The organism is Actinoplanes aureus (assembly GCF_015704865.1).
Taxonomy (GTDB): Bacteria; Actinomycetota; Actinomycetes; order Mycobacteriales; family Micromonosporaceae; genus Actinoplanes; species Actinoplanes aureus.
Map to the genome: position 1 here is coordinate 25,016 of NZ_JADQTO010000005.1, position 56,031 is coordinate 81,046.

Here is a 56,031-nt window from a genome sequence, read left to right on the forward strand (position 1 = left end):
CGTCCCCCGAGCCGGGCAGCTTGCCCCCCGCGACCCGGGCGGTGCGCCGACCGGCGGCGGCGACCGTGGTCGCCGCCGCGCGGTTGTTGCTGGTCGCTGGCACGCGGCCATAATGGCAGCTCAGGCCGGGATCACCAGTCGTCTGATCGACACTAGGCCGAGCGGCGCAGCGCGAAAGCCGTTCCGGCGATGACCAGCCAGATCCCGCCGAGGTAACCGGTGAGGTACTGCTGCGGGAACACGTTGACCGCGACCATCAGCAGCGTGAAGACCGCGCTCACCCAGCCGAGCCAGCGGGGCGCCGCGCCGTGCCGCAGGGCCGCCCAGGTCACCGCGCCGGTGGTCAGCAGCAGGCCGGTCCACACCCAGGGCAGCGTGTCCAGCAGGCGCTGCAGGCTCATGGCGATGTCCGGGTCGGCCGGGTTGTAGGTGTGCAGTACCTGGAAGTACACCTCGGTCACCGGGCCCGATCCGACCAGGGTGAGCGCGGTGACCAGCAGGGTGCCCCAGCCGGCCAGCTCCGGCAGCAGGCTCCCGGCCGGGGACTGGGCGGCCAGCCAGCGGCGCAGCCCGGCGCCGAAGACCGCGGCGGCCAGCCCGGCGAAGACCATCAGCGGCAGGAACACCGCGATGATCAGGCCGCGGTCGTAGGTCTCGGCGTACATCAGCGCCGCGTCGGCGTACACCTCCTCGCGGTCGAACATCGCGAGGCCGGACTCGAGCACCAGGCCGACGAAACCGGCGGCGCCGGCGAGCACGCCGGCGACCGCCCAGCCGCGTCCGGGCGCGGCGACCGGCGTGGGCGCGGCGGCCACGGCGAGGTCCGGGTGGTTGGTCATGGGGACTCCTTCTTCGGTGTACGCGGGCCGTGTGCCCGACGCCGTAGAAGGTCTCCCGCCCGGTGTCCCGGTTTCCACGGACACCGGTCCCGAGATTCCGGGAACCCCGGGCCGGTGCCGTGGAAGGGTGCGGTCAGCCGGCGATCTGCTTGGGGCCGTTGCCGCTCGCGGCGATGCTGATCCGGCGCGGCTTGGCCCGGTCCGAGATCGGGATGCGCAGCGTCAGCACCCCGTTGTCGTACGCCGCCTCGAGCTTCTCGGTGTCCAGCGTGTCACCGAGGAAGAGCTGCCGGGTGAACGTGCCCATCGGCCGCTCGTTGATCACCTGCTCGACGCCCTCACGCTGGGCACGCCGGCGCTCGGCCCGCACCGAGAGCACGTTGCGCTCCACGGTCAGGTCGATGGTGTCGGGGTCGACACCGGGCAGGTCGAAGTAGACGTGGAACCAGTCACCGTCGCGCTCGGCGTCGACGTGCATGACCGCGGGCCGTCCGGCGGTGCCGAAGAAGGTTTCGGCGAGACGGTCGATGTCGCGGAACGGGTCGGTGCGCATGAGCATGGCCATCTCCTCCCTGGCTTGTTCTGCCTCCGATTTCGTATTAGCACTCTCGACAGGCGAGTGCAAGCCAGAGATGAGAATTACCAGGTCAGGGACGTTCCTTCTTGGGTAGAGCGGCCACCACGGCGTCGTACGAGACGTCGACCGCTTCAAGGATCTCCTCGTCCGGGATGGCGCCGTTCAGACGTAGCGAGTTCCAGCCGTAGCGCCCGATGTACGAGCTCGCCGTGGCGTCACCGGGATAGCGTTTCAGCCATTCGTCGGCCTCGTCCCGGTTCCGCCCGCACTTGACGCCGACACTCTCGCCGGTGCCGATGAACGCGAAGATCTTGCTGCCCACCTTGGCCACGACGTCGCCCTCCCACGGCTCGTCTTGCCAGGCACCGGGCTTCGCGAGACAGTGACTCAACAACTCAGGTCCGGTCATGAAACCGGAGTATGTCACCACTCAAGCGTGACAGGCCTTTTGCAAAACGGACAAACACTATTTTACGGTGTCGAACCATGTCCAGTGACCGCCCGATCTTCGTCGTCGGTTGCCCCCGCTCCGGCACGACGATGCTCCAGCTCATGCTGCACGCCCACCCCCGCATCGCGCTGCCGCCGGAGAACCGGTTCCTGCTTCCCGCGTATTCTCGCCGGTACGAGTTCGGCGACCTCGCCGAGCCGGAGCGGCGCCGCGCCCTGGCCCGGTTCATCGTGAGCACCCCGCAGTTCGGCGACCTCGGCCTCGACCCCGATACCACGGTGGAGGCGATCGTCGCGGCGCCGCCGACGCTCGGCTCCGCCCTCGGCACGGTCTTCAAGCTGTACGCGGACCGCTTCGGCAAGCCACGCTGGGGCGACAAGCGCCCGGCCTACCTGCGCAATCTCCCGGTCATCCGGCGGCTCTTCCCGGACGCTCAGATCATCAACATCATGCGGGACGGCCGGGACTGCGTGGCCTCGCTGCGCGAGACGCCCTGGGCCCCGGCCGACCTGGACACGATGATCGACTACTGGGCGCGCTCCGCCGATGCCTCGCTACGGGCCGCGCGGCGTTACCCGTCCGACGTCTACCACCAGGTCCGCTATGAGGACCTGGTGACCGACCCCGGTACGCACCTGCGGGAGATCTGCCGCTTCCTGGGCGAGGAGTTCGACACCGCGATGGCGCGCCCGGCCGAACTCGCGCCGGTGGCCGTGCCGGAGTACAAGACCTGGCACGCCCTGACCCGCTCGGACGTGACCGACGAGCGGGTGGCGAGCTGGCGGCGGCGCCTGACGCCGGACGAGATCAGCCGCTGCGAGGCGATCTTCGGCGACCGGCTCACCCGCTTCGGCTACCAGCTCTCCACCGCGGGCCACCGCGGCCCCCGGGTCCGGGCCACCCGCACCTGGCTCGCCGTGCGCGACCGGCTCGGCCCGGCCCGGCTGCGCGCCGAGGACGTGCGCGGCCGGTTGCGCGCCCGCCGGCGGGGCCCGGCGCTGGCGGCACGCGAGGACTGACGGCCGCCGGACCGGTAGCTCAGGAACCGGTGTAGGCGGCGAACGTCGCGGCGGCCCGGGCGCGGGCCACCGCCGGGTCCTCGCCGGCCGCGATGTCGGCCTCGGCCCACCGCTCGCTGCTCAGCCGCATGAACGTCGTGCCGTCCTCGGAGGCCGTCCAGGCCGTGATCGCGTCGTTGTCCCGCGGTGCGTCCGGTGCGCTCAGGTGCATGGCGAGGCCGAGCAGGCCGGAGTCCCAGCCGACGCCCGTGGCGCCCGGGCCGAACCGGGTCCAGTGGTCGTCGACGTGCATGATGTGGCTCAGCTCGAACCGGGTCCGGCTCGGGCCCTCCTCGATCAGCCGGACCTCGATCCAGCTGACCTGACCGGCGAACTCCCACGTCGCGTCGTACGCCCGGGGACGCTCGCAGCTGGTGATGGTGCCGCCGGCGTTCCCCTCGAGCTGATACTTACCGCCCTCGCGCAGCTCGCCGGAGACCGGCAGGAACCAGCGCGCGATCCGCTCCGCGTCGGTGACCACGTCCCACAGATCGTCGAGATCCGTGTCGTACGCCTGGCTGATCGTCAGGACCCGCGCCTCTCCGGCATCGAGCACCCGGGTGCCGAGCGTCCGGCGTACGTCACTGATCTGCTCTTTCGTGTCAATCATCGCTGGCTCCTGATGTCTGGGTGGGTGCGGCGAGCCGCCGCAGGCGCTTGCCCCGGGCCACCTCGGTGGTCATCGCGGCGAGGTGCGGCGTCCAGAAGCGCCGGAACGGCGCCAGCCACTCGTCCACCTCGCGCAGCGCGGTGTCGTCGACCGCGTAGAGCCGGCGGGCGCCGTCCGGGCGGACCGTGGCGAAGCCGTTGTCGCGCAGCACCTTGAGGTGCTGGGACACGGCCGGCTGGGTGATGCCGAACTCCGCCCGGATGGTGGCGGTCACGGCGCCGGAGGTCTGCTCGCCGGTGGCGAGCAGCTCCAGGATCCGGCGCCGGACCGGATCACCGAGGACGTCGAACGCGTGCACGGGCTCACCTTATCAGGAACAGCTTATATAAGTGCAAGGCTAAACAAGGAGCGCCGGGCCCGCCCGAAGGCGAGCCCGGCGCCGGTGGCGACCCGGATCGTGGGTACGGGCCGCCGTTCGGGACCGCTCTGGCGGGAGCGACCCCGAACGTCAGGCGGTGGGGAAGTTGTCCGCCGTGCGGATCCGCGACCGCATCAGGTTGCCGGACTCGGTCAGCACACCGGTGCCCGCGTAGGTGCTGCCGCTGCAGGTGCCCGGCTTGAGCGCTCCGCTGCCCTCACCCGCGTCGGAGAACGTCCAGTTCGCGTAGCCGATCTTCAGGCGGTCCAGCAGATCGAGCCAGGCGTTCGAGCTGGCCGTGTCGACCGCGCCGTCACCGGTGTAGGTCACCGTGCCGAACTCGGTCACGAACAGCGGCAGCGAGGCGGCCGCCCGCTCCACCTCGGCGCGGTAGTTGTCCTTGTGCGACGCCGCGTAGAAGTGGAACGTGTACATGATGTTGGAGGCGTTCACCGGGTTGCTGATGATCTCCGCCGAGGTCGAGCCCTCGGAGACGCCCAGCGACGACCAGCCGCGGGTGCCGACGATCACGACGGCGTCCGGGTCGTTCGCCCGGATCACCGGGATGACCTGCTCGGCGTAGTTCTTGATCTGCGCCCAGCTCACGCCGTTCGGCTCGTTGGCGATCTCGTAGATGACGTTCTTCTTGGCGGCGTTGCGGGCCGACACCTGGGCGAAGAAGGTCTTGGCCCGCTCCAGGTTGAACGCCGGGTCGCCCGGGTTCAGGATGTGGAAGTCGATCATCGCGTACATGCCGCGCGCCTCGGCCAGGTCGACCAGGTTGTTGACCTGCGAGGTGAAGCCGCCCGGGTTGGTCTCGTAGCCGCCTTCCTGGACGTACATCGCGATCCGGAAGAGGTCGGCGTTCCAGTCCTTGGCGAGGGCGTCGAGCGAGGTGCCGTTGTAGCAGTCGGCGAACCACTGCAGGCCGTGCGTGCTCATGCCGCGCAGCTGGATCGGCTTGCCGTACTGGTTGCAGAGGAAATTGCCGCAGACCCGGAGCTGCCCGTTGATCGCCACCGGCGTGCTGCCGGTGGGCGAAGACGGCGAGACCGACGCCGACGGCGAGACCGAGGGCGAGACCGACGGTGACGGCGGGACGTGCGGCGACCGGGTCGGCGAACTCGTCGGCGTCACCGTGCCGGTGCACGCCTTGCCGTTCACCAGGCAGCTCGTCGGCCGCCCGGTGCCGTTCGCGATGAAGCCGAAGCTGGCCGCGGAGTTCCCCGGAATCGTCGCGTTCCAGCCGGCCGGCGTGAACGTGTAGGTGCTCCCGGACACGCTCATCGTCGTGTTCCACGCCTGGCCGACGGTCGTACCGGCCGGCATGACCAGCTCGACCCGCCAGGTGCTGAGCGCCGTCGACGACTCGTTGCTGACCGTCACCTGAGCCTGGTATCCGCTGCTCCACGAGTTCGCGACGGTCACCGTCGCGGTCTCCGCGTTGGCCGGCAGCGCGACGAAGGCCGCGAACGAGGTGGCGGCCACGGCGAGGGCCGCGGCTAGGATGGTCTTCGCTCTGCGTTTCATGATCACCTCAGGGGGATGGGCGCGGAGCGCCGGGTGGGGCGGCGCCGGGGTAATCCGCGCTGGGAGCGCTCCCAGTTGGGCACCGACTCTAACCCGCGGATAGAAACCTGTAAAACGCAGAGGTACGCGTGACCGGCCGTCCCGCCGGACCGTGACCGTCCCGCCACGCCCGCGCGAGCCGCCAGCGCCGTCCCGGCCCCAAGCGCGCCCGCCGGGAAAACGCGGGCCGGGACGCTCAATCCAGCGCGACCGGCACCGGATGCAGGGTGACCCGGACCGGGGTGCCGGGCGTCAGATCGGGAAGCCGCCCGCTGGGCACCTGCGCGACCACCAGCTGTTCCCCGACGGTGACCGTGACCCGGCTGGTCGGGCCGAGGAAGCTGCTGGTCAGCACCCGGGCCGAACCGGTCTCGTCGGGCGTCACGTCGACCGACTCGGGACGTACCAGTGCGGTCGCCGCTCCGCCGGCGTGCGCGGTCACCAGCGGCAGCCGGGTGCCGAGCACGTCGATCGTGTCACCGTCCACAGTGCCGGGCAGCCGGTTGCTGAGCCCCACGAAGTCGGCCACGAACGCGGTCGCCGGCCGCAGGTACACCTCGGCCGGCGCGGCCAGCTGCTCCAACCGGCCGGCCCGCATCACACCGACCCGGTCCGCGACCGCGAGAGCCTCCTCCTGGTCGTGCGTGACGAACAGCGTCGTCGTTCCGACCGACGTCTGAATCCGGCGGATCTCGTCGCGCAGCTGCACCCGTACCTTGGCGTCCAGCGCGGACAGCGGCTCGTCCAGCAGCAGCACCCGCGGTTCGATGGCGAGCGCGCGGGCCAGCGCGACGCGCTGCTGCTGCCCGCCGGAGAGCTGGTGCGGGAACCGGCCGGCGAAGCCGGCCAGGCCGACCAGATCGAGCATGTCGCGGGCCCGCCGGGAGGCGTCGCGGCGGCCGCGCAGGCGCAGGCCGAACTCGACGTTGCGCTGGGCGTCCAGATGCGGGAAGAGGCTGTACGCCTGGAACACCATCCCCATGTTCCGCCGGTTGGCCGGCAGTCCGGTCACGTCCGTCCCGCCCACCAGGACCCGGCCGGCGTCCGCGTCGTCGAGCCCGGCGAGGATCCGCAGGGCGGTGGTCTTGCCGCAGCCGGACGGCCCGAGCAGGGCGATCAGCTCGCCCGGCTCGATCGACAGGTCCAGGTCGTCGAGGGCGTGCGTCTGGCCGAACGTGCGGCGCAGCCCGTCGAGGTGAACACCTACACCGGTCATCGGGACTCCCTCGCAGAGCGGTTGCCGAACAGGGAAAGCAGCAGAAGCAGGGCGAACGCCAGCAGCAGGGCGGCGAGCGAGACGGCCACCGACATGGTGGCGCTGCTCTTGCCCAGGTAGTCGATGGCGACCTGAAGGTTGGTGCGGTGCAGCAGCGACGCGATGGTGAACTCGCCGAGCACCAGGGCAACGGTGAGGAAGGCCGCGGAGAGCACCGCCGAGCGGATGTTCGGCAGGACCACCCGCCAGATCACCGTGGTCCAGCTCGCGCCGAGGCTGCGGGCCGCCTCGGCCAGGGTCCGCACGTCGATCGAGGAGAGCCCGGCGTCGATCGCCCGGTAGGCGTAGGGCAGGACCAGGATCGTGTACGCGAACACGAGCGTCAGAGACGAGCCGCCGAGGAAGTAGTTGACCCAGGCGTACACCGGGGCCAGCCCGACCACCAGCACGATCGCCGGGATGGTGAGCGGGAGCAGGCAGAGGAACTCGACGATCCGGCGCAGCCGGGGCAGGCGCAGGCGTACCCAGATCGCGGTCGGCACCAGCAGCACCAGCATGAGCAGCGAGGTGAGCGCCGCCTGGCCGAGCGAGGCGACGATACCGGCCGCGAGGTCGGGGTAGGTCTCGCTGAGCCGTGGCCAGTCGGCCAGCAGCGGCCACGTCTGGCTGTCCCGCGTGCTGAACTCGATCATCGCGATCAGCGGGAACACGAAGAACGTCCCGAGCACCACCAGCACGGCCCAGCGGAAGGCCCGTTGCCGGCGGGCCCGGCGTACGACTAACCCAGCCATCGGGCGGTCCTCTTCTGCAACAGCGAGTAGAGCGTCATCACGACGGCGACCACGATCACCATGCCCAGCGCCATGGCCTTGCCGAGGTTGGCTTGGCCGAGCACCACCTCGCTGGTCAGGGCACCGCGGATCTGCAGCGGCACGATCGGGCTGCCCTGGCTGACCAGGGCGGCTGCGGTGGCGTACGCGGAGAACGCGTTGGCGAACAGCAGCAGCGTCGCGCCGAGGAACGCCGGTGCGAGCAGTGGCCCGGCCACCCGGGTCCAGTACTGCCAGGTCGTCCCGCCCAGGCTCTCGGTCGCCTCGCGCCACTGTGGCCGGATCCCGTCCAGCGCGGGCAGGAACACGATCACCATGAGCGGGATCTGGAAGTACGTGTAGACGAGTGTCAGGCCGGGGAGTTCGAAGAGCCAGACGCCGTTCGCGTACGGATCGAAGCCGTGCTCGGTCAGCCAGAGGGTCAGGAAACCGGAGAGGCCGATCGTCGCCAGGAACGCGAAGGCGAGCGTCACCCCGCCGAACTGGGCGAGCACCCCGCACGCCGCGGTGACCACACGCCGCAGCAGGCCGCCGGTTTTCGCCGTGACCAGCGCGTACGCCAGCAATGCGCCGAAGACGGCGCCGATCAGCGCGCTGGCCGCGGAGAGCGTGATGGAGCGGCCGAAGGCCGCGACGATGTACTCGTCGCCCAGGGACCGGACGTTGGCCAGGGTGAACCCGCCGGCGTCGGCGGCGAACGCCCCGATCACCACGACCAGCGTCGGGATGACCAGGAAGATCGTCACGTAGGCGAAGAACGGCACCGTCCCGAGCAGTGCCGAGGCACCCCGCAGGCGTGGCCGCCGGGCCACGCGCTGCGGGGCGGCCGTGGCGATCTCAGCCAACGGCCTTGGCCCAGTTCGCGGCGAGGTACTCCTTCGCCTTGGTGTTCTGCGCCTCGGTCGGGATGACCGGCGTGCCCTCCACCTTCGGCAGCGCGCCGAACGCGGTCGCGTCGATCGTGCCGGCCTTCTGCATGGCGTCGGCCCGGACCGGTCGGGCGCCGCCCTTGAGCCACAGGTTCTGGCCCTCGTCGGAGTAGAGGAACTCCTGCCACAGCCGCGCGGCGGCCGGGTGCGGGGCGTCCTTGTTGATCGCCTGCACGTAGTAGGAGCCGAGCACCGCGTTCGACGGGACGAACGTCTTCCAGGTGGTCACCTTGGTGGCGCCGGCGGTGTTCAGATAGTCCCAGTCGAAGACGACCGGGGTCTGTCCGGACGCGATGGTGGCCGGGGTCGGGTCGACCGGCAGGAAGTTGCCGGCCTTCTTGAGCTGGCCGAAGAAGTCGACACCGGGCTTGACGTCCTCGGGCGAGCCGCCCTTGGCGACCGACACCATCTGCACACCGCCGAAGGCCGCGCCGGCCTGGGTCGGGTCGCCGTTGAGCGCGACCTTGCCCTTGTATTCCGGCTTCAGCAGGTCGTCCACGCTGGTCGGCGCCGGCACCTTGGAGCTGTCGTAGCCGATCGACATGTAGCCGCCGTAGTCGTTGACCCAGGCGCCGTCCGCGTTCTTCAGCCCGGCCGGGATCTCGTCGAACGTCGCCACCTTGTAGGGCGCGAACATCGCGACGTTGGCGGTCGCCACGGCGCCGCCCAGGTCGAACACGTCGGGTGCGGTGTCCTGGCCCTTGAGCTGGGTCGCCGCGTTGATCTCGTCCTGGCTGGAGCCGTCCGGCTGGGCCGAGTTGACCTTGAGGCCGTACTTGGCGCCGAAGGCCTTGATGATCTCGCCGTAGTTCGCCCAGTTCGGCGGCAGGGCGATGACGTTGAGCTGGCCCTCCTTCTTCGCCTCGGCGATCAGGGCGTCCAGGCCACCCAGGTCGGCCGCGCTGGTGGCGGTGGCCGCGCTGCTCGAGGCCGACTCCGACTCCTTCTCCGGCGGGGAGCAGGCGGCGGTGCCGAGGACCATGGTCGCGGCCGCCAGGGTGGCGGCGGCCGAACGGGACAGGGTGCGCACTGTTTGTTCCTCCTTCTGCGGCACCGCAATCGCGGTGCGCGCTGGTGGATCATGAAAGTGCTTGATGGAGGAGAGGCATACGGCAGGGAACCAGCCGACGACATTTTCTCTCCGCACTTTCGCATGCGCGGTGAGTGATCGAAAGTGATCGTTGGTAACGACGAGAAGGGCCCCGCCGTCGTCCCCTTGGCGGAGGGGAGCGATGGCGGGACCCTTCGACGCCGGCCGGTTTGCTGGGGACAAGACCGCCGGCGTTGCGTGTTCCTCTGTTAAGAGTGTCGGACCGGGTGGCTTCAGTTGCTCAATGTGACTCAGATCTCAGTCTCGACTGATATCAGCGTCCGCCGATGATCGTGGCAGACTCCACGATCGTGGAACCCCGCCCAGCTGTCCCGGCCCGGATCGCGGCGGCGCTCAGCGCGGGCGCGATCGCGGTCCACCTGGCCCTGGCCGGCGGCCACTCCGGGCACGCGCCGGCGGTCCTCGCCGGGCTCGCCGTGCTCGCCCTGGTCTGCGTGCCGTGCGGGATGAAGCTGTGGCGCCGGCCGGGCGACCGGGCCGCCTGGGTGAGCCTGCTGGCGCTCAGCGGGATCATGACGGTGCTCCACCTGGGACTGCGCCCTCAGGGCCTGATGCTGGTGGCGGTGCTGGCGGTCCCGGTCGGGCAGGTGGTTCTGGGGGCGGTGGTGGCTCTCAGACGGCCACGGGGCGCGCCCGATCGGTCGCCAGTTTGACCGCGATCACCCCGAGCATCGTGCCCATCAGGTAACGCTGCACCCGCAGCCAGCCGGGCCGCCGGGCCAGGAACACGGCGATGGTCCCGGCCGCGAGCACGATCGCCAGGTTCGCCGCCATGCTGACCAGCAGCTGCACCCCGCCCAGCAGGAAGCCCTGCGCCATCACGTGCCCGGCCGCCGGCTCGACGAACTGCGGGATCAGCGACAGGTACATCACTGCCGCCTTGGGGTTGAGCAGGTTGGTCACCAGGCCCATCGTGAACAGCCGGCCCGCCGAGTCGGCCTCCAGGGGCTGCGGCTCGAAGATCGAGGCGCCGCCCGGGCGCAGCGTCTTGAACGCCAGCCACGCCAGGTAGCCGGCGCCGGCCAGCTTGATCGCCGTGTAGAGCTCGGGCACCGCGACGAACAGGACGGAGAGCCCCAGGTTGGTGGCGGTGAGGTAGACGAGGAAGCCGAGCGCCACCCCGGCGAGCGAGACGATCCCGGCGCGCGGGCCCTGGGTGATGCTGCGCGAGACCAGGTACATCATGTTCGGCCCGGGGGTGAGGACCATGCCCAGGGCGACGGCGGAGACGGCGAGAATCGACGAGAGGGTGACCACCTCGCCACCCTCTCCCGGGTGCGGCACCCGCCGCGAGGACCAATCCCGAAGGAGTGGCTTCCGGGTGGGACGGGCAGAATGTCCGCATGCGCGACAGTGCAGAGTGGACAGACATCCGCCCGGGCCGGCAGGCCGACGTCCCCGCCGTGCTGGCGTTGCTGGACAGCGCCGTGCGGTGGCTGACCGCACGTGGCCGGCCTGGTCAGTGGGGCACCGAGCCGCTGTCCGGCAACCCGCGCCTGACCGCTCTGGTGGCCCGGATCGCCGCCGACGGCGGCCTGCACGTCGCGGTGCGTGGCGAGCGGGTGGTGGGCGCGCTGGGCTTCGGCGACCCACCGGCGTACGTGGCCCGCGCGGCCGAACCCGAGCTGTACATCGTGCTGCTCGTGACCGATCGCGACCACAACGGGCAGGGCATCGGCGCCCGGCTGCTCGAGCATGCCCGGACGGTCGCCGCGCAGGCCGGTGCCGGCTTGCTCCGGGTGGACTGTTACGCGGGCGACGACCAGGCGCTCGTCCGGTACTACGAGGGTCAGGGGTTCACCCGTACCCAGCGGTTCACCATGGCGCAGCCGGCCGATCCGTGGCCGGGCCAGGTGCTGGAGCAGCGACTGCCCTCGTGACGCCGCGGTGTGCCGGCGGGTGTCAGTGCCGCCGCTCGGCCCGGCGCCGGCCGCGCTTGGTGTTCTTCGGCGCGGGCACGTCGGCGACCAGCCGCTCCGGCCAGGTGACCCGGACCGCGCCCTGCGCGTCCCACTCCTCGGCCAGGTCGAGCAGGTCCCGCACCGCCTCGTTGACCTGCTCGTCGGTCCACGGGAACGCGCCGGAGTCGAGCACCGCCCAGGCGTCGCGCGCGAGGACCGGCACCTTGGTGGTGTCGCCCTCCTCGACCGCGCGGTGCACCACGTCGGCGATCAGTTCGGCCAGCCCGAGGGTGCGTTTGTTGGCATCCAGCAGGCGCTTGCTGCGGTCCGCGGCGTCGTAGCGTGGCTTACCGCTGAGCAGCCGCATGTTCGGGAACACACCGCCGGCCGCGATCGATCCGAAGACCCCGCCGGACATCCCCAGGCACCGCTCGGTGGCGAAGCAGGCGAGCTCGTGCGGAACCCGGTGCGCCCGGTCGGTGCCGGGTATCTGGAGCACCACCCCGTCGTCCCGGTGCACTGTCGCCACCGGCTCGCCGATGGTGCTGTGAGCGAACAAGATTTGCATCCGGTAATAGTGCCATCACTGACCGCGACAAGTCATCGACCGGAGAAGATCGACTCTGCGGGGCGGTGCCGCTGGCCAGCGCGTCTGTCCACTGAGGGGGGTCATCCGGGGGCGCCGGAGAGGCGCCCCCGGATATCGATCAACGAGCCTCGTGCCCGCCCTGAGCGGCGAGCTTGGCCGCGGCCACGGTGGGTGCCGGGGCCGGGAACGAGTCCTTGGTACGGGCCAGCGTGTACACCCCGTGCGCCGCGGCGTCGCCGAGCTCACTCAGCGCCCGCTTGTTCAGGTTGGTGATGTCGTCGCAGGCCAGGTGGTAACACGGGTCGTACGGCTGACCGGCGGTGCCGCCGTACTCGGTCGCCTGCTCGGCGGTCTTGACGCCCTCGGCACCGCTGAACAGGCCGCCGGCCGGGATCCCGACCGCGATGAACGGCCCGTAGTCGGAGCGGCCGTTGAACGGGCTCGGGTCGCTGGCCAGGCTCTGAGCGGTGAAGTAGTCGGTGAACACCTTCTCGATCTCGCCGGAGCCGGCCGGTCCGGCGGTGCCGGTGTCCGATCCGTCCCCGTCGTAGACGAACCGCACGTAGTTCGGCGAGCCGACCATGTCGAAGTTCAGGTTGGCGAAGATGGTCTCCCGCTGCGCCTCGCTGAGCTGGGCCACGTAGTGCTCCGAGCCGAGCAGGCCGGACTCCTCGGCACCCCAGAACGCGAACCGCAGCTGCTGCCGCGGCTTGATCTTCAGCTTCGCGATCTGCTCGGCGATCTCCAGGATGGTGGCCGAGCCGCTGCCGTTGTCGTTGATGCCCGGACCGACCGAGACCGAGTCGAGGTGGGCGCCGACCACGAGCACCCGGTCCGGGTCGCCGCCCCGGCTGTCCGCGATGATGTTGCTGGTCGAGGCGCCCGCCCGGTTCTCGGTGCTGGTACGCACCCGGACCGTCACCGCACCGGCGTCGGCGGCCGCGTCGAGCGCGCTGCCGTCGGCGAAGCTCAGGCCGACCACCGGGACTGTGACCGGACCGCCCAGGGTGCCGGTGAGCAGCTCCTGGCGGCCCGGCTGGCCCTCGTTGAAGATGATCACCGCGTCGTAGCCGGCGGCCTGCGCGTTCTGCGCCTTCACCGCGAAGTCGCAGCCGCCGCGCTGGACCAGCGCGACCTGGGGTTCGGTCGCCGAGGCCGGGGTGAAGTCGGCGGGCGCGCAGCCGGCGGCCGAGCTCGGCTCCGCGGTGGGAGGGAGCACGTTGTTCAGCGCCGGGACGACCCGCCCGGTCACGTCACCGGTGCCGGAGTAGTCGAAGGTGTGGGTCTCGTACACCACGCTGGCCGGGGAGACCTGGGACAGCTGGGCGGGCGCGAGCTCCCGGTAGAACGGGAAGGTGAACTTCTGCTCGGTGACCCGGTAGCCCGCCTTGCGGAGCACGCTCGTGACGTAGGCGGCGCTCGCGTCGTACCCGGGCAGGCCGGAGGCCCGGGTGCCGCCGTTCCGGTCGGCGATCTTCTGGAACGCGCGCAGGTGCTCGGTCACGCCGGTCACGGTCACCGCCTCGCGGAGCCGCTTGCTGCTGTCGCCGTACCCGCCCGCGTCCGCCGGTTGTGCGGCGAGCGTGACGAGCAGGGTCGCGATGACGGGGATGGCCAGTTTGCGCAACGGATCTCCTCTGTATGACGACTGTGGCATCGAGGGTGGTCAGCGGGGTGAGATTAACCGACCTGGATCAAGGCCGAAAGCGGAGCGGTGCCGCCGTGTCACTCTTGGTATGTCCTCAACTGGCAGTAGGGGCGGAGGAGAGCATGTCCGAGGCGAGCTTCGCACGGCCGCGCAGCGAGATCTTCGAGTACGCCGGAGCAACCATCGAAATGGTGGACGTGACCACGCTGCTCGCGGCGGCGCGGGTCAACCCGGTCGAGTTGCTGCGCCGCGCGACCTGGCCGGCACCGGTGCAGCGGGTGGACCTGACGGTCTCCGGCGCGGACGACCCGGCCGGCCCGGTGCACGTCTTCACCGCCCTGATCAGCGCCCGGGCCGAGCCGATGTCCACCGAGCGGATCCGCAAGCTGGTGCTCGGGCAGGACCCGCTCGGCGTGCTGCTGGCGAAGCGGATCGCGGCGGGGGACCCGGTGGCCACCCGGATCGTGGACGGTGTCGGCACGGCCGCCGCGGCGGCGTACCGGAAACTGGGTCTTGATCGGCCGGCCGGCCCGGCGGCCGGGCGCGAACCCGGTGTGCTCGCCGACGCCGCCGTGGGCCTGCAGGCCACCGTGACCTACGAGGAGGACGGCACCGTCGCCCGGCTGGAGGCCCGGATGCCGCGCGACGAGGTCGGCCCGGACCACCTGCGCGCCTTCATCACGCTGACCCTGCAGGCGGTGATCGAGCTGACCGAGCCGGACGCGCTGCGCGGCCGCCGCTATGTGATCAGCCGGGAGGCGCTGCCGAAGGTGCCGGTGACCACCCAGACGGTCACCCTGGACATGGTCGGCGGACTCGCCGACGTGGTCGCCGAACTGCGCCAGATCGCGATCTCGTTCCGGCATCCGGAGGCGATGGCGCGCTGGGGCGCGCGCCGGCCGCAGGGCCTGCTGATGTACGGGCCACCCGGTACCGGCAAGACGATGCTGTCCCGGGCCCTGGCCAACGAGATCGGCGCCGACTTCCGGGAGATCCGCACCCCGGAGATCCTGGACAAATGGCTCGGTGGCTCGGAGCGCAACATCAAGCAGATCTTCCGGGACGCCCGCCGCTACCGGGTGCCGACGCTGATGCTCTTCGACGAGTTCGACTCGATCGTCAGCTACGCGGGCGCCGGCGGTGACGCGGCGAGCCAGGCGCTGAACGCCGTGGCCGGCATCTTCAAGCAGGAGATGAACGATCTGATCGAGGCGAACCCGAACGTCATCGTGGTGGCGACCACGAACTTCCCGCACCGGGTGGACGAGTCACTGATCCGGTCCGGCCGGTTCGACGTCAAGATCAGCGTGCCGAAACCGGACGAGGTGAGCCGGGCGGAGATCTTCCGCAAGATGATCCGCGGCCTGATCGCGGCGCACGAGAACCCGGGCTTCCGGATGTTCGCCGACGACCTGGACCCGGCCGCCCTCGGCGTGGCCAGCACCGGGATGACCGGCGCCGACATCAAGGAGGTGCTGCGCCGGGTCCAGCTGGCCAAGGCGATGCAGGAGGCGCGTACCGGCAAGGCCGAGCCGATCACGCAGCAGGAACTGCTCGATGCCGTCCGTAACCTGCGTTAGCGGGCGCCTCGGCCGGGCGGCCGAAGTGGTAGCCCTGCGCCCGCCGGTACCCGAGCCGGTACAGCTCGGCGGCCTGTTCGGCGGTCTCCACTCCCTCGGCGACCGCGACCAGGCCGAGGCCGTGCGCCACCTGGATCAGCGAGGTCGCGATGACGGCGTGCCGGCCGGCCATGGTCACGTTGTCGACGAACGACTTGTCCACCTTGAGGATGCTCACCGGCAGCGTCTGGAGCAGGCCGAGTGACGAGTGGCCGGTGCCGAAGTCGTCCAGCGCGATGTCCACGCCGAGCGCGGTGAGGTCGTGCACCGTGCGTACCGCGGCGCCGCCGCCGAACACGGCGGTCTCGGTCACCTCGACGATCAGGTGGCCCGGGTCCATCCCGGTCTCGGCCAGCACCGCCGCGACCAGGTCGACGAAGCCGGGCTCGGCGAGCTGGCGGGCGGAGACGTTGACGCCGATCCGGTCCGGGGCCACCCCGTCGCGCAGCCACGTCATGTACTGCGCGCACGCGGTCCGCAGGATCCACTCGCCGAGTTCGACGATCAGGCCGTTCCGCTCGGCGACCGGGATGAACCGGTCCGGGCCGACGTGTCCGCGTACCGGGTGCCGCCAGCGGATCAGGCTCTCCACCGACGCGACCCGGCCGTGCGGTAGCTCCACGATCGGCTGGTAGACCAGGTGGAACTCGCCCCGGTCGAGGCCGGCCCGCATCTCCGCGCCGAGCCGGGCCTCCTCGCCGGCCTGGTCGTCGAGCTCGGGGGAGTACCGGCGACGGCGGCCGCCGGCCTTCGCCGCGTACATCGCCACGTCGGCGCGGCGCAGCACCTCGCCCGGGTCGTCGGTGTCGGTGTCGTCGGCGATGCCGATGCTGGTGCTGACCAGCACGTCGTGGCCGCCGGCCCGGACCGGCCGGTGTACCGCTGCGTGCAGTCGCGCGGCTAGATCGTCGCAGGCGGCGGCGGTGCACTCGGGCGGGAGCAGGATGGCGAACTCGTCCCCGCCCATCCGTGCCACGAGCGCCCCGGACGGTATCTCCGCGGCGAGCCGCTGGGCGATGCCGATCAGCAGCTCGTCGCCGGCGGCGTGCCCGAACCGGTCGTTGACCGCCTTGAAGCCGTCCAGGTCCAGCAACAGCACCTGCGGTGAACCGGCCGCGACGGCGTCGGCCAGCCGCCGCACGAAGCGGCGCCGGTTGGCCAGGCCGGTCAGCTCGTCGCGCATGGCCAGGTCACGCAGCCGGAGCGCCTGCACCTGAACCTGGTTGACCAGGCCCCACATCCGGGCCACCACCAGCAGGAAGAGGGCGACCGCCCCGGCGCCGATCGCGGCCCAGGCGATGCCGTCGCCGGCCGTGCCCTGCCAGATCAGCAGTGCCGGGGCGAGCAGGGTCGCCGCGGCCAGCATGGCCAGCCGGCGGGCGCCGACCCGGTGCGCGGCGATGCCGGTGTCCGGTCGCCGCCGCATCGACGGGTGCAGCGCGGCCGCGCCCCAGCAGACGTACGCCAGCAGGAAGCCGGCGTCGAAGATGCCGCCTTCCCAGTCCCCGGCGCTGGACAACACCGTGTAGAAGATGTCGCAGACCAGCATGAACGAGGCTCCGACCGCCAGCAGCCGCAGGCTCGGGGTGCGGTTCTCCGCTCGGGTCAGCATTCGCGCGACCGCGGCCGTCAGCATCACGTCGGCGACCGGGTACCCGATCGTGGCGATCCGCTCCAGCAGCGGGGTGCCCGCCTCCTGGAGCGTCGGGCCGACGACGAAGACCCAGTAGACCAGGCCGATCCCGGTGGAGATCACCGCCGCGTCGATCAGCCCGGTCCGGTCCGGGCCGCCGTTGCCGCGGCCCAGCAGGGCCAGGCCTGCGAACAGCACCGGGTACGCGCACAGGTACAACAGGTCAGCCCACGACGGGTACGGGTACTCGCCGAGCCGGTGCTCGGTCACGTCGTAGCAGATGTCACCGGAGATGAAGATCGCCAGCCCGGCCGCGAGCACCCACCAGGCGGTGCCGTGTTCCGGCCGGTTCCGGCGGATCCCGGCGACCATCGCCACGACCGCCGCCACGCCGATGGTGTTGTAGTAGAACCTCTCGGCCAGGGAGCCGTCCGGCAACAGCGAATAGGCGGTCGCGGCGGGTATCGCCACGGCCGACCAGATTGCCCAGAGAGGGAACCGCCCGATTCGCACGTGTTGCCATCGACCGCGGCGGGTCCTGGTTGAGAGCGAGCGAGTTGCTACTCGGGTGCCGCCGCCCGCTCCACGATCGCGGCGAGGTCCGCGGACGGCGACAGCGTGCCGAAGGTCTGCCCCCAGTCGCCGCCGAGCCGGCTGGCGCAGAACGCGTCGGCGACCGCGGCCGGCGCGTGGCGTACCAGCAGCGAACCTTGCAGAACCAGGGCCATCCGTTCCACCACCCGCCGGGCCCGGGCCTCCGGGTCGCTGGTGTCGGCGAGCCGCTCGCGCAGGTCGGCGACGGCCGCGTCGAGGTGCCGGTCGGCGCCGGCGGCCGCGCCGGCCTCGGCGAGGAACGCCTCCACGCTCTCCGGCGCGCGGCGCATCGCCCGCAGCACGTCGAGCGCCTGCACGTTGCCGGAGCCCTCCCAGATCGAGTTGAGCGGCGCGTCCCGGTAGAGCCGGGGCAGGCCGGAGTCCTCGACGTAGCCGTTGCCGCCCAGGCACTCCAGGGCCTCGCCGACCACGGCCGGCTGGCGCTTGCAGACCCAGAACTTGCCGACCGGGATGGCCAGCCGCCGCAACGGCTCGTTCCGGTCGACCGCGCCGGCCAGCCGGATGGCCAGGGCGGTCGCCGCCTCCGACTCGAGGGCCAGATCGGCGAGCACGTTGCGCATCGCCGCCTTCTCCACCAGCGGCCCGCCGAACGCGGCGCGGTGCCGCGCGTGGTGGATCGCCTGGGTCAGCGCGGCCCGCATCCCCGAGGCCGAGCCGATCACGCAGTCCAGGCGGGTCATCGCGACCATCTCGATGATCGTGCGTACGCCCTGGCCCTCGGCCCCGACCAGCCAGGCGACCGTGCCGTCGAACTCCGGCTCACTGCTGGCGTTGCTGCGGTTGCCGAGCTTGTCCTTGAGCCGCTGGATGCGGAACACGTTGCGGGTGCCGTCCGGCAGCACCCGGGGGACCAGGAAGCAGGAGAGACCGCCCGGTGCCTGGGCCAGGACCAGGAACAGGTCGCACATCGGGGCGCTGGTGAACCACTTGTGCCCGCGCAGCGTCCAGGTGCCGTCGCCGGCCGGGGCGGCGGTGGTGGTGTTGGCGCGAACGTCCGAGCCGCCCTGCTTCTCGGTCATGCCCATGCCGGCGAGCAGTCCCCGCTTCTGCCCGGGGGTACGCAGGCCGGGGTCGTACACCCGGCTGGTCAGCAGCGGCTCGTAGACGGCGGCCAGCTCCGGGCTCTGCCGCAGCGCCGGCACCACCGCGTAGGTCATCGAGATCGGGCAGGCGTGGCCGGCCTCGACCTGCGACCACACGTGGAAGCCGGCGGCGCGGGCCACGTGCGCGCCGGGGCGCGGGTCGGCCCAGGCGGCGCCGGCCAGCCCTTCGGCGACGGCCACGTCCATCAGCCGGTGCCAGGACGGGTGGAACTCCACCTCGTCGAGGCGGTGGCCGTACCGGTCGTGGGTCAGCAGGCGTGGCTCGTACCGATTGGCCTCGTCGCCCCACCGCTGGGCCTGCTCGCCGCCGGCCAGCCGGCCCAGCCGGTGCAGGTCGGCGACCGCCCAGCCGGCGCCCTCACGCTCGGCCGCCTCGAGCAGTGCGGCGTCGGCGGCGACATCGTGGCCGGCCAGCGGCGGCGGCTGGTTGAACACCTCGTGGGTGCTGCCGGAGGAGGTTGCTGTGGTGGCGGTCACGGGCCGAATCTACTCGCCGGTAACCGGCTTGGTAAGTGCACACCCGCACAGGCGCTTCGCAGGCTGGATGTGGGGTAATAGGCCGCGATGCGGCCCGACCAGGAATTCACCCTCGAGGTACGCACCACCGCGGTGGCTGCGGCGGCACCGATCCTGCTGGTCCCGTTCGTCCTGATCGCCGCCCTGGTCGCGGGCAGCTACCAGCCGCTGCACGACTTCGACCGCCGGGTCACCGACCGGATGCACGAGGTCGCCGTCGGCCACCCGGGCTGGGCGGACGCGATGGCGTGGTGGAGCCTGATCTTCCACCCGACCACCTGGCGGATCGCCGCGGCGCTGCTGATGGTCTGGCTGTGGCGGCGGCACGCCCGGCCCCTGGCCATCTGGGTGGGTGCCACCATGGCCGCGGGTGCGCTGCTCGGCGTACTCCTGAAACTGCTCTTCGGGCGGCATCGCCCGGACCTGCTCGATCCGGTGGCGCAAGCCGCCGGATACGCGTTCCCGTCCGGCCACGCCCTCACCAACGCGCTCGGCGCGGCGGTCTTCCTGATGGTGCTGCTGCCGCTGGTGCGCGACCGCCTGCTCGCCCGCGCGGGCCTCTGGTTCGCCGCGCTGGTCATCCCGCTGGTCACCGCGTTCACCCGGGTCGCGCTGGGCGTGCACTGGGCCAGCGACGTGGTGGCCGGTCTGCTCTTCGGTGTCGCCCTGGCCGCGCTCACCGCCTGGGCGTTCGTGTACCGGGTGAGACCGCGACGTGTCCGGGAGAGCGTGCCTGGGTAGTGAAGCGCCCGTGGCAACCACATTGAAGCGAATGGTTCTGCCGATCGCCGCGCTGCTGCTGTTCATGATCGGCCTTGGCGTGCTGCTGACCCGAGCCGCTGCCCACCTGTGGCCGTTGACCATCGAGGACGGTGTGAACCGGGAACTCGCCGGGGGACGGACCGAGGGGATGACCGACGTCTCGTACGTCGTCAGCGGGGTGGCGAACACGCCCTGGATCATCGCGGTGACCGCCACGGTCGCGCTGATCCTGTGGCTGGTGCTGCGTTCCTGGCGGGAGCCGCTGTTCCTGTGCCTCGCGGTGACCGCGCAGGCGCTGGTCTTCTACTTCACCACGGTGGCCATCGACCGGCCCCGCCCCGCCGTGCAGCGCCTGGACGAGTCGCCGCCGACCTCCAGCTTCCCGTCCGGGCACACCTCGGCGGCCGTCGCGCTCTACATCGGACTGGCGGTGCTGCTCGCCGGCATGGCCCGGCACACCTGGGTCAAGGCGCTGTGCTGGGCACTCGTCCTGGTGCCGATCGGGGTGGCGCTGGCCCGGATGTACCGGGGCATGCACCACCCGAGCGACGTGGTCGCCGCCTTCATCAACGGCGTGACCTGCGTGATCGTCATGTCGCGTGCGCTGCTGGACCGGAGCTTCCCACGCCGTGCCGAGCGCCGGATCAACGGCGCCCGGCCCCGGCTGGCGACTCAGTAGCGCAGCTGCGGTGCGTCGATCTCCTCCCAGCGGGCCCGCAGCTCGGCGACGAGCTGCGGGTGCTTGGCGGCGAGGTTGGCCTGCTCGCGCGGGTCGTTCTCGATGTCGTACAGGGCGTCCCCGCCGGTCGCGCTGAGCCGCAGGTACTTCCACTTGCCGCGGCGCAGCGCGCGGTTCGCCCGGGTACGCCAGAACAGGTCCCGCTCCGGCGCCTCCGCCCCGCGCAGCAGGTAGCCGGCCAGGCTGGCACCGTCCAACGGGTACTCCGGGTGCGGCTTCGCCCCGGCGATCTCGAGCAGCGTCGCCGTCCAGTCGTGGGTGACCACCGGGACGTGGCTGACCTGGCCGCCACGGACGCGGGCCGGCCACCGCAGGATCGTCGGCACCCGGATGCCACCCTCGTTGAGGCTCGCCTTGTTGCCGGACAGCGGCCAGTTGTACGAGAACCGCTCGCCGCCGTTGTCGCTCTGGAAGATCACCAGGGTGTCGCGCTCCTGGCCGGTCTCGCGCAGCGCGGTGAGCACCTGGCCGATGCGCCGGTCCAGGTTCTCCACCATCTTCCGGTACGTCTGAAGGGACCCGCCGTCGCGGTGGAAGATGGCCTGCGAGTCGCCGGCCTTGATCCGCGCGGTGATCTCCTCGCTGACGGCCCGGTCCCCGGGCGCCTCCCACGGCCAGTGCGGACTGGTGAAGTTGAGGTTGAGCAGCCAGGGCGCGGAGTGCTTGCGCCGCACGAACGACTCGGCCCGGTCGGCGATGACGTCGGTGTAGTACCGGCCGTCGTTCTCCACCGGGGTCTCGCCCTCGTACAGGTCGTACTCGCCCATGTGGCTGTACTTCGAGTAGTAGTCGACGCCACCGGAGTAGTTGCCGAAGAACTCGTCCCAGCCGACCCGCAGCGGGCTGAAGTTCGGCAGGAACCCGCCGTGCCACTTGCCGAACAGGGCGGTGGCGTAGCCGGCCGCCTTCAGCAGCGAGGCGAGCGTCGGGTGCGAGGCCGGGATGCCGTCCCGCTCGTTCACGCTGCCGATCGGCTCGGGCAGGCCACCGGCGGTGCGGCCCGGGTAGCGGCCGGTGTAGAAGGCGACCCGGGTGGGTGAGCAGACGGCGCCGGAGGAGTAGCCGTCGGTGAAGCGCACGCCGCCCTTGGCCAGCCGGTCCAGGTGGGGCGTCTCGATGTCCGGCGAGCCGTAGCTGCTCAGGTCCGCCCAGCCCAGGTCGTCGGCGAGGATGAACAGGATGTTCGGGCGCTTCGAGGAGCCCGGCCTGGCCTGGAACGGCCGCTCGTCGCTGCCGGCGGCACCGGCCGGTTCGGCGGTGAGGGCGGTCGCGGCGGCGGCTCCGGCGAGAGCGCCGAAAACGCCGCGCCGGGTGGTCCCACGGTTGGTCACGTCATCTCCAGTGGATCGAGGTAGGCCGACAATATCCATAGGATAGATAGGAGTAAAGGAGTTACCTCTCCGCTGGAACCGGGGCCGTGGTGCGAGAGCATGTGAGCCATGACGCAGCTGACTGGACAAGAGATCGCCGAGCGGGCGCCGCGGGGGTGGAGCTATCTGCTGGGTGCCCTGCGGACGCGGCTACCGACCGGGGACTTCGCGACCGGGCTGGCACTGGTGAACGCGATCGGCGCGGCGGCCGAGGCGGCGGACCATCACCCCGACCTGGACCTGCGGTACACGTACGTCGACGTCTCCCTGGTCAGCCATGACGTGGGCGCGGTGACCGGGCGGGATCTGCGGCTCGCGGCGACGATCAGCGAGCTGGCCGCCGAGGCGGGCGTCACCGCGGACGCCGCCGGGCTGACCCGGCTGGAGCTGGCGCTCGACAGCCCGGACCAGGCCCGGATCATGCCGTTCTGGGCGGCGGTGCTGGGCGGCGAGGCGAAGAGCGGCGAGGTGGCCGACCCCGCCGGGACGCTGCCGGTCCTCTGGTTCCAGGAGTCCGGCGACGAGGAACCGCGCCAGCGCTGGCACCCCGACCTGTGGGTCGATCCGTCCGAGGTGCAGCCCCGGATCGATGCCGCGATCGAAGCCGGCGGCACGCTGGTCAGCGACGCCGAGGCGCCCAGCTTCTGGGTGCTCGCCGACCCCGAGGGAAACCGGGTGTGTCTGTGCACCTGGCAGTCCCGGAGCTGAACACGCGAAGAGGCGGGGTGGCCCGAGCCACCCCGCCTCGCCGCACCGGATCAGGCCGCGACAGTAGCCTGATCGGTGACCGGAGCCGTGCACCCGCCGGCCAGGTGCCGGAGGTAAGCCGGCAGGGTCAGGAACTCCGGGCAGGTCCGCTCAGTGAGCAGGACCACGAGCAGGGTCCGCGCCTGGCCGAAGCAGCGGGCCGCTTCCTCGTCCAGCGCACCGGTCTCGCTGAGCACGTCGAGCTCCTCGCGAAGCATCCGGGTGACCAGGGTGGCGGTCACCGGCACGCCGTAGTCGGTCGGCGTACCCGAGGAGATCCACTGCCAGAGCTGCGCGCGGCAGATCTCGGCGGTGGCCGCGTCCTCCATCAGCCCGCCGAGCGCGACCGCGCCCCGCCCGCCGAGCCAGGCGGCGATGTAGCGCAGCGCCACGCTGCAGTTGTTGCGCAGCGCCACCTCGCTGACCGAGACGTCGGCGGACTTGATGCCCAGCAGGTCGGACGCGGTGACCCGCACGTCGTCGCGCTTGCGCACGATCTGGTGCGGCTCGTCACCGAGCCACTGGTCGAACACCTCACGGCAGGTCTCGACCAGGCCCGGGTGCGCCACCCAGGAGCCGTCGAAGCCGTCGCCGACCTCGCGCCGCTTGTCCTGACGGACCTGGTTGAGCGCCCGCTTCGCGGCGACCGGGTCGCGGCTGGGCACGACGGCGGCCATGCCGCCGATCGCGTGGGCGCCGCGCTTGTGGCAGGTCTTGACCAGCAGTTCGGTGTACGCCCGCATGAACGGCGCGGTCATCGTGACCTGGGACCGCTCCGGCAGAACCACGTCCGGCCGGTTCTTGATCATGCTGAACAGGTAGTCCCAGCGTCCCGCGTTGAGCCCGGCCGAGTGCTCCCGCAGCTCGTACAGGATCTCCTCCATCTCGAAGGCCGCGTTGATCGTCTCGATCAGGACGGTGGCCCGGATGGTGCCGCGCGGGATGCCGAGGTACTCCTGCGCGTAGACGAAGACGTCGTTCCAGAGGCGGGCCTCCAGGTGCGACTCCAGCTTCGGCAGGTAGAAGTACGGTCCGCTGCCCCGGTCGATCTGCTTCTGCCCGCAGTGGAACAGGTACAGGCCGAAGTCGAACAGCGAGGCGGAGACCGCCCGGCCGCCGATCCGCAGGTGACACTCCGGCAGGTGCCATCCCCGCGGCCGGACCATGATGGTCGGGACCTGGTCGCCGACCTCGTAGCGCCGGCCGTCGGGGGCGGTCCAGTCCAGCGTGCCGTCCAGCGCGTCCTTCAGGTTGATCTGGCCGACGATCACGTTGTCCCAGGTGGGCGACGTGGCGTCCTCGAAGTCGGCCATCCAGACCTTCGCGCCGGAGTTGAGCGCGTTGATGGTCATCTTGCGCTCCGGCGGACCGGTGATCTCCACCCGCCGGTCGGTGAGGTCCGGGGCGGCCGGGGCGACCTGCCAGGACAGGTCGTCCCGGATGTGCTGGGTGGAGGTGAGGAAGTCCAGGTCGGTGGTACGGGTGGCCCGGCGGCGCCGGCGGCGCTCCAGCAGCTGCACCCGGCGGGCGCCGAACTCGCGGTCAAGCGCCACGATGAACTCGACGGCCTCGGGAGTCAGGATCTCGGAGTAACGGCCGGCGGTCGTACCGGTGATGGTGATCTCTTCGGCGCCCATTTTTCGTCCTACCCGTCTTCCCTTAGAACTGCTCGGCCTCGGTGGAACCCGACAGGGCGGTGGTGGAGCTCTCCGGGTTCAGCGCGGTGGAGACCGCGTCGAAGTAGCCGGTGCCGACCTCCGCCTGGTGCTTGGTGGCGGTGTAGCCGTCGGCCTCGGCCGCGAACTCCGCCTCCTGGAGCTTCACGTAGGCCGTCATGCCGGTCTCGGCGTAGCCCTTGGCCAGCTCGAACATCGAGTGGTTGAGGGCGTGGAAGCCGGCCAGGGTGACGAACTGGAACTTGTAGCCCATCGCGCCGAGCTCCTTCTGGAACCGGGCGATGTCGGCGTCGTCCAGGTTGCGCTTCCAGTTGAACGACGGCGAGCAGTTGTAGGCGAGCATCTTGCCCGGGTGCTTGGCGTGCACGGCCTCGGCGAACCGCTTGGCGAACTCCAGGTCCGGCTTGCCGGTCTCGACCCAGAGCAGGTCGGCGTAGTCGGCGTAGGCCACACCGCGGGCGATCGCCGACTCCTCGCCGGGACGCACCCGGAAGAAGCCCTCGGCGGTGCGCTCGCCGGTGAGGAACGGCTTGTCGCGCTCGTCCACGTCGGTGGTGATCAGGTCCGCCGCCAGGGCGTCGGTCCGGGCGATCACCAGGGTCGGGACGCCGGCCACGTCGGCCGCGAGGCGGGCGGCGTTGAGCGTACGGATGTGCTGCTGGGTCGGGATCAGAACCTTGCCGCCCAGGTGGCCGCACTTCTTCTCGCTGGCCAGCTGGTCCTCCCAGTGCACGCCCGCGGCACCGGCCGCGATCATGCCCTTCATCAGCTCGAACGCGTTGAGCGGGCCACCGAAGCCGGCCTCCGCGTCGGCGACGATCGGGGCGAACCAGTCACGCTCGTACTTGCCGTTCGAGGTGTCGATCTGGTCGGCGCGCAGCAGCGCGTTGTTGATCCGGCGGACCACCGCGGGCACCGAGTTCGCCGGGTAGAGCGACTGGTCCGGGTAGGTGTGGCCGGAGAGGTTCGCGTCCGCCGCGACCTGCCAGCCGGACAGGTAGATCGCCTTCAGGCCGGCGCGCACCATCTGGGTGGCCTGGCCACCGCTGAGGGCGCCGAGCGCGTTGATGTAGTCCTCGGTGTGCAGCAGCTCCCACAGCTTGGCGGCTCCGCGCTCCGCCAGGGTGTGCCGCTCCTGGAGGGTGCCCCGCAGCTTCACGACGTCCTGCGCGGTGTAGTCGCGCTTGACGCCGGTCCAACGGGGGTCGCCGGCCCATTCCCGAGTGAGGTCCGCAGCGGTACCGCCCCTGGTTTCGGTCAGCTCAGTCATCTGAAAGATCCCTTTCCTGCCCTGTCGCGTTCTTCCGGGTGGAAGAACTTCACTCTCACTGGTCACACAAGCCCCGTTGAAGGGCTTTGTGAGGAGAAGAAACGCAGAAATTCTGTTAGGTTGAAACACGTGACCGCTTCGCCTTCTCCCGATACCGCCGTCGACCTCGTCACGCTCGGGCAGCGCCTCCGGCATCTGCGCCGTACCCGGGGCATGACGCTTGACCAGCTCAGCGACGCCGTCGGGCGGGCTCCGTCGCAGCTGTCGCTGATCGAGAACGGGAAGCGGGAGCCGAAACTCTCCGTCCTGCAGGCGATCGCGGGTGCGCTGGGCGTACCGATGCAGGATCTTCTGCGCCCGGAGGCGCCCAGCCGGCGCGCCGGGCTGGAGATCGACCTGGCGCACTTCCAGCAGAGCCCGGCCTACCTCGCGCTCGGCCTGCCGGCCGTGGGGGGGGGGGGGGGCCGGGCCGCCCCCCCCCCGGCGGGGCGGCGAGGGGGGGCCCCCCCGCGCCCCCCCCCGCCGCGCCGGCCGGCGCCTGCCGGCCGACGCGCTGGAGTCGCTGATCGGGCTGCACCGCGAGCTCAACCGGCTGCACACCGAGCAGAGCGCGACGCCGGAGGTGGCGCGGCGCGCCAACGCGCAACTGCGCGCCGACATGCGCCGGCGCAACAACTACTTCGCCGAGATCGAGCAGGCGGCGGCCAAGGTCCTCCAATCAGTACGGCACACGACCGGCCCGCTGTCGCAGCGCGGGATCCTCGACATCGCCGCCCAGATCGGGTTCAGCCTGCATTACGTCAACGACCTGCCCAGCTCGACCCGCTCGGTCACCGACTTGAAGAACCGGCGGATCTACCTGCCGCAGGTGGCCAGCGGCAAGGGCCACGACCCGCGCAGCGTGGTCCTGCAGACCCTCGGGCATTTCGTGCTCGGGCACGCCGACCCGGCCGACTACGGCGACTTCCTGCGGCAGCGGGTGGAGGTGAACTACTTCGCGGCGGCGCTGCTGATGCCGGAGAAGTTCGCGGTCGACTTCCTCAGCGAGGCCAAGGCGGACCGGGCGCTCGCGATCGACGACTTCCGGGACGCCTTCGGCGTGTCGTATGAGACGGCTGCCCACCGGTTCACCAACCTGGCCACCGAGCACTTCGGGATCCCGGTCCACTTCGCCCGGGTGCACGAGAGCGGCATCGTCTACAAGGCGTATGAGAACGACAACGTGCGCTTCCCGTCTGACGTCACCGGCGCGATCGAGGGACAGCCGGTGTGCCGCAAGTGGGCGTCCCGCACGGTCTTCGAGGCCGACGATCCGTATTCGTCGTTCTACCAGTTCACCGACACGACCGCGGGCACGTATTGGTGCACCGTCCACGTCGAGGCGACCAGTTCCGGGCTGTTCTCGGTCACCGTCGGCACCCCGTATGAGCATGCCCGCTGGTTCCGCGGCGGGGACGTCACCGGGCGTACCGTCTCCACCTGCCCGGACCCGGACTGCTGCCGCCGCCCACCGACGGACCTGGTGACGCGCTGGGCGGGCAACGCGTGGCCCAGCGCGCGGGTGCACTCACACTTGCTCGCCGCACTGCCGCCAGGCACTTTCCCGGGCGTCGACAACCGCGACGTCTACGACTTCCTGGACCGTCGCGCCTGATATCGCCCGCCGGCCCGATCGGCCTGGCGCGCAATGCCTCCGCTCCGCCTGGCCCGGCCAGCTCCGCCCGACCGGCCTGGCCGGGTCTGGCCGGCCGTGCTGGGTCTGGCTCGGTCTGATCGGGCTGGTTTGCCCATCGGCCGGCGTCGCCTGATCTGCCGGGCTGGGTCTGCTCGGCCGGCTCGGGTCTGATCGGCCTGGTTGCCTGATCGGGCTGGCTCCAATGGCGCTAGCTTGAGTTGATCATGGCTGTGGCCAGCAGGTATGCGGGCGGACTGCAACCTGCCCCTAGGCGGCGACCTGCCCGGCCGAAGCTTCCTCGAAGTGTGGAACTGCTGCCTGTCGGCCTTCCTGTCAATCAACTGAGGAGGCTGGAGAGCCTTCGTGGTCAGGGTCTTGTCGGCCCAACGTGGGTGCTGTCTGGCGGCCGTTGAGACAGCAGTGAGCGTGGGCCAAGCAAGATCACCCTGACTATGGAAGCCCTCTGGCGGCAGTGGAGCGGGCGAGCCGTCGTTCACGCACCTTCAGAGGCCTGGTTACGTGCTTGGGCGACGGCTGAGCCGAGCGCAATGCCGCCTCATTGCCCTTTCCAAGATCAAATTAGGCTAAGTGGCATTGGGTTGGCTCGGCGTGGTTCGGTGCGCGGCCTTGGTGGCCGGCCTTGGTGGTCGGCCTGGCGGTCCGGTTCAGGCGGTCTCCAGCACGTCGGCGGCCTGGGCGGCGAGCAGCCGGCCCCACACGCGGTAGGCGGCGGGGGCCGGGTGGAACCCGTCCGGGGCGAACAGGCCTGGACGGTCCATCGGTAGCTGGCCCACCGGCAAGTGGTAGGTGTCCGGCAGCTGCCGGGCCAGCGCGCCGAGCCGGCGGTCGAGGCGGCGGGCATGGCGGCCGAGCAGGAACCGGACCGGGGCGGGCAGGGCGGGGAAACGGTGCACCGGGGGCAAGCCGGCCAGCAGGACCGGGATCGGCTCGCCCAGGTGGTCGCGGATCGCGGATATGAGGCGGGATACGTCGCGGTGGAACAACGCCGGGCGCCGCAGGCGGGTGGTGTCGTTGACGCCTACGACCACCAGCACTAGCTCGGGGCGCCAGCCGGTGGCGGGGTCGGTGAGGCCGGGCAGCAGGGTCAGCGGGGCGGTCCGTGCGGTGGCGCCACCGCGGGCGGTGACCCGCCAGGAGACCGCGCGCCCGGATAGGGCGGCTAGCGCCTCGGCCATCTGGCCGGCTAGCGCGGTGGCGTGGTCGGGGGCGCCGAAACCGGCCGCTGAGGAGTCGCCGAGGATCGCCAGCCGCAGGGCCGGCGAGGGGGCGGCGTGGCCTGGCCGCGCATCGTGTTCCGGATGTGGTCCGGCGGTCTCGCCGTACACGTCGCCGCCGGCCGGCTCCAGCTTCGGGATGCGGTCGCGCAGAACCATGTGGTCCTCCATAACGAGTGTTATGCAATAACACTCGTTATAGTAGGCGGGTGGTGAAGTCGAGTCGAGACCCCCGCGCCGAGCTCGTCGAGGCCGGCGCCCGGGTGCTGGCCGAGGAGGGGCCGGGCGCCCTGTCGGTCCGGTCGCTGGCCCGGGCCGCCGGGACGTCGACGATGGCGGTGTATACGCACTTCGGCGGGATGCCCGCGGTGGTCCGGGCGATCATCCAGGAGGGGTTCGCCCGGCTGGCCGCCGAGCTGGCGACGGTGCCGGCCACCGAGGATCCGGTTGCCGACTGCGTGGCGATCGGGCTCGCGTATCGCCGGGCCGCGCACCGCGAGCCGCATCTGTACAAGGTGATGTTCGGCGCCACCGGCTTCGAGCTCACCCCGGAGGACCGCGACGTCGGCCTCTACACGCTGCGGGTCGCTCGCGATCTGATCCCGCGGTGCATCGAGGCCGGGCGGTTCCGGCCGGCTGATCCGTGGGTGCTCACCCGGCAGTCATGGTGCCTCGTGCACGGCGCCGTCAGCCTGGAGCTGGCCGGCTTCTACGCCGAGGTGCCGGAGGCGGACGCGGAGTTCGGCCGGTACCTCGAAGGCTTCGCGATCGGCGCGGGCGACCATCCGGAGCGGGCCGCGGAGTCGGTGGCCCGCGCCCTCCGCTGATGCCCCAGCCGGTGCCGGGCGGCCGTACCGATGAAAGCGGTCAAAGCGCGACCCAATAGCGCTTGGTCGTGCCGAGCGGGGTTTCCCGGATGTCCTCGAGGATGCCGCCGTGACGTTCGATGACGCGGGCCGAGGCGGGGTTGGACACGTCGCAGCTGATCATCAGGCGGTCCAGGCCGAGCTTGCGGGCCTCGGCCTGGATCTCGCCGAGCGCGAAGGTGGCCAGGCCGCGGCCGCGCTCGGACGGGCGGATGCCGTAGCCGATGTGGCCGCCGGCCTCGAGGAGGAAGTCGTTGAGCGTGTGACGCAGGGCGATCGTGCCGAGCAGGCGGTCACCGTCCACGATCCACCGGTAGGTGCAGTGCACCAATCCCTCGGCGGCCGGAATCGAGGTGTCCGCCTCGCGGCGCAGCCGCGCCACCCACGTCGCGAAGCCGGCGGCGGAGTCGACGTCGTCGTCGGGACGCAGGCCGGCGCCGGGCTGGTGGACGCCGCGGCCCCACTCGTCGCGGGACTCGATCCAGGCCTCGTGCAGGCGAACGGTTGGCTCGATCAACTCGGGCATGCGCCGACCGTACCGGTCAGCTTGCGGAGGCCAGCGCCAGCAGGCGCTGGATCTGGCCCTGCCGCGTCGCGGTCATCTCCCCGGCGAGCTTCACGGCCGGCGGGTACGCACCGTCCGCGCTCTCCATCCGCATGGTCTCCACGCCGTTGTGCAGGTTGCCGAGCAGCAGCGCCACCGCCGTCCGGTCGAAGTCCGCGCCGCGCGCCGACCGCAACGCCGCCAGATCCTCGTCTCGCAGCGAGTGCAGGTCGCCGTGCCCGGCGTGCACCCCGGCCGACGGGTCGGCCTCGATCGGACGCTGCCAGCTGAGCAGCCAGCTCCGCATGGTGTCGCTCTCGGTACGCCACTGCCCGAGCAACTCGGCGGCGACCGCGCGGAGCTCCGGGTTCGCGGCACGCTCCTCGGCGACGGCGGCCACCTGCTGGCCCTCGGCGATCTGGGCCAGGCTCATCTGGAGGAACATCGCGTCTGCCTCGTTGTGGGCCGGCGCTTCCTCCGCGCCGCCGCCGCACCCGGCGAGCAGCAGAATCAGCAACAGGGCCAGGGCGGCCCGGCGAACCGGGCCGCCCGCACCTGTTACAGAGCGGTCCACAGCGCCGCGACGTACGGGGGCTCCCAGCCGCTGAGCGCGGTGTGAGCCTGCCGGCACTGGTACGACCGGCCGTTGTACGTCACCCGGTCACCGGCCTTGTACGCCGTCCCGGCCGCCCACGTCGTGGCACCCGGGTTGGTCGCCGTCGGCGTGGGGGTCGGCGGGTTGGTCGTCGCGGTCGGCCTCGGCGTCGGGCTGCTGGTGGCCGTCGGCGTCGGCGTCGGGTTCGTGCCGCCGCCGCCGATGTTCAGGTCCACGCAGGAGTAGAACGCGTTGACGGTGTCCGAGATGTTCCACCGGGCGAGCACCGTCTGGCGGCCGCTGAAGCCCTTCATGTTGACCGTGTGCGACTTGGTCGCGCCCGGCTGGGCGCCACCGTCGTTGAACGAGGCCAGCAGCGTGTCGCCGATGAAGTACTCCCACGTCGCCGTCGAGTGGCGGGCGGTCAGCACCCAGCTGAAGGTCACGTTCTGCCCGACCGACGCGGCCGGCCAGCTCTTGCTGTTGTCGTTGAGCACAGTGAAACGGCTGCCGCCTCCGTTGCACTGCTTCGAACCCTTGGGCATCTCGACGCTCTGGGGCTCGTAGACGATGTCCCCGCAGCCGGAGACGGCTCCGCTGGCGCAGTTGGCCTGGCGGCTGGGCGGGGACGAGATGTAGCCGTGCGCGGACGCCGGGGAGACGGCCACGAAGAAAGACCCGGTGACCGCCGCGACGGTGAGGGCCGGAAGGGTGAACCTACGCCTCATGAAGATTGCTCCTTAGGGGACGACGTGTTCACCAACGTAAATTAAAGGGTGTTAACAGTAAATACTGTTAAGGATTCTTTAGGGTCTATGATCACGACGTGGCGGAGATCCTCAACGGGGGCGTCAACCAGGTGCTCCGGCTCGGCGACCGGGTGCGACGTCCTACCGGCTTCTGGTCACCGCGGGTGCACGACCTGCTCCGGCATCTGGACGGTTTCCCCGGCTCTCCCCGGTTCCACGAAGTCGCGGCGGACGGCTTCGAGATCCTCGACTTCCTGCCCGGCGAGGTCTCCGACTACCCGCCGACGGCGGCCGCCGCCTCCACGCCGGCACTGCTCAGCGCCGCGTCGCTGCTGCGGGCCTACCACGACGCGGTCGCCGGGTACGCCCGGCACGCACCCCGCGACGGCTGGCAGGTGCCGGCCCGCGAGCCGGTAGAGGTGATCTGCCACGGCGACTACGCCCCGCACAACTGCGTGCTCACCGGCGACCGGGTGACCGGCATGATCGACTTCGACTACGCGATGCCCGGGCCGCGTCTGTGGGACGTCGCGTTCGCCGCGTACCGCTGGGTGCCGCTGACCGCGCCCGGCAACACCGACGGCTTCGGCACGCTCGCCGAGCAGGCGGCCCGCCTGCGCCTCTTCTGCGACCGGTACGGGCTCGATCCGGCCGGCCGGCGGGCCCTGATCGACACGATGATCGCCCGTATCCACTGGCTCGTCGACGTCATGCACGCCCGGGCGGCCGCCGGCAGCGAGGCCTTCGCGTCACACCTGGCCGACGGCCACCACCTCCAATACCTCGGCGACGCCGAGCACATCAGCAGCCGGCGATCCACCTACGAGCGCGCCCTGTCCGAGCCCGAGGCGCGGGGTTCCGGAGCGTGAGTGGCCGCATGGGCCCGGCGGCCGCGCTGGGGCCTGGCCGGGCAGCCGGGCCGCGCGGCTAGGCGGGACGGCTCGGATGCGGCGGGACGGTCGGTGCGCGTACCGGAAGAAGGTTGTGAGAGTGCGGCTCAGCGTGCGGTGAGCGGGGTCGCGGGCAGCGCGGTGACGGTCTCGCGCAGGATGCGCAGCAGCGTGCCCACCAGGGGGTTGGGCCGGCGCCGGCGGGCGGTGGCGACGCCGACGAAGCGGCAGGGGCCGGGTGGGGCGAGGCGCGCGGCCGTCAGGCCGGTGTGGTCGGCGGTGAGCGCGACCTCGGGGATCATGCTGATTCCGATGCCGGCCCGGACCAGGGACTGGGCGAACTGGTAGTCGGTGCCGCGGCAGGCGGTGCGCACCTGGTAGCCGGCCATGGCCGCGTAGTGGTCGAGCAGGTCGCCGACGACGAGGCAGCCGTGCACCCAGCGTTCGCCGGCCAGTTCGGCGACGGTGACCGAGGTACGGCCGTTGAGGCGGTGACCGGCCGGCAGGACGACCCACATCGGGTCCTCCAGCAGGGGTGTCCAGGTCAGGCCGGAGCGGTCGCCGGGACGGACCGGTGGGGGACCGTCGAAGTGGTAGGCCAGGGCGACGTCGGCCGAGCCGGCGCGGACCAGCGGCAGGGCGTCCTCGGGTTCGCTCTCGATGACGGTGAGCTCGACGCCGGGGTACTCGGCGGTGAACCGGATGAGAGCCGGCGGCAGCAGGCGCTGCCCGCCGCTGGTGAACGTGGCCACGGTGAGCCGTTCGGTGCGGGCGGTGGCGAGCTGGGCGATCTCGCGTTCGGCGCAGAGCAGCTCGGCGGCGATCGCCTCGGCGGTCTCCACGAGCACCCGGCCCGCGTCGGTGAGCTCGACGCCGCGGGTGCTGCGCCGCACCACCGGGGTGCCGACGGTCCGTTCCAGAGCGCTGATCTGCTGGGAGATCGCGGACGGGGTGAGCCGCAGCTGGGTGGCGGCCCGGTTGAAGCTGCCCTGGCGGGCGACCTCGGTCAGCACCTGGAGGCGACGCGAGTCGATCATCAGTTTTCCTTAACACCACATCAGCAAGTGACCGGTTCCGCTTACCACCGTACGGGGTGAGGCTGAGGGCGTGAATCGTCTCGCCTGGTTTCTCTTCGTCTCGGTCTCGGTGCTCTGGGGCATCCCGTACTTCCTCATCAAGATCGCGATCGACGACCTGTCGCCGGTGTTCGTGGTCGCCGGCCGGGTCGCGATCGCGGCGGCCGTGCTGATCCCGGTCGCCCTGATGCGCGGCTCGCTGAGCGCGCTGCGCGGCCGGATGCCGGTGGTCACCCTGATCGCGGTGGTGCACATCGTCGGACCGTTCCTGCTCATCACCTACGGCGAGCAGCACATCTCGTCGTCGCTGACCGGGATCCTGATCGCGGTCGAGCCGGTGGTGATCGCGCTGCTGATGTCGCGTACCGAGCCGCTGAGCCCGATCCGGGTGGCCGGTCTGGTGGTCGGCTTCGCCGGAGTGGTGGTGCTGGTCGGTCTGGACGTCTCCGGAGACCGCTACGGCCTGCTCGGTGCCGGGATGGTGCTGCTCGCCGCGATCAGTTACGCGGTGGCGACCATGCTGGTGCAGCGCAAGGCCGCCGACATCCCGCCGGAGGCGCTGACCGTCGGCACCACCGCGATCACCACCGTGGTGCTGCTGCCGTTCGCCCTGCTCGCCTGGCCCACCGAGCCGGTCGGCGCGGACTCCTGGGCGGCGCTGGCGGTGCTCGGCGTCTTCTGCACGGCCCTGGCGCTGCTGGCGTTCTACCGGCTGATCGTGCTGGCCGGCTCGAACCGGGCCGGTCTGGTGACGTACGTCAACCCGGTGGTCGCCGTGCTGCTCGGTGTCGTGCTGCTGAACGAGTCGATCGGGGTGGCCACGGTCGCCGGCTTCGCCCTCATCGTGGTGGGCTGCTGGCTCTCCACCCGCCCGGCTCCGGCTCCGCTCCGTAAGCGGGAGCTCACGTTCCGGTCTTCCTAGCGGGTTCTTGACCTCTGCGGTGAAAATTGCCAGAAAACTCACAGGTCAGGGACAGCGCAGAGCTCTTGGCGGTACGAACTTTTTGCGGAATCTTTTCGGAGTCTTCAAGATTCATCCGAAGACGCGGAGAGGAGCGACATGACGATACGGGGGCGAACAAACCCAGTGGATCTCTTTTACGGTGGTCGCCATGTCCAGTGACCGCCCGATCTTCGTCGTCGGCTGCCCTCGCTCCGGCACGACGATGTTGCAGCTGATGCTCCACGCGCACCCGCGCATCGCGCTGCCCCCGGAGACCCGCTTCCTGCTCGCCGCCTGGCAACAGCGCTCCGAGTTCGGCGATCTCAACGACGCCGGAAACCGGCAGTCGCTGGCCGAGTACATCGTCAAGTCGTCCCAGTTCGCCGACCTCGGGCTGGACGAGCAGCAGGTGATCGACGCGATCGTGTCCGGCCCGCCGACCCTCGGCTCGGCGTTCGGCATCGTCTTCAAGATGTACTCGGAACGTTTCGGCAAGCCGCGCTGGGGCGACAAGCGCCCGATGTACCTGCGGTACCTGCCGACGATCCTGAAGCTGTTCCCGGACGCGCAGATCATCAACATCATGCGCGACGGCCGGGACTGCGTGGCGTCGCTCAAGGAGACGCCGTGGAAGCCCGAGGAGTTCGACACGCTCCTCGACTACTGGAAGAAGTCGGCGGAGTCGTCGCTGATCGCCTCCCGGATCTACCGCAAGGACGTGTACCACCAGGTCCGCTACGAGGACCTGGTGGCCGACCCGGAGCCGCACCTGAAGCGGATCTGCGCCTTCCTCGAGGAGGACTACGACCCGGCGATGAAGGCGCCGAACAAGCTGGCCTCGGTCGCCGTGCCGGAGTACAAGACCTGGCACACGCTGACTCACAAGGCGCCCACCACCGAGCGGATCGCGAGCTGGCGCAAGCGGCTCACCGACGACGAGGTGCGCCAGTGCGAGGCCGCGTTCGGTGAGCTGCTGCCGCAGTTCGGGTACGAGCCGACCATCCCGATCCCGCGCAGCGTCCGGATGCGCAACGACGCCACCCTGCTGGCGAAGAAGCGGCTCGGCCCGGCCAAGCGCGCCGTCACCGGCCTGCTGTCCCAGGTCCGGCGCCAGGAGCCGCAGCCGACCGAGCCGCCGGTGGCGGCCCTGCTCACCAGCCGCCAGCTCGGCCGCTGACGTCACCGCCCGGGCGCTGCGGAGCGGTCAGCCGATCAGGCGCCGCTCCCACGCCCAGGCGGCGATCTCCACCCGGTTGCGGGTGTCCAGCTTGGCGTGGACGCTGCCCAGGTGCGTCTTCACGGTGCCGACCGAGATGAACAGCTCGGCGGCGATCTCCGCGTTGGTCAGGCCGCGGGCGGTCAGGCGGACCACCTCCAGCTCGCGCGGCGACAGGCCGCCGTCCTCCGCCGGCTGAGCCGGCGTCGCCAGGTGCTGGAGCAGGCGTACGGTGATCGACGGGCTGATCAGCGCGTCCCCGGAGGCGGCCGCTCGCACCGCCTCCACCAGCAACGCCGGCCCGGAGTCCTTCAGCAGGAACCCCACCGCGCCGTTGCGTAACGCCTGGTGGACGTACTCGTCCAGGTCGAACGTGGTGACCACGACCACCTTCACCGGGTCGGTGACGCCCGGGCCGGCGAGCAGCCGCAGCGCCTGCAACCCGTCCATCTTCGGCATCCGGATGTCCATCAGCGCCACGTCCGGCCGCAGCCGCCGGGCCTGCTCGACCGCGGTCACGCCGTCGGCGGCCTCACCGACCACCTCCATGTCCGGCTGCGCTCCGAGGATCATGCCGAAGCCGGTCCGGACCATGGCCTGGTCGTCGGCGACGAGTACGCGAATCAAGAACCACTCCAGTTCAGAGGTAGTGCCACGTCGACGGCCCAGCCGCCGTCCACGCCGGGACCGGCGGTGATCTGCCCGCCCACCGCGCGGACCCGTTCGGCCAGCCCGGCCAGACCGTAACCCGGCCGGTCCCGCGGGGTGACCGGCCGGGGCGGCGGCCCGTCGTTCGCGACCCGCACCAACAGCTGGTCCGGCGTACGCCGCAGCCACACGTCCACCGTCGTCGCGCCCCCGGCGTGCTGGCGGACGTTGGTCAGCGCCTCCATCACCACCCGGTACGCCGAGGTGGACACCTCCACCGGCAGCCCGGTCGTCTCCCCGTCCAGGTGCAGCCGGGCCGGCGGGCCCCCGGCCGCGGTGAACTGCTCGACCAGCTCCGGAAGGTCCGGCACCCCGGCGATCGGGGCGAGCGGCGCGTCCGGCCGCGACTGCGGGTCACGCAGCACGCCGACCATCCGGCGCATCGACGCCATCGTCTCGGCGCCCGCCTGCTCGATCTGCTCCAGGGCCAGCAGCACCCGTTTCGGGTCCTGCTCGGCGATGAACCGGGCACCCTGGGCCTGCACCACGATCCCGGTGACGTGGTGGGCGATGAAGTCGTGCAGGTCCCGGGCGAACTCGGCGCGCTGCTCGGTGCGTACCGTGTCCAGGGCGCGCTGCCGGTTTCCCTCGAGGGTGCGCAGGTAGACGCCGACGGCGATGGCGGCGGAGCCGACGAGCGCTTGAAGCAGGCCGTACGTCGAGTAGGTGCGCAGGTCGCCGGAGCGCAGCGGGAGCACGGCGACGGCGAGTAGCAGGGCCGCGCAGGCAGCCGTCGCCCAGCGTGCCTGGCCGCGACGGGCCACCACCATCAGCACGCCGAACAGCGCCGCCGACTCGGCCAGACCCCAGATGTTGTTCCGGTCCTGGCCGGACACCAGCGCGGTGAGCAGCATCGACTGCGCGGCCAGCAGGAGCGCCGCCTGCGGCAGCCGGGACGAGCCGGGCCGGTGCACCGGCAGCCACACCGCGGCCGCCACGACGGCGGCCGCGACCTGCCAGATCCCGAACCCGACACCGCTCAGCATGCCGCCCTGCACGTCAACCAGGCCGAGCAGGGCCAGCGCGCCGAGGGCGGTGAGCTGGCCGAGATGCAGCAGCGTGCGGTTCATCATCGTGACCCAGCGTAGTGGGCGGGTGAGGCGTCCCCATCGGCCGAAAGTCAGAGTCGCCGGCGGCCGAGCCTGCCGCCGGGCCGATGTGCCGGTGTCCGGCGATCGATCAGGATCCGTCTGTCCGTTCACCGCTTCCCTGGAGCTCTCATGCAGACGCAGTCATCACCCGACACTCTGGCGGCGGTCGCCGCCGTGAACCTGGTGAAGGTGTACGGCACCGGCGACACCGCGGTCCGCGCCCTGGACGGGGTCACCGTCGGGTTCGACCGCGGCCGGTTCACCGCGATCATGGGCCCGTCCGGCTCCGGCAAATCCACCCTCATGCACTGCCTCGCCGGGCTGGACACCGCCACCTCCGGCCAGGTGCTGCTCGGCGGCTCCGACCTCACCCGGCAGCCGGACAAGGTGCTCACCAAGGCCCGGCGGGAGCGGATCGGCTTCGTCTTCCAGTCGTTCAACCTGCTGCCACAGCTCACCGCGGCCGCCAACATCACGCTGCCGCTGGACCTGGCCGGCCGCAGACCGGACCCCGCGCTGTACGACCGGCTGGTCACCACGCTCGGCCTGACCGGGCGGCTCACCCACCTGCCCAGCGAGCTCTCCGGCGGCCAGCAGCAGCGGGTCGCGCTGGCCCGGGCCCTGGTCGCCCGCCCCGAGGTGATCTTCGCGGACGAGCCGACCGGCAACCTCGACTCCCGGTCCGGAGCCGAGGTGCTGAGTCTGCTGCGGGACTCGGCACGCGACCTGGGACAGACGATCGTGATGGTCACCCACGATCCGGGTGCGGCGGCGTACGCGCACCGGGTCGTCCTGCTCGCCGACGGACGCCTGGCCGGGGAGATCCACAGCCCGGACATCGCCGCGGTCACCGACGCCCTGCAGTCGCTGGCGGCCGCCCGATGAGCGTGGTGCTGCGTACCCAGCTCGCCGGCGTGGCGCGCCGCCCGGCCCGGCTGCTGCTCACCGGGCTGGCCGTGCTGGTCGCCTCGTTCGTGGTCTACGCGACCGTGCTCGCCCAGCAGATCACCGAGCGCAGCCTGCTCAACGGCCTGTCCGGCACTCCCGAGGCGGCCGGCCTGGTGGTCCGCGGCGGGACGGTCACGACCGGGCAGCTCGCGAAGATCCGGGAGCTGCCCGGGGTGGCCGAGGCGGTCGGGCGTGCCGACGCGGGCGGGCAGCTCGGCTCGGAGTATCTGGCCGTCATCGCCGATCCGGGCACCGGTCCGCTGAGTCTGCTGACGATGCGGGAGGGCCGGTTCCCGTCCGGGCCCGGCGAGGTCGCGGTGACGCCGCGCACCGTCGAACGGATGGGGCTGGCCGTCGGCGCCACCACCCAGCTCGACGCGGGCACCGGCAAGCCGGTGCCGCTGAAGGTGGTCGGCGTGGCGGAGGGCCGTGACGACTACGGCTTCATGGCGTACGCCCCGCTGGCCACCGTGAGCGCGCTGTCCGGCGGCGACGTGCTGACACAGATCGACATCCGCCTGGCCGCCGGTGCCGACTCCGCCGCGTTGCGGGAGCGGCTGACCAGCCTGACCGCCGGAGCGGACGCGCCGGAGGTGGCCACCGGAGCCGAGGTCCGGCTCGCCGAGGCCCGCGCGACGGCGGGCGAGGTCGACCAGGTCTTCGCCGTGGTCGCCACCTTCGTCGCGGTGGCCGTGGTGGCCGCCGGCCTGATCGCCGCCTCCACGTTCCGGATCGTCTTCGCGCAGCGCATGCGCCAGCTCGCCCTGCTCCGGGCGATCGGCGCCGGCCGGGCACCGCTGGCCCGGGCGCTGGCCATCGAGGGGTTGCTGATCGGCCTGGTCACCGGCGTGACCGGCACACTCGCGGCGCTCGGCGTCGGTCACCTCGTGCCGGTGGTGCTGCGGGCCCTCGGCTGGAAGGTGTCCTCGCCCGGGTTCCCGGTCGCGCAGGCGCTCGGGACCGTCCTGCTGGCGGTACTGATCACCGTTCTGGCCGTCCTCGCCCCGGCGCTGTCGGCGGCCCGGGTGGCCCCCCTGGAAGCCCTGCGCGCCGCCGCCTCCACCGGGGCAAAGCGCGGGATCGGCGCGCTGCGCTGGGCCGCCGGCCTCGTCTTCGTGGCCGCCGCGGCGGGCGTGGCCGGGCTGGTCGTGGCGAACCTGCCCGGTGCGGACCTGACCGGTTACGACCCGATGCCGATGCTGCTGGCCGTGGTCGTCTCGGGTGGCCTGGCCTACATCGCGCTGATCGCGCTCGGCCCGGCGCTGGTCCGCCCGGTGCTGGCGCTGACCGGCTGGCCGCTGCGCCGGCTCGGCCCGACCGGCCGGCTCGCCGTCGGCGGGGTCGGCGGCAGCACCCGCCGGGCGGCCGCGGTCGCGGTGGTGGTCGCGCTCGGTGTCACCCTGATCGCCGGGGTGCTGGTCGGCGGTGCCTCGATCCGGGTCCTGTCCGACCGGGAACTGGCCGCGTCCGCACCGGCCGACTTCGAGCTCACCGGCGCCGAGGGCACGTCGTTGCCGGCCGGGATCGCCGACCGGGCCGGTGCCAGCACCGAACTGACCCGGGTCACGCCGTACCGGCGGGTGGCCGAGCTGAAGGTCGGCGGCCTGGACGGGGTGGGCGCCACCGATCTGGCGATGTCCGCGCTGCCCCGGCTCGCCGACCTGGACACCCGTTCCGGGAACGCCGGTGACCTGGGACCCGGCCGGGCGGTGCTCGCCCGGTTCGTCGCGGACCAGGCTGGGCTGCGAGTCGGCGACACGGCTGAGGTCACCGCCGGCGGCAAGCGGGTGAGCCTGACGGTCGTCGGGGTCTTCTCCGACATGGGACCGCTGCACAGCGGCCTGCTGCTGGACCCGGCCGACCTCACCGCGCTGGGCGCCGCGGCCGCGCCGACCGGCCTGCTGGCGGACGCGGCCGAGGCCGGTGAGGACGGCCGCACCGAAGGGCTGCGGGCACTGCGGGCGGCGGCCGGCGGGCAACCGGGGTACGCCGTCGCGGTCCTCGCCGACCAGCGGGACGAGATGAACACCGCGCTGACCCTGCTGCTCGCGATCGCGATCGGCCTGGTCGGGCTGACCGTGCTGATCGCCGTGGTCGGTGTCGGTGCCACCACCGCCCTGTCGGTGGTGGAGCGGGTCCGCGAGTCCGGGCTGCTCCGGGCGATCGGGATGTCCCGCGGCGGGCTGCGCGCCATGCTCACCACCGAGTCGGCCCTGTACGGGGTGATCGGCGCCGCGCTCGGTCTGCTGCTCGGTGTCCCGTACGCCTGGCTCGCTCTCCAGGCCACCGGCCTGAACGCGCCGCTCACCCTGCCGGTGTGGCAGCTGGCCGCGGTGTTCCTGGCGCTGGTGGCGCTGACCGCGCTGGCCGGCGTGCTGCCCGCGCGCCGCGCGGCCCGGGTCAGCCCGGTGACCGCGCTCGGTACCGAGTGAGGTAACGGTTCCGCGGGCCACCGTCGCAGGTGGCCCGCGGAATGGCGCGACCGGTCCGGACATCGATCGGACGGTCCGGTAACGTTCACGCCCGCAAGATTCTCTTCAGGCGGGGGAACGCTGGAATGCAGAGACGGGTAGCGATCGGGATCGGTGCGGCGGTTGCCGTGCTCGCGGCCGGAGGCGGGGTCGCGGTGCTGACCCTGACGTCCGGCCCGGCTGAGACGGCGGCGGCCGCGCAGGACGGGGTCACGGTCCTGCCACCGGACCCGAACGCCGAGCCGCCGCGGATCCCCACCGACCTGCACACCGTCGACATCGCCGGCTCCGGCGGCTCGGCCGAGGTGCCGCAGCGCGACACCAAGCGGTTCAGCCTGCTGGGCGTGACCTGGGCCGACCCGAAGGACAAGCCGGAGGCTTCCATCGAGGTCCGGACCCGCGGCGTCAAGAGCGGCAAATGGTCCGACTGGCAGGCGCTGGAGCCCTCGGACATCGGCCCGGACGGTGCCGAGGCCGCCGCGACCGCGCGCCGGGGTGGTACCGAGCCGCTGTGGGTGGGCCCGGCGGACGGCGTCGCGGCCCGGATCGCCGGCTCCGGTTCCGGTCTGCCGGCCGGTCTGCGGCTCGACCTGATCGACCCGGGCACCGAGCCCGGCGGCCGGGGCGGCGGCGAGCCCGATCCGAGCGCCTCGGCACCGGCACCGGAGCCCAGCACCGGCACGCCGGAGTCGTCCGAACCGGCCCCCGGCCCGAGTGCCGAGCCGGAGGCGCCGCCGGCCAGCCAGCCCGCGCCCCCGCCGTCGGCGATCGTGCCGCCCTCCTTGGGCCCGGCCCCGTCGGCGCCGGCCTCCACCGGCCCCTCGACGGTGCCGACCACCACGACCGTGGTGCCGACCTCGACCGTGCCGGTCAAGGCCCAGTTCCCGCTGTACTACAGCCGCCGGACGTGGAGCGCCGACGAGCGGATCGTCGGGTCGATCGAGGTCGCCAAGGAGGTCAAACTCCTCTGGGTGCACCACACCGCCACGACCAACAGCTACGAGTGCACCGAGTCGCCGGCGATCGTGCGCGGCATCCAGGCGTACCACGTGAAGAGCAACGGGTGGTCCGACGTCGGCTACAACTACCTGATGGACAAGTGCGGCCGCCTCTACGAGGGCCGTCGGGGCGGGGTGGAGAACGCCGTGGTCGGCGCGCACACCCAGGGCTTCAACACCAACTACGCGGCTGTCTCGGTGATCGGCAACTACGAGAGCGCGAAGTCCAACCCGGCGATCGAGCTGACGATCGCCCAGCTCGCGGCGGCCCGGCTGGGTAAGTACAACTACAACCCCACCAGCAAGGTGACCGTGGTGGCCGGGTCGACGAACGGCAAGTACAAGGCGGGCACCCGGGTCACCCTGCCGCGGGTCTCCGGGCACCGCGACGCGGACGCCACCGCCTGTCCCGGCGCCAACCTGTACTCCCGGCTCGCCGCGATCCGGGGCGCGTCCCAGCAGATGATCACCGGGCTGGCGCTGCGGTCGGTGACCGGCGGCGGCAGCGCCGGGGGCGTCTGGTTCGTCCGGAACAAGGCCCAGCTCACCTGGTCGCTCACCACCCCGGCGGCGCAGGTGGCCCGGATCGAGGTCCAGGTCGACGGCAAGACCGTCTCCACCCTGCCCGGCACCGCGCTGACCGCGGCGGTCACGCTGACCCCCGGCAAGCACACGGTGGTGATCCGGCCGGTGCACGTCTCCGGCAGTTCGGCGCGGCTGACCGCCACCATCTGGGGTGACGTGACCGCCCCGTCGACCCCGGGCGGGCTGGCGGTCGGACTGAGCACCGGGACGGTCAGCAAGACCGCGGTGCCGGTGGTCTTCGGATTCTCGGCGGCCGACAACGCCGGGCTCGGCGGGTACGTCATCAGCCGGCCCCGGGCGGGTTCGGCGCCGGCGACCGCGCGCTCGTGGGCCACCACGGCACGGCTCGGCGCCACCACCTACACCGTCACCGCGAGGGACCTGGCGGGCAACGTCGGCCGGACCGCGTCGGTCTCCCGGAGTGTCCTGCTGAGCTCGGAGGGCTCCGCCAAGAAGACCGGCACCTGGAGCAAGAAGTCCGGCAACGGGTACCTCGGCGACAAGGCGCTCTCCGCGCGGACCAAGAACCGGAAGCTGGCCTGGACGTTCACCGGCCGGTCCGCGGCCCTGCTGTTCACCAAGAACAGCAGCTCCGGCAAGGTCGCGATCTATGTGGACGGCAAGAAGCTGAGCACCGTGGACCTGAAGTCCAAGAAGACCCTGAACCGGCAGGCGGTGTGGACCCGCAGCCTGCCGTACGGCAAGCACAAGATCGAGATCGTGGTGCTCGGCACGTCCGGCCGCCCCACCGTGATCTCGGACGGTCTCCTCTACGTGAAGTGACCGTCACCCGGACCGGCGCGGCTGTCCGCGCCGGTCCGGACCGGTGTACTCGTCGGCGGGCGGGAGGGTGAACCAGAAGGTCGCCCCCAGCCCTTCGGCGCTCTCCGCCCAGATCTCCCCGCCGTGCCGCTCCACCGCCCGGTGCACGGTGGTCAGGCCGATCCCGGTGCCGGGGAAGTCCCGGGCGTCGTGCAGCCGGGCGAACGGCCGGAACAGCTGCCCGGCCTGCTCGGCCGGGAAGCCGGCGCCGTTGTCGCGGACGTAGTAACGGTCGTCCTCCCAGCCCACCTCGACCTCCGGGTGCTCGACCTTGCGGCTGAACTTCACCGCGTTGTGGATCAGGTTCTCCAGGATCACCCGGACCAGGCCCTCGTCACCGTCGGCTGTCATGCCCTCCTGCACGGTGAAGGCCACCGGCCGGTCCGGCTCCCGGGCGGCCACGTCCGCGATCACCTGGCGAGTGGTCGCGGTCAGGTCGAACTTCGACCGGCGCAGCTCGCCCCGGCTGGCCCGGGCCAGGATCAGCAGCGACTCCACCAGATCCGCCATCCGGATCGCGGCGGCGTGCACCCGGGTCAGCCGGTGCCGGGTCACCTCGCCCAGCGGCTCGCCGTCCTCCTCCTCCAGGATGTGCTCGGCGAAGCTGGTGATCACCTGGAGCGGGCCGCGCAGATCGTGCGAGACCGAGCCGGAGAACGCCTCCAGCTCCCGGTTGCGCCACTCCAGCTCCTCCACCAGCGCGGCCCGCGTCTCGGCGAGCTGCCGGGCGGCCCGTTCCTCGGCGGCGTCGAGCTCGCGGCGCATCAGCTCCTCGCGGATCCGGCGGGCCTCGTCGTGCGACTGCTTGCGGCGGATCTGGGCGCGGACGTGCACCAGCAGGCCCTCCCGCACATCGGTCTGCTGCACGTAGTCGTCGGCTCCGGCGGCCAGGCACTCCAGCATCCGGTCCTCGTCGCCGGTCATCACCACCGGCAGATCACCGACCTGCGGCACCTCGCGGATGCGCCGGCACGTCTCGGCGGCGGTGTCCAGACCGTGGTCGAGGCCCAGCACGATGCAGTCGACCGGCTGCGCGACCAGCAGGTCCAGGGCGTCCGTGGCGCCGTTGGCGTGGACGATGTCGTACCCCTCCTCGCGCAGCGCGCCGGCCCACAAGTCCAGCTCGTCGCGGTCCGGGCTGACGGTGAGCACCCGGCCCGGGCCGTGCAGGCTGCCGGTCACCTCGATGGGTAGCTGCTCGGCGCTCTGCCGCAGCACCGCGGCCAGCTTGGCCAGCACCACCGCGAGGTCCTGCTGCTTGCGGACGAACGCGTCGGCGCCGGCCTCCAGCATCTGCATCTCGGTGGCGTAGTCGTCGGCGGCGGTCATCAGGATGCACGGGGTGTCGCGCAGCGCCGGGTCCAGGCGTACCCGGCGGATCACGGTGGCCCCGTCGATGCCGGGCATCACGCCGTCCACGATCACCGCGTTCGGCCGCCGGTCGGCCGCCATCCGCAGACCCTCCTCGCCGCTGGCCGCGGTGAGCACCGCGTACCCCTCGGGTTCGAGCAGCTCGCGCAGCTGTTCGCGGAAGGTCATGCTGTCGTCGATGACCAGCACGGTGGCCCGCTCGGTGTCCGGTTCGTCGGGCTCGCCCAGCAGCTGCCGGGTACGCGCCACCACGTACCCCGAGTCGTACGGCTTGCCCACGTACTCGTCGGCGCCGGTTCGCAGGCCCGCCAGCCGGTCGGTCACCTCGCTCTCGCTGGACAGCAGCATGGTGACGACGCCGGCCCGGGTGCCCCGCAGCTCGCTGAGCAGCTCCAGACCGTCGGCGTCGGGCAGCACCACGTCCAGGACGGCCGCGTCGAACACCGCGGTGGCGATCGCCGAGCGGGCCTCCGCCCCGGTGGCGCAGAGGATGGTGGTGAAGCCGTCGTCGGAGAACGCATCGTGCAGGTCCATCCGCACGGTCAGGCTGTCGTCGACGATCAGCACGGTCGGTGTCATCGGCGCACCCCCGCCGGGTGCAGATCGGCGAGGTGGGCGGCGATCCGGCTGGGGGGCAGCACGTACGCGGCGGCCCCGAGCAGTGCCGCCTCGCGCGGCATGCCGTAGACCGTGCAGCTCGCCTCGTCCTGGGCGAACGTGAGCGCGCCGCGGCTGCGCATCTGCAACAGCCCGGAGGCGCCGTCGCGGCCCATGCCGGTGAGCAGGCAGCCGGCCGCGGCGCTGCCGAACTCGATCGCCACCGACTCGAAGAGCACGTCCACCGCCGGCCGGCAGGAGTGCCGGGGCGGGCCGTCGCTGAGCCGCAGCAGGTGGTCACGGACGTACAGGTGCCGATCCGGGGGCGCGAGCAGCACCTGCCCGGCGCTCCGGCTGATCGGGGTGCCGTCCCGCGCGTATTGCACGTTGCGGCCGGTCTGCCCGGCCAGCCAGTCGGAGAACGCGACGGCGAACTGCTCGCTGGCGGCGATGTGCTGGACGCAGAGGATCGGCGTGCGGAAGTTCGGCGGCAGTTCGCGGAGCAGTTCGGTGAGCGCGGCCGGACCGCCGGTCGAGGCGCCGACCGCGACCACGCTCAGCGTCTCGGTCAGCGGCGCCGGCGCGGCCACCGGGACCGGGTCGGCCCATCGCCGGTCCAGGCGGCCGTCCAGCCGGGCGCGTGGATGCGTGATCACCCGGATCCGGGCGACCATCCGCAGTGTGGCGCGCAACCGCTGGGACCAGTCCGCGTCCGAGTCGTCGCCGCGCGGCTTCTCCAGCACGTCCACCGCGCCCGCGGCGAGCGCGTTGTAGGTGCTGAACAGCTCCTGCCGGTCCGCCGAGGAGACCACCAGGATCGGGGTCGGGTACTCCGCCATGATCTGCTCGGTGGCGGCCAGCCCGCTGATGCCCGGCAGCATCATGTCCATGGTGATCACGTCCGGGCGCAGCCGCGCGGTCATCTCCACGGCCCGCAAACCGTCCACGGCCTCGCCGATCACCTCGAGCTGCGGATCCGGTGCGAGCGCCTCGCGCAGGTGACCGCGCATGGTCGCGGAGTCCTCGACGATCAGTACCCGGGTCATGCCGTCACCTCCCCCGCACGCCGGCCCCTCATGCCCGCACCACCAGCCGCCGGATGTGATTGAGGAGCTCTTCCTGGTCGAACTCGCCCTTGATGACGTACGCGGCCGCGCCGGCCGCGCGGCCCCGGTCCCGGTCCTCCGCGTTCGCCCGGGAACTGACCAGGATCGCCGGCACCCCGGCCAGCTCGGGGTCCGCGCGGGTCCGCTCGACCAGGGCGAACCCGTCGATGCCGGGCATGTCGATGTCGGACAGGATCAGGCCGTACCGGCGGGAGCGGGCCAGTTCCAGGGCCTCCTCGCCGGACGCGGCCAGGTCCACCTCGAACCCCGCCGACTCCAGGATGCTGCGCTCCAGCATGCGCGTGGTCAGGGAGTCGTCGACCACCAGGATCGGCAGCGGGGCCGCGGTCGCCGGTGCGGCCGGGCGGCCGCCCACGTGACCCCGCAGCACCTCGGCGGCCAGCCCCTGCGGGTCGAGCACCAGGCGCGGGTTGCCGTCGGCGTCCACCGAGACGCTGCCGATCACCGGGGTGCTCGGTGCGAGGTCCGGCAGCGGGCGGGCGACAAGCGCCGAGGTGCCGGCCAGCCGGTCCACGCCGACCGCCACGGTGCCGTCGTCGGTGCCCACCATCACGGCGGCGCCGGGGCTGGGTGAGTCGGGGACCGTGCTGCCCGTGTACAGGGCCTCGGCGAGGGGCAGGAAGGGTGCCGCGCCGCCGTCGTACACGATCCGGCCGGTGGTGGCCGCGGTGGCCGCCTCGGTCGCGCTCAGCCGTACGCAGCCGCGTACCGAGTCCAGCGGCAGGGTCGCCACCGTGCCGCCCGCCTCGACGTTCAGGCCGGTCATGCTGAGCAGGGCGAGCGGGATGGTCAGCTCGACGGTGGCCCCGGCGCCGGGCGAGCTGCGTACCGCCACCTCGCCGTGCAGCTGGGTGGCGACCTCGCGGACCGCGTCCATGCCGATGCCGCGCCCGGCCACCTCGGTCACCTCCGGCGAGGTGCTGATCCCGCCGTGCAGCACCAGATCGAGCAGTTCCTGCTGATCCGGCGGGCGCGCGCTGGGCCCGAGCAGCCCGCGTGCCCGCGCGGTACGCCGCAACGCGTCCAGGTCGAAGCCGCGCCCGTCGTCGGCGCACCGGAACACCGCCCACCTGCCACGCCGTTCCACCTCGACGGCCACCGTCCCCTCGGCCGGCTTGCGGGCCGCCAGCCGCTCCGCCTCCGGCTCGATGCCGTGCACCACCGCGTTGCGCACCACGTGCAGGAACGCCCCACTGACCGGCCCGAGCAGGTGAGCACCCATCCGGATGTCGGCGCCGTACGCCTCGAACCGGATCCGCTTGCCCTGGGACTCGGCGGCGTCGCGTACCGCGCGCCGCAGCGCCGTGAAGATCGTCCCGGCCGGTACCAGGCGCAACCCCTCCGCCTTGGCCCGGACGTCGTGCAGCTCCCGTTCGATCTGGTCGACCGCGTCGGTGAACCGGCGTCCCGCCGAGCCCAGCTCCCGGGCGAGCCGCTCGGCCGAGGCCCGGGTGGTCGCGGCCGGGGCGCCCCGGCCGACGCGCAGCTGGTCGGCCAGCGTCGCCGCGGACCGGTGCAGGCGCTCGACGGTGGTGCAGCCGTTGCGCAGCGGTGCCATCCGGGCGTTCGCCTCGCCGATCGCGTCCAGCAACTCGTCCAGGTCGGCGGTGGCGGCGCGGGCCGCCATCGGCATCTCCGGAACCGGGTTCAACGCCTCAGCCGGGTCCTGGCCGGCCGGCTGCTGTGCCGACGAGGGTGCCGCGGCCGCCGCCTGCGGCGATTGCAGAGCGCTCACCTGCGCCGCGATCTCGTCGTTGAGACGCAGCAGTTCCTGCATCTCCTCGGCGGCGAGGGCACCGGCGCCGGTGCGGTGCGGGACCAGGATCTCCTCGAACGCGTGCGCCCGGTCGGCGATCTCCTTCTGCTTGACCACCCGGGCCGCGCCCTTGAGCGTGTGCGCGGCACGCAGCAGCCGCCCGACCGGCTCCGGCCCGGGCCGCTGATCCAGGTCGAGCACGCCGGCGCTGATCTGGTCCACCAGATCCCGGGCCTCCACCCGGAAGTAGCGCAGCGGATCCCGGCCCTCGGCCATCAGAGCCGCCTCATCAGCGCCGCCCGGTGCCGACCAGCTCCAGCAGGTCGCCGGAGAGGGTGGAGAGGTGGGCGGCGGTCTGCTTGGTCTGCACCGCGCTCGCCTCGGTCTCCCGGGACACCCGGGCGGTGTCGGAGGCCGCGACGTTGACCTGTTCCACCGCGGTGCTCTGCTGCTTGGTGGAGAGCTCGATCTCCCGGGTCGCGTCGTTGGTGGTGGCGACCAGCTGCACGATCTCCCGGAACGAGTTGGTGGCGTCGTCGAACTGGCGGGCGCCGGCGTCCACCGCCTTCGCCCCGATCTCGGTGGCCATCACCGTGGTGTTCACCGCGCCGCGTACGTCGTCGATCAGCGCCCGGATCTCCTTGGCCGACGCGGCGGTACGGTCGGCCAGCTTGCGGATCTCCTCGGCGACCACCGCGAACCGCCGGCCCCACTCGCCGGCCCCACTCGCCTCGATGGTGGCGTTGATGGCCAGGATGTTGGTCTGCTCGGCGAGTTCCGAGACCAGGTCGACCACCAGTCCGATCTGCTGCGACTTCTCGCCCAGGGCGAGCATGTGCTGCACGATCTGGTCCACCTGGGCGCGGATCGCGGCCATCGACGCCCGGGTCTGGTCGATCGTCGAGTCGCCGGTACGCGCGGCCGCCTCGGTCTCCTCGGCGATCTTCGACACCCGCTGGGCGCTGTCCGCGATCTGCCGGGAGGTGATCAGCAGCTCGCTGATCGTCGTGGTGATCTCGCTCATCGCGCTGGCCTGGTCCCGGCCGCCGTTGACCTGTTGCGCGGCGGCGGCCTCCAGCTGCGCCGACGAGCTCTGGATGTGCCCGACCGCCGCACCGACCTCCCGGCGCAGGTCCCGGCTCAGCCGCCAGGCCACCGCGACCGCGCTGATCGTGGTGAGCACGCCCAAGATGATCACCACGGCGATGGCGATCCGGGCCCGGTCGGACGAGGCCACCCGGGCGGACTGCACGTCGGCGTGCACCCGGTCGATCAGCTTGGCCAGTGCCGCCTCCAGCCGCTCCCGCAGCGGCCTGCTCAGTTCCTCGTTCAGGCGGGCGGCGTCGGCGATGTCCTTGATCGCGGCCCGGCGGGCCACCACGGTGGAGACCGCGGCCGCGTGCGACTCCTCGATCTGCTCCACCTCGTCGAGCAGGGCCGCCGCCTGACCGCCGAGCGAGCCGCGCAGCGCGGCGAGCTCGTTGCGCAGGTCGGCGCGGTCGGCGGCGGTCTTCTCGGCGTACTCGTCGGTGCCGTAGAGCAGGTAGGCGCGGAAGTTGGCCAGCCGGGTCTCCAGGATCCGCCCGATCCGCTCGGCCCGGGTGAGGTCCTGGGTGGCGGCGGTGATCGCCTCGTCCTTCGCGTTCACCACGAAGGCCAGGCCGACCACCGAGATGATGACCGAGAGCAGGGTGAGGGCGATGGTGAAGGTGACTCCGATCGCCAGCTTTCTACCGTACGAACGTCCGGCCATCATCGGGACTCCTCAGGATCGAGCGGATGCCCGGCCAGCTGATGGACCAGGGCGCGGGTGGCCGGCACGTCGATGATCGACCGGTTGCCGTCCGGCAGGCGGACCATCCCGTCCAGGTAACCGCGCGGGCCGGAGCCGTCGGTGACACTGTCGACCACGTCGGTGACGGGCACCCGCAGGTGGTGGTCGAGCTCGTGGAAGGCGAGAGCGAGCGGCGGTGTGCCGGCGGTCAGCGCCAGCCAGCGCGGCCGCTGCGCGATCGGGTGGCCGAGCAGCGCGGCCAGGTCGTAGACGGGCACGATGGTGCCGGCGAAACCGGCCACCCCGAGCAGGGCACGCAACGTGGTGGGCAGCGCGGTGACCGGGCGGTCCGGGTGCACGCCGGAGGTCTGGGACAGGCACAGCGCGTACGGGCGGTCGCCGACCCTGATCGCCAGCAGCTCGACGCTCTCGTGGTCGAGGACCCGGGCCGGCTCGGCGAACGAGCGGTCGAAATCGGTGCGCAGGCGAGCCACCCGCTCGGCCACCGTACGGCCGGTCACGGCCGCACCCCGCAGGCGTCCAGTTCGGTACGGCACAGCGTGGTCAGCGCCAGCCGCCCGAAGCCGCCGCCGAACAGGGTGATCCGTTCCTCGTCCTCGCGTGCCAGCAGCTCCAGGGCGGGTTGCAGGTGTACCACCGCACCGCGGTGGTCGCCGCGCCGGCGGGCGAGCAGTCCCATCCGCAGCCGGGGCATCGCGAACGCCGGATCCAGGTACGCGGCCAGCCGGTACTGCCCGGCCGCCTGTTCCGCGCAGTCCAGCTCGTGGCAGACGCCGAGCAGGTGGTGAGCGTCCGGGTGCGGCCCGCCGACGTCCATCAGCCGGTGTGCGGCGGCCCGGGCCTCGGCGAGCCGCCCGAGCTGGGCCAGCAGTACCCCGCGCAGCAGCAGGTCCCGGGTCCCGGAGGGATGGTGCCGGTCGAGCAGGGTCAGAGCTTCGGCGAACCGGTCGTCGATCATCAGCCCGAACGCCCGCTCGTGAACGTCACCTTCCGGAGCGGGGGCGGGCTCGACCGGCGGCGCCGCACGGGGTGCCGGCCGTCGCGCGGGCGCGGGTTCGGGCTCCGGGCGGCGGTAGTGGACGGTGTCCCCGTCGTACCGCATCTCCAGGCCCTCGGGGTGGCTGCCGAGCGAGTCGGTGTGCCCGAGGAAGAGGTAACCGCCCGGCGCGAGGGCCCGGGTCATCCGGGTGATCAGGCCGGACGCCGTCTCACTGGTCAGGTACATCAGCAGGTTGCGGCAGAAGATCACGTCGTACCGGCCGGGCTGCCACAGCTGTGGTTCGTCCACGGCGACGTTTTGCTCGGCGAACCGGACCATCTCGACGATCTCGTCGGCCACCCGGAAGCCGTCCTCGGTCTCCTCGAACCACCGGCGCTGTATCTCGGGCGGGGTCTCCCGCAGCGACCACGACGAGTACGTCGCCGCCCGGGCCTGTGCCAGCACCTGCCGGTTCGCGTCGACACCCAGCACCGAGACGATCCAGTCCCGCCCCGGCCGGGCCTGGCCGGCGACGATCGCCAGCGAGTACGCCTCCTCACCGGACGAGCACCCGACCGACAGCAGCCGCAGCACCCGCTGCCCGGCCCGCGCCGCGATCCGTTCCGGCAGCACCCGGTCGGCGAGCACCCGGAACTGCTCGCTGTGCCGGAAGAAGTAGGTCTCGGTGATGCTGAGCGCCTCGGCCAGCTCCGCGATCTCCGCCGCCCAGCGCCGGCCGCCGAGCCGGTCCAGGTAGCCTCGCGCGCTCAGGCTGTGGGCCGCCGCCCGCTCCTCCAGCACGGTCATGGTCTGACCGCCGTCGCTGTCCGCGAATGTCCAGCCCAGCCGTCGCTGCAGCAGCTCCCGGAACCGGGTCAGCTCAGCGCCGCCGATCATGCTGGGCCCGCCAGGTGCGGCTCGATCCAGGCGGTCATGCCGCAACTCCGGCCGGCGCTCCGGCCGCCTCCCAGACCTCGTGGGGCACCGCGCTCAGGCTCCGCAACAGCAGCAGCGGGTCGGTACCGACCGTGCCGACCGCCGCGATGAGCGCCCTGGACACGCCGGTGAACAGCGCGGCCGGGCCCTCCGGCGGCTCCACCTCGATCCGCCGCACGCCGAGTACCGGCCCGGTCGCGCAGGCGATCGGCCCCCGGCCGGCGCGTACCGCGACATAGCGGACGATCTCCCCGTCCACCCCGGTCAGCAGCCGGGTCACGTCGATCACCGGCGCGGGCGCGCCGCGCAGGATGGTCAGGCCACGGACGTACGGCGGAGTACCGGCGAGTGGCCGGGTCGGGAGCGGCCGCATGGTCTCCACGACCTCGTCCAGCGGGAGCGCGCAGTACAGCGGCCCGGCCTGGAACACGAGCGCGACGACCCCGGCGTCCGACGCCGCAGCCAGTAAGTCGTCGTACTGCCCTCCCACGGGCTAAGGCTAGCCAGCATTCGTCCCGGTTTCATGAGCTTCGCTCAACTATGTCGGTCATCGGGGCCGGTCCCGGCGCGCGGCCGCCCATCCGCGCGCCGGGACGGCCGGTTCAGGAGTGGTCGCTGTGACCGGTGAGAGGTGCCGGGTGATTCGGGCCGCCGGTCGCGGCCGAGTGCCCGGCCCACGGCACGCCGTCGTAATGGTGCCGCTGCGCCACCGGCCGGAAGCCGGCGTCCGCCGGTGGTGAGAAGCCGGGCACGGGGCGCCCCGCCACCGGCATCCCCGATCCGGGCGGCGGGCCGGGAGTCCCGGTCGCCGGGCGGGCGGCGTCGCGCGGCACCTCGGGCCAGCCGGCCGGAACCCGGCCGATCGGCTCGGCCTCCGCGGAGGCGACCGGTTCCGAGGCAGCCGGGGCCGGATCGCCTCCGGCGGGCCACAGACGCGGGCGGCGCCCGGCTGCCAGGTCCTCGGCCCAGCCGAACATCAGCACCGCCAGGCCGGCGATCGCGAACGTCACGCCGAGCGTCACCGGGGCCTCGAGCCGGCCCAGGTCGTCCATGCCGGTGCGCTCCAGGATCGGCCACACCGCGGCGATCGCCACGCCGTGCCACAGATAGATGGTCACCGCCCGCGCGTTGAACAGGGTGATGGCCTGCCCGGCATGGCGCAGCCGTTCGATCCGGTCCATCGGCGGCTGCCAGCGCAACGCGAGCAGTACGAAGGCCAGCGAGTACACCGCCTGCGCCTCGGAGGCCTCGTTCAGGTCCCATCCGGTCTCCGCGTGGCCCTGCCAGAGCCAGTAGAGGCCGGTGCCGGCGAGCACCGCGAACGCGGCGCCGGCCAGACCCGGGCGCAGCCGGGCGAGGCGGCCGTCGCGGTGGGCGAAACCGGCGATCCAGCACGCGCCGTAGGTGGCCAGGTCCCAGAGCGCCGACTCCACGCCGGCCGGCATGCCGAAGTCGCCGCGCTCCAGGACCATCATCAACAGCAGGGGTACGGCGAGCAGCGGCCACCCGATCCGCCGGAACAGCGGGTACAACAGCGGCGAGAGCAGAACCAGCCACAGGTAGGTGCGCACGTACCAGAGGGCGTCCCAGACGTACGCCGCCTGATCGCTGCCCGGCGGGTCGCCGAGCGGCAGGACCCAGAACAGCAGCGTCGCCGGCTGGAACGGGTGTTCGCCGTCGACCTCGGAGGTCCATCCGGTGTAGAGCATCGCCGGCACGGTGATCAGGCCGAACAGCCACACCGGGGGCAGCAGGCGGCGCATCCGGGAGGTGACCACCTGCCCGGCGGACCGGCGCTGCAGGGAGGCCGCGGTCAGTGAGCCGGCCACCGCGAACATCACGCCCATGGCCGGGAACACGATGGACAGCCAGGCCCATCCGAAGTGGTGATAGACGATGACCCGGACGATGGCGACGGCCCGAAGCAGGTCCAGGTATCGATTACGCACCGCGAAACCGTAGCGACCACGATTCGCCGCGTGGACCGTCGCTTCGGTCGGCAAGAAAGCCGCAGCGGTTTACCACGGTCGGGGGAACCGGCCGCGAACCCGGTGCGATTGTGCGACGTCCGTGCTCACCGGAAAATGGCGTTCACGCAGCTCAGCGCGTACCGGGAAATGATCGTCGTCGTAAGGCCGGGTGACGCCGGGCCCGGCGGCGAAGTGACCGGGCCGGATCCACACCGTTGGTCAACTCGCGAGCGCCCTGGAACGGCCGGGGCGCGCTGACCGACGGGAACGACGGGCATGCGGAAACCTCTGGTAGTGCTGTGTGCGGCGGCCGCGGTGCTGGCCGGCGGTGGCATCACCGCCGGCGCGCTGGCGCACGAGCCGCCGGGCGGTGTGCAGACGCCGGACATGTGGATCTTCGAGGACCCGGTGGGGGAGGACCTGCTGGGACCGTTCCCCGATGTGGACGAGTGGGCCGGCCAGCCGGTCCCGGATCCGCCCGCCGAGCCCCCGCCGGTCCCGGAGTCGCCGTCGCCGGTCCACTCAGCCGCGCCCTCGTCCTCGTCCTCGCCTTCCGCATCGTCCGGTCCGCCCGCGTCCACCCCGCCGGCGACCCGGCGGCCGGAGCAACCGGGGCCGCGCCTCGACCGGGAGCGCCCGCTGCGCCAGATGCCCGGGTTCGCCCGCCCGCAGGCCGATCCGTACGCCGGCGCGCGGACCGCGGTGTCCGCGGCCTCGATCTCCTCGAGCCCGTACGCCCCGGTGCAGCAGCAGGTCCTGGCGCTGGTCAACCGCAACCGCCGGAGTTACGGCTGCGGACCGCTGACCGTGGACCGGCGGCTCATCGAGGCGGCCAACCGGCACGCCGCGGACATGGCGCGCCGTGGCTACTTCGCCCACGAGGGCCCGCGCGGTGACCGGGCCGGGCACCGGGTGGCCGAGGCCGGGTACGAGTGGCTGCGCTACGGCGAGAACATCGCCCGTGGCCAGGACACCCCGTACGAGGTGGTGGCCGACTGGATGGACAGCCCGGACCACCGGGAGAACATCCTGGACTGCCGCCTCGACCAGGTGGGGCTGGGGCTGGCCATCGCGCGGGACGACACCACCTACTGGGTGCAGGACTTCGCTACACCCCGTTGACCAGGCGCTGACTCTCCGGAACCTCATGTCGACGACTGGGCTGCCGATGGCATCCCAGTTTCGTGTCACAGTCCTTCCCCGGGCATTGCTGGTGGGGCGCCTGTGCTTCGATGTGCGGACAACAACGAGGTTTGTTCACCGCGGCGCTCGCGCCGCGAAGCAGGCCTCGCTTCCTGGGGAGGATGCATCTTGGCAGGGAGACGGGTTACCGCCCGCCTCGCCGGCGCCGCGCTCGCGGTGCTGGTGGGTGGTGGTCTCGGCGCGTTCGCGCTGACGCCGGCCGGTGCCGGTGCGGCCGCGCCGGTGACCACGGCCGTGGCCACCACCGTGGTCACCAAGGCGGCTGCCGCGTCGTGCGCGACCGGCAAGTACCAGAAACAGGTCGAGGGTTACCTCAAGAAACTGGGCGGATACGGGACGGTTACGGTCGACGGCAAGCAGTCCGCCGCCGACTGCGCCGCGATCGTGAAGTTCCAGAAGCGGTTCGGCATTCAGCCGGCCAAGGGCCTGGCCGGCCCGACCACCTTCGACGTCGGCAAGCGACTGGCGGCGACGAAGACGTCGGCCTGCAAGGCGAAGAAGAAGGGCATCACCTTCTGCGTCAACCTGACTCAGCAGACGACGTGGGTGATGAAGAACGGGAAGGTGTACGTCAAGCCGACGGTCACCCGTACCGGGTATAAGGGATACCGGACCCCGGCGGGCACCTTCTCGATCAACAAGCGGACGAAGAAGGAATGGTCGGACCCGTACGAGGTGTGGCTGCCGTACTGGCAGCGCTTCATCGGCGGGCGCGGTTTCCACGAGACCACGACCTACATCCACGACAAGTGGCGCGGCTCGCACGGGTGCGTGAACCTGCTTCACCAGGACGCGAAGAAGTACTACAGCATCGGCGACTACGGCATGACGGTGAAGGTCTTCGGGCGCAGGCCCGGTACCTGATCCGCCGCCGCTGACGGGCCGTCCCTTTACCGGGGGCGGCCCGTCGTTCGTTTCGCGGCATAGAGTGGCGTCTGTGAAGCGCACGGTGATCATCGCGGCCGGTGTCCTGCTGCTCCTCCCCATGACCGCCGCGTCCTGCGACGACGAACCCACCGGGATCCGGCTCGGCACCGCCACCGTCGGCACCGTCGACGAGATCGTCGAGGCGCCCGGGACGGTCACCGC

Annotated in this window: 51 protein-coding genes and 1 pseudogene (1 of these 52 running past the window's edge); 19 read left to right on the forward strand and 33 right to left on the reverse strand. The window is 71.9% G+C overall.

The window, feature by feature from the left end; all coding sequences use genetic code 11:
- Positions 1-152: 152 nt before the first annotated feature.
- The 3 genes from I4J89_RS11610 to I4J89_RS11620 form a co-directional block, all read right to left on the reverse strand.
- Positions 153-839: a hypothetical protein gene (locus tag I4J89_RS11610; protein WP_196413925.1), complete on the reverse strand. Its 687-nt coding sequence runs from the start codon at positions 837-839 to the stop codon at positions 153-155.
- A 133-nt stretch (positions 840-972) separates the two neighbouring features.
- Positions 973-1,398 carry an Hsp20/alpha crystallin family protein gene (locus I4J89_RS11615; protein ID WP_196413926.1) on the reverse strand — a complete coding sequence of 142 codons (426 nt, stop codon included), beginning with the start codon at positions 1,396-1,398 and terminating at the stop codon, positions 973-975.
- Positions 1,399-1,486: 88 nt separating this feature from the next.
- On the reverse strand, positions 1,487-1,825 hold the full coding sequence (locus I4J89_RS11620) for an MmcQ/YjbR family DNA-binding protein (RefSeq protein ID WP_196413927.1): 339 nt from the start codon (positions 1,823-1,825) through the stop codon (positions 1,487-1,489).
- Positions 1,826-1,902: 77 nt separating this feature from the next.
- On the opposite strand from I4J89_RS11620, the gene I4J89_RS11625 reads away from it, so the two are divergent.
- On the forward strand, positions 1,903-2,886 hold the full coding sequence (locus I4J89_RS11625) for a sulfotransferase family protein (protein WP_196413928.1): 984 nt from the start codon (positions 1,903-1,905) through the stop codon (positions 2,884-2,886).
- A 19-nt stretch (positions 2,887-2,905) separates the two neighbouring features.
- Here the strand turns inward: I4J89_RS11625 and I4J89_RS11630 are convergent, their stop codons facing one another.
- The 7 genes from I4J89_RS11630 to I4J89_RS11660 all read right to left on the reverse strand — a co-directional run bounded on the left by I4J89_RS11630 (position 2,906) and on the right by I4J89_RS11660 (position 9,527).
- Positions 2,906-3,535, reverse strand: a complete 630-nt coding sequence (locus I4J89_RS11630) for an SRPBCC family protein (RefSeq protein WP_196413929.1) — start codon at positions 3,533-3,535, stop codon at positions 2,906-2,908.
- On the reverse strand, positions 3,528-3,893 hold the full coding sequence (locus I4J89_RS11635) for an ArsR/SmtB family transcription factor (RefSeq protein WP_196413930.1): 366 nt from the start codon (positions 3,891-3,893) through the stop codon (positions 3,528-3,530). The genes I4J89_RS11630 and I4J89_RS11635 overlap by 8 nt, the downstream gene beginning before the upstream one ends.
- A gap of 150 nt (positions 3,894-4,043) precedes the next feature.
- On the reverse strand, positions 4,044-5,483 hold the full coding sequence (locus I4J89_RS11640; protein ID WP_196413931.1) for a cellulase family glycosylhydrolase: 1,440 nt from the start codon (positions 5,481-5,483) through the stop codon (positions 4,044-4,046).
- Between the two features lie 235 nt (positions 5,484-5,718).
- Entirely contained in the window at positions 5,719-6,738 is a 1,020-nt protein-coding gene (locus tag I4J89_RS11645; protein WP_196413932.1) for an ABC transporter ATP-binding protein, read from the reverse strand.
- Positions 6,735-7,529, reverse strand: a complete 795-nt coding sequence (locus I4J89_RS11650; RefSeq protein WP_196413933.1) for an ABC transporter permease — start codon at positions 7,527-7,529, stop codon at positions 6,735-6,737. Before I4J89_RS11650 ends, I4J89_RS11645 begins: the two co-directional genes overlap by 4 nt.
- Positions 7,517-8,413 (reverse strand): ABC transporter permease, encoded by an 897-nt coding sequence (locus I4J89_RS11655; RefSeq protein ID WP_230858809.1) that lies wholly within the window; start codon positions 8,411-8,413, stop codon positions 7,517-7,519. The genes I4J89_RS11650 and I4J89_RS11655 overlap by 13 nt, the downstream gene beginning before the upstream one ends.
- On the reverse strand, positions 8,406-9,527 hold the full coding sequence (locus tag I4J89_RS11660) for an ABC transporter substrate-binding protein (RefSeq protein WP_309238268.1): 1,122 nt from the start codon (positions 9,525-9,527) through the stop codon (positions 8,406-8,408). Before I4J89_RS11660 ends, I4J89_RS11655 begins: the two co-directional genes overlap by 8 nt.
- Positions 9,528-9,874: 347 nt before the next feature.
- Between I4J89_RS11660 and I4J89_RS11665 the strand changes: the two genes are divergently transcribed.
- On the forward strand, positions 9,875-10,261 hold the full coding sequence (locus tag I4J89_RS11665; RefSeq protein WP_196413934.1) for a hypothetical protein: 387 nt from the start codon (positions 9,875-9,877) through the stop codon (positions 10,259-10,261).
- On the opposite strand, the gene I4J89_RS11670 is transcribed toward I4J89_RS11665, so the two are convergent.
- Positions 10,221-10,865, reverse strand: coding sequence for a LysE family translocator (locus I4J89_RS11670; protein ID WP_196413935.1), 645 nt, complete (start codon positions 10,863-10,865; stop codon positions 10,221-10,223). The two genes, I4J89_RS11665 and I4J89_RS11670, sit on opposite strands and share 41 nt — an antisense overlap.
- Before the next feature lie 86 nt (positions 10,866-10,951).
- Here I4J89_RS11670 and I4J89_RS11675 point away from each other — a divergent pair, with 86 nt between their 5' ends.
- Positions 10,952-11,488 carry a GNAT family N-acetyltransferase gene (locus tag I4J89_RS11675; RefSeq protein WP_196413936.1) on the forward strand — a complete coding sequence of 179 codons (537 nt, stop codon included), beginning with the start codon at positions 10,952-10,954 and terminating at the stop codon, positions 11,486-11,488.
- A 22-nt stretch (positions 11,489-11,510) separates the two neighbouring features.
- Here I4J89_RS11675 and I4J89_RS11680 read toward each other — a convergent pair whose 3' ends face one another.
- On the reverse strand, positions 11,511-12,077 hold the full coding sequence (locus I4J89_RS11680; RefSeq protein WP_196413937.1) for a hypothetical protein: 567 nt from the start codon (positions 12,075-12,077) through the stop codon (positions 11,511-11,513).
- Between the two features lie 139 nt (positions 12,078-12,216).
- Positions 12,217-13,725 carry a M28 family metallopeptidase gene (locus I4J89_RS11685; RefSeq protein ID WP_230858810.1) on the reverse strand — a complete coding sequence of 503 codons (1,509 nt, stop codon included), beginning with the start codon at positions 13,723-13,725 and terminating at the stop codon, positions 12,217-12,219.
- Between the two features lie 143 nt (positions 13,726-13,868).
- Between I4J89_RS11685 and I4J89_RS11690 the strand changes: the two genes are divergently transcribed.
- Positions 13,869-15,326, forward strand: coding sequence for an ATP-binding protein (locus I4J89_RS11690; RefSeq protein ID WP_196413939.1), 1,458 nt, complete (start codon positions 13,869-13,871; stop codon positions 15,324-15,326).
- Here the strand turns inward: I4J89_RS11690 and I4J89_RS11695 are convergent.
- Positions 15,283-17,469, reverse strand: coding sequence for a putative bifunctional diguanylate cyclase/phosphodiesterase (locus I4J89_RS11695; RefSeq protein WP_309238269.1), 2,187 nt, complete (start codon positions 17,467-17,469; stop codon positions 15,283-15,285). The two genes, I4J89_RS11690 and I4J89_RS11695, sit on opposite strands and share 44 nt — an antisense overlap.
- Before the next feature lie 89 nt (positions 17,470-17,558).
- The gene (locus tag I4J89_RS11700; RefSeq protein ID WP_309238270.1) at positions 17,559-19,193 is read right to left on the reverse strand and encodes an acyl-CoA dehydrogenase family protein; all 1,635 of its coding nucleotides are present in this window, start codon (positions 19,191-19,193) and stop codon (positions 17,559-17,561) included.
- Between the two features lie 87 nt (positions 19,194-19,280).
- Here I4J89_RS11700 and I4J89_RS11705 point away from each other — a divergent pair, with 87 nt between their 5' ends.
- Complete coding sequence (locus I4J89_RS11705) at positions 19,281-19,973, forward strand: phosphatase PAP2 family protein (RefSeq protein WP_196413940.1); 693 nt, start codon at positions 19,281-19,283, stop codon at positions 19,971-19,973.
- A gap of 31 nt (positions 19,974-20,004) precedes the next feature.
- On the forward strand, positions 20,005-20,673 hold the full coding sequence (locus I4J89_RS11710) for a phosphatase PAP2 family protein (RefSeq protein ID WP_196413941.1): 669 nt from the start codon (positions 20,005-20,007) through the stop codon (positions 20,671-20,673).
- Here I4J89_RS11710 and I4J89_RS11715 read toward each other — a convergent pair.
- Positions 20,667-22,064, reverse strand: a complete 1,398-nt coding sequence (locus tag I4J89_RS11715; RefSeq protein ID WP_309238271.1) for a sulfatase-like hydrolase/transferase — start codon at positions 22,062-22,064, stop codon at positions 20,667-20,669. The genes I4J89_RS11710 and I4J89_RS11715 overlap by 7 nt on opposite strands.
- Positions 22,065-22,172: 108 nt before the next feature.
- Between I4J89_RS11715 and I4J89_RS11720 the strand changes: the two genes are divergently transcribed.
- On the forward strand, positions 22,173-22,811 hold the full coding sequence (locus I4J89_RS11720; RefSeq protein WP_196413943.1) for a 4a-hydroxytetrahydrobiopterin dehydratase: 639 nt from the start codon (positions 22,173-22,175) through the stop codon (positions 22,809-22,811).
- A 50-nt stretch (positions 22,812-22,861) separates the two neighbouring features.
- Here the strand turns inward: I4J89_RS11720 and aceB are convergent, their stop codons facing one another.
- Together aceB and aceA are read right to left on the reverse strand one after the other, a co-directional pair.
- Positions 22,862-24,487: a malate synthase A gene (aceB, locus tag I4J89_RS11725; RefSeq protein WP_196413944.1), complete on the reverse strand. Its 1,626-nt coding sequence runs from the start codon at positions 24,485-24,487 to the stop codon at positions 22,862-22,864.
- 22 nt (positions 24,488-24,509) lie between these two features.
- Positions 24,510-25,796: an isocitrate lyase gene (gene aceA / locus I4J89_RS11730; protein ID WP_196413945.1), complete on the reverse strand. Its 1,287-nt coding sequence runs from the start codon at positions 25,794-25,796 to the stop codon at positions 24,510-24,512.
- Between the two features lie 213 nt (positions 25,797-26,009).
- On the opposite strand from aceA, the pseudogene I4J89_RS49450 reads away from it, so the two are divergent.
- Positions 26,010-26,099, forward strand: a pseudogene (locus tag I4J89_RS49450) (helix-turn-helix domain-containing protein); the annotation flags it as partial.
- A 319-nt stretch (positions 26,100-26,418) separates the two neighbouring features.
- Complete coding sequence (locus I4J89_RS11735) at positions 26,419-27,450, forward strand: ImmA/IrrE family metallo-endopeptidase (protein WP_309238272.1); 1,032 nt, start codon at positions 26,419-26,421, stop codon at positions 27,448-27,450.
- Positions 27,451-28,136: 686 nt separating this feature from the next.
- On the opposite strand, the gene I4J89_RS11740 is transcribed toward I4J89_RS11735, so the two are convergent.
- Positions 28,137-28,865 (reverse strand): SGNH/GDSL hydrolase family protein, encoded by a 729-nt coding sequence (locus tag I4J89_RS11740; RefSeq protein ID WP_196413946.1) that lies wholly within the window; start codon positions 28,863-28,865, stop codon positions 28,137-28,139.
- Between the two features lie 50 nt (positions 28,866-28,915).
- Here I4J89_RS11740 and I4J89_RS11745 point away from each other — a divergent pair, with 50 nt between their 5' ends.
- On the forward strand, positions 28,916-29,533 hold the full coding sequence (locus I4J89_RS11745) for a TetR/AcrR family transcriptional regulator (RefSeq protein WP_196413947.1): 618 nt from the start codon (positions 28,916-28,918) through the stop codon (positions 29,531-29,533).
- 40 nt (positions 29,534-29,573) lie between these two features.
- Here I4J89_RS11745 and I4J89_RS11750 read toward each other — a convergent pair whose 3' ends face one another.
- From I4J89_RS11750 to I4J89_RS11760, 3 genes are read right to left on the reverse strand one after another with little or no spacing between them, the layout of a single operon-like run.
- Positions 29,574-30,098, reverse strand: coding sequence for a GNAT family N-acetyltransferase (locus tag I4J89_RS11750; RefSeq protein WP_196413948.1), 525 nt, complete (start codon positions 30,096-30,098; stop codon positions 29,574-29,576).
- A gap of 16 nt (positions 30,099-30,114) precedes the next feature.
- Positions 30,115-30,690: a DUF305 domain-containing protein gene (locus I4J89_RS11755; protein ID WP_196413949.1), complete on the reverse strand. Its 576-nt coding sequence runs from the start codon at positions 30,688-30,690 to the stop codon at positions 30,115-30,117.
- Positions 30,675-31,439: a lytic polysaccharide monooxygenase gene (locus tag I4J89_RS11760; RefSeq protein WP_196413950.1), complete on the reverse strand. Its 765-nt coding sequence runs from the start codon at positions 31,437-31,439 to the stop codon at positions 30,675-30,677. Before I4J89_RS11760 ends, I4J89_RS11755 begins: the two co-directional genes overlap by 16 nt.
- Before the next feature lie 98 nt (positions 31,440-31,537).
- Between I4J89_RS11760 and I4J89_RS11765 the strand changes: the two genes are divergently transcribed.
- Positions 31,538-32,329, forward strand: a complete 792-nt coding sequence (locus I4J89_RS11765; protein ID WP_196413951.1) for a phosphotransferase — start codon at positions 31,538-31,540, stop codon at positions 32,327-32,329.
- 128 nt (positions 32,330-32,457) lie between these two features.
- Here I4J89_RS11765 and I4J89_RS11770 read toward each other — a convergent pair whose 3' ends face one another.
- Entirely contained in the window at positions 32,458-33,387 is a 930-nt protein-coding gene (locus I4J89_RS11770) for a LysR family transcriptional regulator (protein WP_196413952.1), read from the reverse strand.
- 70 nt (positions 33,388-33,457) lie between these two features.
- Here I4J89_RS11770 and I4J89_RS51460 point away from each other — a divergent pair, with 70 nt between their 5' ends.
- A complete protein-coding gene (locus I4J89_RS51460; RefSeq protein ID WP_196413953.1) occupies positions 33,458-34,348 on the forward strand; it encodes a DMT family transporter in 891 nt (296 codons plus the stop codon).
- A 190-nt stretch (positions 34,349-34,538) separates the two neighbouring features.
- Positions 34,539-35,546: a sulfotransferase family protein gene (locus I4J89_RS11780; RefSeq protein WP_196413954.1), complete on the forward strand. Its 1,008-nt coding sequence runs from the start codon at positions 34,539-34,541 to the stop codon at positions 35,544-35,546.
- Positions 35,547-35,573: 27 nt separating this feature from the next.
- Here I4J89_RS11780 and I4J89_RS11785 read toward each other — a convergent pair whose 3' ends face one another.
- Together I4J89_RS11785 and I4J89_RS11790 are read right to left on the reverse strand one after the other, a co-directional pair.
- A complete protein-coding gene (locus tag I4J89_RS11785) occupies positions 35,574-36,212 on the reverse strand; it encodes a response regulator (protein WP_196413955.1) in 639 nt (212 codons plus the stop codon).
- Positions 36,209-37,366, reverse strand: coding sequence for a sensor histidine kinase (locus I4J89_RS11790; RefSeq protein WP_196413956.1), 1,158 nt, complete (start codon positions 37,364-37,366; stop codon positions 36,209-36,211). Before I4J89_RS11790 ends, I4J89_RS11785 begins: the two co-directional genes overlap by 4 nt.
- Before the next feature lie 147 nt (positions 37,367-37,513).
- Here I4J89_RS11790 and I4J89_RS11795 point away from each other — a divergent pair, with 147 nt between their 5' ends.
- From I4J89_RS11795 to I4J89_RS11805, 3 genes are all read left to right on the forward strand, one after another.
- Positions 37,514-38,269 (forward strand): ABC transporter ATP-binding protein, encoded by a 756-nt coding sequence (locus I4J89_RS11795; RefSeq protein ID WP_196413957.1) that lies wholly within the window; start codon positions 37,514-37,516, stop codon positions 38,267-38,269.
- Positions 38,266-40,764 (forward strand): FtsX-like permease family protein, encoded by a 2,499-nt coding sequence (locus tag I4J89_RS11800; RefSeq protein WP_196413958.1) that lies wholly within the window; start codon positions 38,266-38,268, stop codon positions 40,762-40,764. The genes I4J89_RS11795 and I4J89_RS11800 overlap by 4 nt, the downstream gene beginning before the upstream one ends.
- A gap of 125 nt (positions 40,765-40,889) precedes the next feature.
- On the forward strand, positions 40,890-43,169 hold the full coding sequence (locus I4J89_RS11805) for an N-acetylmuramoyl-L-alanine amidase (RefSeq protein WP_196413959.1): 2,280 nt from the start codon (positions 40,890-40,892) through the stop codon (positions 43,167-43,169).
- A 3-nt stretch (positions 43,170-43,172) separates the two neighbouring features.
- Here the strand turns inward: I4J89_RS11805 and I4J89_RS11810 are convergent, their stop codons facing one another.
- From I4J89_RS11810 to I4J89_RS11845, 8 genes are all read right to left on the reverse strand, one after another.
- The gene (locus I4J89_RS11810) at positions 43,173-45,158 is read right to left on the reverse strand and encodes a response regulator (RefSeq protein ID WP_196413960.1); all 1,986 of its coding nucleotides are present in this window, start codon (positions 45,156-45,158) and stop codon (positions 43,173-43,175) included.
- On the reverse strand, positions 45,155-46,222 hold the full coding sequence (gene cheB, locus I4J89_RS11815; protein ID WP_196413961.1) for a chemotaxis-specific protein-glutamate methyltransferase CheB: 1,068 nt from the start codon (positions 46,220-46,222) through the stop codon (positions 45,155-45,157). Before cheB ends, I4J89_RS11810 begins: the two co-directional genes overlap by 4 nt.
- 28 nt (positions 46,223-46,250) lie before the next feature.
- Positions 46,251-48,335: a hybrid sensor histidine kinase/response regulator gene (locus I4J89_RS11820; RefSeq protein ID WP_196413962.1), complete on the reverse strand. Its 2,085-nt coding sequence runs from the start codon at positions 48,333-48,335 to the stop codon at positions 46,251-46,253.
- A 13-nt stretch (positions 48,336-48,348) separates the two neighbouring features.
- The gene (locus I4J89_RS11825) at positions 48,349-49,815 is read right to left on the reverse strand and encodes a methyl-accepting chemotaxis protein (protein WP_196413963.1); all 1,467 of its coding nucleotides are present in this window, start codon (positions 49,813-49,815) and stop codon (positions 48,349-48,351) included.
- Positions 49,812-50,354, reverse strand: coding sequence for a chemotaxis protein CheW (locus I4J89_RS11830; protein ID WP_196413964.1), 543 nt, complete (start codon positions 50,352-50,354; stop codon positions 49,812-49,814). Before I4J89_RS11830 ends, I4J89_RS11825 begins: the two co-directional genes overlap by 4 nt.
- Positions 50,351-51,730, reverse strand: a complete 1,380-nt coding sequence (locus I4J89_RS11835) for a CheR family methyltransferase (RefSeq protein ID WP_196413965.1) — start codon at positions 51,728-51,730, stop codon at positions 50,351-50,353. The genes I4J89_RS11830 and I4J89_RS11835 overlap by 4 nt, the downstream gene beginning before the upstream one ends.
- A 34-nt stretch (positions 51,731-51,764) precedes the next feature.
- Entirely contained in the window at positions 51,765-52,259 is a 495-nt protein-coding gene (locus tag I4J89_RS11840) for a chemotaxis protein CheW (RefSeq protein WP_309238273.1), read from the reverse strand.
- Positions 52,260-52,371: 112 nt separating this feature from the next.
- On the reverse strand, positions 52,372-53,718 hold the full coding sequence (locus I4J89_RS11845) for an acyltransferase family protein (protein WP_196413966.1): 1,347 nt from the start codon (positions 53,716-53,718) through the stop codon (positions 52,372-52,374).
- A 297-nt stretch (positions 53,719-54,015) separates the two neighbouring features.
- Here I4J89_RS11845 and I4J89_RS11850 point away from each other — a divergent pair, with 297 nt between their 5' ends.
- The 3 genes from I4J89_RS11850 to I4J89_RS11860 all read left to right on the forward strand — a co-directional run.
- Entirely contained in the window at positions 54,016-54,861 is an 846-nt protein-coding gene (locus tag I4J89_RS11850) for a CAP domain-containing protein (RefSeq protein WP_196413967.1), read from the forward strand.
- A 189-nt stretch (positions 54,862-55,050) separates the two neighbouring features.
- The gene (locus I4J89_RS11855) at positions 55,051-55,806 is read left to right on the forward strand and encodes a L,D-transpeptidase family protein (RefSeq protein ID WP_196413968.1); all 756 of its coding nucleotides are present in this window, start codon (positions 55,051-55,053) and stop codon (positions 55,804-55,806) included.
- Between the two features lie 121 nt (positions 55,807-55,927).
- Positions 55,928-56,031, forward strand: partial view of an efflux RND transporter periplasmic adaptor subunit gene (locus I4J89_RS11860; protein ID WP_196414343.1) — the start only. The gene runs 1,174 nt beyond the window's last position; the window shows 104 of its 1,278 coding nt (coding positions 1-104); the start codon lies at positions 55,928-55,930; its stop codon lies off the right edge, out of view.

What these genes read in the sequence shown, in the direction of transcription:
- I4J89_RS11850 (WP_196413967.1), top strand. Translation starts at nt 54,016, where the DNA reads ATGCGGAAACCTCTGGTAGTGCTGTGTGCGGCGGCCGCGGTGCTGGCC.
- I4J89_RS11620 (WP_196413927.1), bottom strand. Translation starts at nt 1,825, where the DNA reads ATGACCGGACCTGAGTTGTTGAGTCACTGTCTCGCGAAGCCCGGTGCC.
- aceA (WP_196413945.1), bottom strand. Translation starts at nt 25,796, where the DNA reads ATGACTGAGCTGACCGAAACCAGGGGCGGTACCGCTGCGGACCTCACT.
- I4J89_RS11720 (WP_196413943.1), top strand. Translation starts at nt 22,173, where the DNA reads ATGACGCAGCTGACTGGACAAGAGATCGCCGAGCGGGCGCCGCGGGGG.
- I4J89_RS11750 (WP_196413948.1), bottom strand. Translation starts at nt 30,098, where the DNA reads ATGCCCGAGTTGATCGAGCCAACCGTTCGCCTGCACGAGGCCTGGATC.
- I4J89_RS11820 (WP_196413962.1), bottom strand. Translation starts at nt 48,335, where the DNA reads ATGGCCGAGGGCCGGGATCCGCTGCGCTACTTCCGGGTGGAGGCCCGG.
- I4J89_RS11795 (WP_196413957.1), top strand. Translation starts at nt 37,514, where the DNA reads ATGCAGACGCAGTCATCACCCGACACTCTGGCGGCGGTCGCCGCCGTG.
- I4J89_RS11810 (WP_196413960.1), bottom strand. Translation starts at nt 45,158, where the DNA reads ATGACACCGACCGTGCTGATCGTCGACGACAGCCTGACCGTGCGGATG.
- I4J89_RS11760 (WP_196413950.1), bottom strand. Translation starts at nt 31,439, where the DNA reads ATGAGGCGTAGGTTCACCCTTCCGGCCCTCACCGTCGCGGCGGTCACC.
- I4J89_RS11640 (WP_196413931.1), bottom strand. Translation starts at nt 5,483, where the DNA reads ATGAAACGCAGAGCGAAGACCATCCTAGCCGCGGCCCTCGCCGTGGCC.
- I4J89_RS11625 (WP_196413928.1), top strand. Translation starts at nt 1,903, where the DNA reads ATGTCCAGTGACCGCCCGATCTTCGTCGTCGGTTGCCCCCGCTCCGGC.
- cheB (WP_196413961.1), bottom strand. Translation starts at nt 46,222, where the DNA reads ATGACCCGGGTACTGATCGTCGAGGACTCCGCGACCATGCGCGGTCAC.
- I4J89_RS11645 (WP_196413932.1), bottom strand. Translation starts at nt 6,738, where the DNA reads ATGACCGGTGTAGGTGTTCACCTCGACGGGCTGCGCCGCACGTTCGGC.
- I4J89_RS11675 (WP_196413936.1), top strand. Translation starts at nt 10,952, where the DNA reads ATGCGCGACAGTGCAGAGTGGACAGACATCCGCCCGGGCCGGCAGGCC.
- I4J89_RS11665 (WP_196413934.1), top strand. Translation starts at nt 9,875, where the DNA reads ATGATCGTGGCAGACTCCACGATCGTGGAACCCCGCCCAGCTGTCCCG.
- I4J89_RS11790 (WP_196413956.1), bottom strand. Translation starts at nt 37,366, where the DNA reads ATGATGAACCGCACGCTGCTGCATCTCGGCCAGCTCACCGCCCTCGGC.
- I4J89_RS11805 (WP_196413959.1), top strand. Translation starts at nt 40,890, where the DNA reads ATGCAGAGACGGGTAGCGATCGGGATCGGTGCGGCGGTTGCCGTGCTC.
- I4J89_RS11770 (WP_196413952.1), bottom strand. Translation starts at nt 33,387, where the DNA reads ATGATCGACTCGCGTCGCCTCCAGGTGCTGACCGAGGTCGCCCGCCAG.
- I4J89_RS11615 (WP_196413926.1), bottom strand. Translation starts at nt 1,398, where the DNA reads ATGCTCATGCGCACCGACCCGTTCCGCGACATCGACCGTCTCGCCGAA.
- I4J89_RS11780 (WP_196413954.1), top strand. Translation starts at nt 34,539, where the DNA reads ATGTCCAGTGACCGCCCGATCTTCGTCGTCGGCTGCCCTCGCTCCGGC.
- I4J89_RS11610 (WP_196413925.1), bottom strand. Translation starts at nt 839, where the DNA reads ATGACCAACCACCCGGACCTCGCCGTGGCCGCCGCGCCCACGCCGGTC.
- I4J89_RS11825 (WP_196413963.1), bottom strand. Translation starts at nt 49,815, where the DNA reads ATGATGGCCGGACGTTCGTACGGTAGAAAGCTGGCGATCGGAGTCACC.
- I4J89_RS11710 (WP_196413941.1), top strand. Translation starts at nt 20,005, where the DNA reads ATGGTTCTGCCGATCGCCGCGCTGCTGCTGTTCATGATCGGCCTTGGC.
- I4J89_RS11690 (WP_196413939.1), top strand. Translation starts at nt 13,869, where the DNA reads ATGTCCGAGGCGAGCTTCGCACGGCCGCGCAGCGAGATCTTCGAGTAC.
- I4J89_RS11705 (WP_196413940.1), top strand. Translation starts at nt 19,281, where the DNA reads ATGCGGCCCGACCAGGAATTCACCCTCGAGGTACGCACCACCGCGGTG.
- I4J89_RS11630 (WP_196413929.1), bottom strand. Translation starts at nt 3,535, where the DNA reads ATGATTGACACGAAAGAGCAGATCAGTGACGTACGCCGGACGCTCGGC.
- I4J89_RS11740 (WP_196413946.1), bottom strand. Translation starts at nt 28,865, where the DNA reads ATGGTTCTGCGCGACCGCATCCCGAAGCTGGAGCCGGCCGGCGGCGAC.
- aceB (WP_196413944.1), bottom strand. Translation starts at nt 24,487, where the DNA reads ATGGGCGCCGAAGAGATCACCATCACCGGTACGACCGCCGGCCGTTAC.
- I4J89_RS11680 (WP_196413937.1), bottom strand. Translation starts at nt 12,077, where the DNA reads ATGCAAATCTTGTTCGCTCACAGCACCATCGGCGAGCCGGTGGCGACA.
- I4J89_RS11650 (WP_196413933.1), bottom strand. Translation starts at nt 7,529, where the DNA reads ATGGCTGGGTTAGTCGTACGCCGGGCCCGCCGGCAACGGGCCTTCCGC.
- I4J89_RS11835 (WP_196413965.1), bottom strand. Translation starts at nt 51,730, where the DNA reads ATGATCGGCGGCGCTGAGCTGACCCGGTTCCGGGAGCTGCTGCAGCGA.
- I4J89_RS11800 (WP_196413958.1), top strand. Translation starts at nt 38,266, where the DNA reads ATGAGCGTGGTGCTGCGTACCCAGCTCGCCGGCGTGGCGCGCCGCCCG.